This is a genomic window from Bacillus sp. ISL-34 (genome assembly GCF_018613325.1).
In the GTDB taxonomy this organism is placed as follows: Bacteria; Bacillota; Bacilli; order Bacillales; family DSM-1321; genus Peribacillus.
The window spans coordinates 57,672-115,342 of the sequence record NZ_JAGGQJ010000036.1 but is presented as its reverse complement, the minus strand read 5'-3'; the positions used below and the strand labels follow the sequence as shown (position 1 = coordinate 115,342).

59 protein-coding genes (2 of these 59 cut by a window edge) are annotated in these 57,671 nt (G+C 41.0%); all 59 read left to right on the top strand.

The window, feature by feature from the left end:
• Window positions 1–386, top strand: the 3' portion of a protein-coding gene (gene hslU / locus J7E52_RS23450) for an ATP-dependent protease ATPase subunit HslU (protein ID WP_076366543.1). Its footprint begins 1,024 nt before the window's first position; only the last 386 of its 1,410 coding nucleotides appear in the window; its start codon lies beyond the left edge, outside the window; the stop codon is at window positions 384–386.
• Between the two features lie 107 nt (window positions 387–493).
• Complete coding sequence (gene codY, locus J7E52_RS23445) at window positions 494–1,273, top strand: GTP-sensing pleiotropic transcriptional regulator CodY (protein ID WP_057278408.1); 780 nt, start codon at window positions 494–496, stop codon at window positions 1,271–1,273.
• A 755-nt stretch (window positions 1,274–2,028) separates the two neighbouring features.
• Window positions 2,029–2,424 carry a flagellar basal body rod protein FlgB gene (gene flgB / locus J7E52_RS23440; protein WP_214750772.1) on the top strand — a complete coding sequence of 132 codons (396 nt, stop codon included), beginning with the start codon at window positions 2,029–2,031 and terminating at the stop codon, window positions 2,422–2,424.
• The gene (gene flgC / locus J7E52_RS23435; protein WP_214750771.1) at window positions 2,424–2,882 is read left to right on the top strand and encodes a flagellar basal body rod protein FlgC; all 459 of its coding nucleotides are present in this window, start codon (window positions 2,424–2,426) and stop codon (window positions 2,880–2,882) included. Before flgB ends, flgC begins: the two co-directional genes overlap by 1 nt.
• A gap of 23 nt (window positions 2,883–2,905) precedes the next feature.
• A complete protein-coding gene (fliE, locus tag J7E52_RS23430) occupies window positions 2,906–3,214 on the top strand; it encodes a flagellar hook-basal body complex protein FliE (RefSeq protein WP_214750770.1) in 309 nt (102 codons plus the stop codon).
• 91 nt (window positions 3,215–3,305) lie between these two features.
• Window positions 3,306–4,904, top strand: coding sequence for a flagellar basal-body MS-ring/collar protein FliF (gene fliF, locus J7E52_RS23425; protein WP_214750769.1), 1,599 nt, complete (start codon window positions 3,306–3,308; stop codon window positions 4,902–4,904).
• Between the two features lie 13 nt (window positions 4,905–4,917).
• Window positions 4,918–5,937, top strand: coding sequence for a flagellar motor switch protein FliG (gene fliG / locus J7E52_RS23420; RefSeq protein WP_214750768.1), 1,020 nt, complete (start codon window positions 4,918–4,920; stop codon window positions 5,935–5,937).
• Window positions 5,921–6,694: a flagellar assembly protein FliH gene (gene fliH, locus J7E52_RS23415; RefSeq protein ID WP_286198045.1), complete on the top strand. Its 774-nt coding sequence runs from the start codon at window positions 5,921–5,923 to the stop codon at window positions 6,692–6,694. The genes fliG and fliH overlap by 17 nt, the downstream gene beginning before the upstream one ends.
• A gap of 2 nt (window positions 6,695–6,696) precedes the next feature.
• Window positions 6,697–8,019 (top strand): flagellar protein export ATPase FliI, encoded by a 1,323-nt coding sequence (gene fliI / locus J7E52_RS23410; protein ID WP_214750766.1) that lies wholly within the window; start codon window positions 6,697–6,699, stop codon window positions 8,017–8,019.
• Entirely contained in the window at window positions 8,019–8,465 is a 447-nt protein-coding gene (fliJ, locus tag J7E52_RS23405) for a flagellar export protein FliJ (protein ID WP_214750765.1), read from the top strand. Before fliI ends, fliJ begins: the two co-directional genes overlap by 1 nt.
• Before the next feature lie 4 nt (window positions 8,466–8,469).
• Window positions 8,470–9,087 carry a MotE family protein gene (locus tag J7E52_RS23400; protein ID WP_214750764.1) on the top strand — a complete coding sequence of 206 codons (618 nt, stop codon included), beginning with the start codon at window positions 8,470–8,472 and terminating at the stop codon, window positions 9,085–9,087.
• Between the two features lie 25 nt (window positions 9,088–9,112).
• Entirely contained in the window at window positions 9,113–10,423 is a 1,311-nt protein-coding gene (locus J7E52_RS23395; protein ID WP_286198044.1) for a flagellar hook-length control protein FliK, read from the top strand.
• 8 nt (window positions 10,424–10,431) lie between these two features.
• Window positions 10,432–11,067: a flagellar hook assembly protein FlgD gene (gene flgD / locus J7E52_RS23390; protein ID WP_214750763.1), complete on the top strand. Its 636-nt coding sequence runs from the start codon at window positions 10,432–10,434 to the stop codon at window positions 11,065–11,067.
• A 281-nt stretch (window positions 11,068–11,348) separates the two neighbouring features.
• Window positions 11,349–11,462: a hypothetical protein gene (locus J7E52_RS27520; RefSeq protein ID WP_396020308.1), complete on the top strand. Its 114-nt coding sequence runs from the start codon at window positions 11,349–11,351 to the stop codon at window positions 11,460–11,462.
• Between the two features lie 72 nt (window positions 11,463–11,534).
• On the top strand, window positions 11,535–12,800 hold the full coding sequence (locus J7E52_RS23380; RefSeq protein ID WP_214750762.1) for a flagellar hook protein FlgE: 1,266 nt from the start codon (window positions 11,535–11,537) through the stop codon (window positions 12,798–12,800).
• Window positions 12,801–12,849: 49 nt separating this feature from the next.
• Complete coding sequence (locus tag J7E52_RS23375; protein ID WP_214750879.1) at window positions 12,850–13,065, top strand: flagellar FlbD family protein; 216 nt, start codon at window positions 12,850–12,852, stop codon at window positions 13,063–13,065.
• Window positions 13,062–13,490 (top strand): flagellar basal body-associated protein FliL, encoded by a 429-nt coding sequence (gene fliL, locus J7E52_RS23370; RefSeq protein ID WP_214750761.1) that lies wholly within the window; start codon window positions 13,062–13,064, stop codon window positions 13,488–13,490. Before J7E52_RS23375 ends, fliL begins: the two co-directional genes overlap by 4 nt.
• Window positions 13,491–13,542: 52 nt before the next feature.
• Window positions 13,543–14,541 (top strand): flagellar motor switch protein FliM, encoded by a 999-nt coding sequence (fliM, locus tag J7E52_RS23365; protein ID WP_214750760.1) that lies wholly within the window; start codon window positions 13,543–13,545, stop codon window positions 14,539–14,541.
• Complete coding sequence (gene fliY, locus J7E52_RS23360; protein ID WP_214750759.1) at window positions 14,531–15,748, top strand: flagellar motor switch phosphatase FliY; 1,218 nt, start codon at window positions 14,531–14,533, stop codon at window positions 15,746–15,748. Before fliM ends, fliY begins: the two co-directional genes overlap by 11 nt.
• Before the next feature lie 16 nt (window positions 15,749–15,764).
• Window positions 15,765–16,127 (top strand): chemotaxis protein CheY, encoded by a 363-nt coding sequence (cheY, locus tag J7E52_RS23355; RefSeq protein ID WP_214750758.1) that lies wholly within the window; start codon window positions 15,765–15,767, stop codon window positions 16,125–16,127.
• A 15-nt stretch (window positions 16,128–16,142) separates the two neighbouring features.
• On the top strand, window positions 16,143–16,802 hold the full coding sequence (locus J7E52_RS23350; protein ID WP_214750757.1) for a flagellar biosynthetic protein FliO: 660 nt from the start codon (window positions 16,143–16,145) through the stop codon (window positions 16,800–16,802).
• Window positions 16,799–17,464, top strand: a complete 666-nt coding sequence (gene fliP / locus J7E52_RS23345; protein WP_137019734.1) for a flagellar type III secretion system pore protein FliP — start codon at window positions 16,799–16,801, stop codon at window positions 17,462–17,464. Before J7E52_RS23350 ends, fliP begins: the two co-directional genes overlap by 4 nt.
• Before the next feature lie 13 nt (window positions 17,465–17,477).
• Entirely contained in the window at window positions 17,478–17,747 is a 270-nt protein-coding gene (gene fliQ / locus J7E52_RS23340; RefSeq protein ID WP_101224658.1) for a flagellar biosynthesis protein FliQ, read from the top strand.
• A gap of 3 nt (window positions 17,748–17,750) precedes the next feature.
• Window positions 17,751–18,527 carry a flagellar biosynthetic protein FliR gene (gene fliR / locus J7E52_RS23335; protein WP_214750756.1) on the top strand — a complete coding sequence of 259 codons (777 nt, stop codon included), beginning with the start codon at window positions 17,751–17,753 and terminating at the stop codon, window positions 18,525–18,527.
• A gap of 1 nt (window position 18,528) precedes the next feature.
• A complete protein-coding gene (gene flhB / locus J7E52_RS23330; RefSeq protein WP_214750755.1) occupies window positions 18,529–19,611 on the top strand; it encodes a flagellar biosynthesis protein FlhB in 1,083 nt (360 codons plus the stop codon).
• A 41-nt stretch (window positions 19,612–19,652) separates the two neighbouring features.
• Window positions 19,653–21,689, top strand: a complete 2,037-nt coding sequence (flhA, locus tag J7E52_RS23325; protein WP_214750754.1) for a flagellar biosynthesis protein FlhA — start codon at window positions 19,653–19,655, stop codon at window positions 21,687–21,689.
• Window positions 21,686–22,843, top strand: coding sequence for a flagellar biosynthesis GTPase FlhF (gene flhF, locus J7E52_RS23320; RefSeq protein ID WP_214750753.1), 1,158 nt, complete (start codon window positions 21,686–21,688; stop codon window positions 22,841–22,843). The genes flhA and flhF overlap by 4 nt, the downstream gene beginning before the upstream one ends.
• Entirely contained in the window at window positions 22,827–23,693 is an 867-nt protein-coding gene (locus tag J7E52_RS23315; protein WP_214750752.1) for a MinD/ParA family protein, read from the top strand. The genes flhF and J7E52_RS23315 overlap by 17 nt, the downstream gene beginning before the upstream one ends.
• Window positions 23,694–23,703: 10 nt before the next feature.
• Window positions 23,704–24,801 carry a protein-glutamate methylesterase/protein-glutamine glutaminase gene (locus J7E52_RS23310; protein WP_214750751.1) on the top strand — a complete coding sequence of 366 codons (1,098 nt, stop codon included), beginning with the start codon at window positions 23,704–23,706 and terminating at the stop codon, window positions 24,799–24,801.
• Window positions 24,802–24,822: 21 nt separating this feature from the next.
• Window positions 24,823–26,865, top strand: a complete 2,043-nt coding sequence (locus J7E52_RS23305) for a chemotaxis protein CheA (protein ID WP_214750750.1) — start codon at window positions 24,823–24,825, stop codon at window positions 26,863–26,865.
• 108 nt (window positions 26,866–26,973) lie between these two features.
• On the top strand, window positions 26,974–27,429 hold the full coding sequence (locus J7E52_RS23300; RefSeq protein WP_214750749.1) for a chemotaxis protein CheW: 456 nt from the start codon (window positions 26,974–26,976) through the stop codon (window positions 27,427–27,429).
• 4 nt (window positions 27,430–27,433) lie between these two features.
• Window positions 27,434–28,072 (top strand): chemotaxis protein CheC, encoded by a 639-nt coding sequence (locus tag J7E52_RS23295; protein WP_214750748.1) that lies wholly within the window; start codon window positions 27,434–27,436, stop codon window positions 28,070–28,072.
• A complete protein-coding gene (locus J7E52_RS23290; RefSeq protein WP_214750747.1) occupies window positions 28,065–28,568 on the top strand; it encodes a chemotaxis protein CheD in 504 nt (167 codons plus the stop codon). The genes J7E52_RS23295 and J7E52_RS23290 overlap by 8 nt, the downstream gene beginning before the upstream one ends.
• Window positions 28,569–28,689: 121 nt before the next feature.
• On the top strand, window positions 28,690–29,454 hold the full coding sequence (locus J7E52_RS23285) for a FliA/WhiG family RNA polymerase sigma factor (RefSeq protein WP_214750746.1): 765 nt from the start codon (window positions 28,690–28,692) through the stop codon (window positions 29,452–29,454).
• A gap of 230 nt (window positions 29,455–29,684) precedes the next feature.
• Window positions 29,685–30,317, top strand: coding sequence for a hypothetical protein (locus J7E52_RS23280; RefSeq protein WP_214750745.1), 633 nt, complete (start codon window positions 29,685–29,687; stop codon window positions 30,315–30,317).
• 154 nt (window positions 30,318–30,471) lie between these two features.
• A complete protein-coding gene (rpsB, locus tag J7E52_RS23275) occupies window positions 30,472–31,185 on the top strand; it encodes a 30S ribosomal protein S2 (RefSeq protein ID WP_214750744.1) in 714 nt (237 codons plus the stop codon).
• 307 nt (window positions 31,186–31,492) lie between these two features.
• Window positions 31,493–32,377: a translation elongation factor Ts gene (gene tsf / locus J7E52_RS23270; RefSeq protein ID WP_214750743.1), complete on the top strand. Its 885-nt coding sequence runs from the start codon at window positions 31,493–31,495 to the stop codon at window positions 32,375–32,377.
• Between the two features lie 125 nt (window positions 32,378–32,502).
• Complete coding sequence (gene pyrH, locus J7E52_RS23265; RefSeq protein ID WP_034313639.1) at window positions 32,503–33,225, top strand: UMP kinase; 723 nt, start codon at window positions 32,503–32,505, stop codon at window positions 33,223–33,225.
• 3 nt (window positions 33,226–33,228) lie between these two features.
• Window positions 33,229–33,786, top strand: coding sequence for a ribosome recycling factor (gene frr, locus J7E52_RS23260; protein WP_053534379.1), 558 nt, complete (start codon window positions 33,229–33,231; stop codon window positions 33,784–33,786).
• Between the two features lie 398 nt (window positions 33,787–34,184).
• Window positions 34,185–34,958, top strand: a complete 774-nt coding sequence (locus J7E52_RS23255; protein ID WP_214750742.1) for an undecaprenyl pyrophosphate synthase — start codon at window positions 34,185–34,187, stop codon at window positions 34,956–34,958.
• A gap of 25 nt (window positions 34,959–34,983) precedes the next feature.
• On the top strand, window positions 34,984–35,781 hold the full coding sequence (locus tag J7E52_RS23250) for a phosphatidate cytidylyltransferase (protein ID WP_214750741.1): 798 nt from the start codon (window positions 34,984–34,986) through the stop codon (window positions 35,779–35,781).
• 43 nt (window positions 35,782–35,824) lie between these two features.
• The gene (gene dxr / locus J7E52_RS23245; RefSeq protein WP_214750740.1) at window positions 35,825–36,985 is read left to right on the top strand and encodes a 1-deoxy-D-xylulose-5-phosphate reductoisomerase; all 1,161 of its coding nucleotides are present in this window, start codon (window positions 35,825–35,827) and stop codon (window positions 36,983–36,985) included.
• Between the two features lie 7 nt (window positions 36,986–36,992).
• On the top strand, window positions 36,993–38,261 hold the full coding sequence (rseP, locus tag J7E52_RS23240; protein WP_034313629.1) for an RIP metalloprotease RseP: 1,269 nt from the start codon (window positions 36,993–36,995) through the stop codon (window positions 38,259–38,261).
• 262 nt (window positions 38,262–38,523) lie between these two features.
• Window positions 38,524–40,224 carry a proline--tRNA ligase gene (locus J7E52_RS23235; protein ID WP_214750739.1) on the top strand — a complete coding sequence of 567 codons (1,701 nt, stop codon included), beginning with the start codon at window positions 38,524–38,526 and terminating at the stop codon, window positions 40,222–40,224.
• A 165-nt stretch (window positions 40,225–40,389) separates the two neighbouring features.
• Complete coding sequence (locus J7E52_RS23230; protein WP_214750738.1) at window positions 40,390–44,712, top strand: PolC-type DNA polymerase III; 4,323 nt, start codon at window positions 40,390–40,392, stop codon at window positions 44,710–44,712.
• A 193-nt stretch (window positions 44,713–44,905) separates the two neighbouring features.
• A complete protein-coding gene (gene rimP, locus J7E52_RS23225) occupies window positions 44,906–45,376 on the top strand; it encodes a ribosome maturation factor RimP (protein WP_214750737.1) in 471 nt (156 codons plus the stop codon).
• A gap of 43 nt (window positions 45,377–45,419) precedes the next feature.
• Window positions 45,420–46,550, top strand: coding sequence for a transcription termination factor NusA (nusA, locus tag J7E52_RS23220; RefSeq protein WP_076366463.1), 1,131 nt, complete (start codon window positions 45,420–45,422; stop codon window positions 46,548–46,550).
• Between the two features lie 16 nt (window positions 46,551–46,566).
• The gene (gene rnpM, locus J7E52_RS23215; protein WP_214750736.1) at window positions 46,567–46,842 is read left to right on the top strand and encodes an RNase P modulator RnpM; all 276 of its coding nucleotides are present in this window, start codon (window positions 46,567–46,569) and stop codon (window positions 46,840–46,842) included.
• A gap of 4 nt (window positions 46,843–46,846) precedes the next feature.
• The gene (locus J7E52_RS23210; RefSeq protein ID WP_034313614.1) at window positions 46,847–47,152 is read left to right on the top strand and encodes a YlxQ family RNA-binding protein; all 306 of its coding nucleotides are present in this window, start codon (window positions 46,847–46,849) and stop codon (window positions 47,150–47,152) included.
• A 19-nt stretch (window positions 47,153–47,171) separates the two neighbouring features.
• Window positions 47,172–49,322, top strand: a complete 2,151-nt coding sequence (gene infB / locus J7E52_RS23205; protein WP_214750735.1) for a translation initiation factor IF-2 — start codon at window positions 47,172–47,174, stop codon at window positions 49,320–49,322.
• Window positions 49,319–49,600 (top strand): DUF503 domain-containing protein, encoded by a 282-nt coding sequence (locus J7E52_RS23200; protein ID WP_057913375.1) that lies wholly within the window; start codon window positions 49,319–49,321, stop codon window positions 49,598–49,600. The genes infB and J7E52_RS23200 overlap by 4 nt, the downstream gene beginning before the upstream one ends.
• Before the next feature lie 17 nt (window positions 49,601–49,617).
• Window positions 49,618–49,977 carry a 30S ribosome-binding factor RbfA gene (gene rbfA / locus J7E52_RS23195; RefSeq protein ID WP_101224680.1) on the top strand — a complete coding sequence of 120 codons (360 nt, stop codon included), beginning with the start codon at window positions 49,618–49,620 and terminating at the stop codon, window positions 49,975–49,977.
• 173 nt (window positions 49,978–50,150) lie between these two features.
• Window positions 50,151–51,071 carry a tRNA pseudouridine(55) synthase TruB gene (gene truB / locus J7E52_RS23190; protein ID WP_214750734.1) on the top strand — a complete coding sequence of 307 codons (921 nt, stop codon included), beginning with the start codon at window positions 50,151–50,153 and terminating at the stop codon, window positions 51,069–51,071.
• A 33-nt stretch (window positions 51,072–51,104) separates the two neighbouring features.
• Window positions 51,105–52,055: a bifunctional riboflavin kinase/FAD synthetase gene (ribF, locus tag J7E52_RS23185; RefSeq protein WP_214750733.1), complete on the top strand. Its 951-nt coding sequence runs from the start codon at window positions 51,105–51,107 to the stop codon at window positions 52,053–52,055.
• Between the two features lie 135 nt (window positions 52,056–52,190).
• Complete coding sequence (rpsO, locus tag J7E52_RS23180; protein ID WP_053345367.1) at window positions 52,191–52,460, top strand: 30S ribosomal protein S15; 270 nt, start codon at window positions 52,191–52,193, stop codon at window positions 52,458–52,460.
• A 319-nt stretch (window positions 52,461–52,779) separates the two neighbouring features.
• The gene (gene pnp / locus J7E52_RS23175) at window positions 52,780–54,897 is read left to right on the top strand and encodes a polyribonucleotide nucleotidyltransferase (protein ID WP_214750732.1); all 2,118 of its coding nucleotides are present in this window, start codon (window positions 52,780–52,782) and stop codon (window positions 54,895–54,897) included.
• A 147-nt stretch (window positions 54,898–55,044) separates the two neighbouring features.
• Complete coding sequence (locus tag J7E52_RS23170; RefSeq protein ID WP_214750731.1) at window positions 55,045–56,004, top strand: polysaccharide deacetylase family protein; 960 nt, start codon at window positions 55,045–55,047, stop codon at window positions 56,002–56,004.
• Window positions 56,005–56,050: 46 nt separating this feature from the next.
• On the top strand, window positions 56,051–57,277 hold the full coding sequence (locus J7E52_RS23165) for a M16 family metallopeptidase (RefSeq protein WP_214750730.1): 1,227 nt from the start codon (window positions 56,051–56,053) through the stop codon (window positions 57,275–57,277).
• 162 nt (window positions 57,278–57,439) lie between these two features.
• Window positions 57,440–57,671, top strand: partial view of a YlmC/YmxH family sporulation protein gene (locus J7E52_RS23160; RefSeq protein WP_214750729.1) — the 5' portion only. The gene runs 38 nt beyond the window's last position; the window shows 232 of its 270 coding nt (coding positions 1–232); it begins with the start codon at window positions 57,440–57,442; its stop codon lies beyond the right edge, outside the window.

Sequence of the window (57,671 nt, the reverse complement as noted above, 5' to 3'; positions counted from 1 at the left end):
CCGACCTTATCCCTGAATTACAAGGTAGATTCCCAATTCGTGTTGAATTGAACAAGCTGACTGTTGACGACTTTGTACGGATTCTTCATGAACCGGATAATGCCTTGTTAAAACAATATGTTGCTTTATTAGAAACTGAAGGTATAGAAATTGAATTTTCTGACGATGCTGTTCGTAAGATAGCTGAAGTGGCCTTCGAAGTAAATCAAAACACAGACAATATTGGTGCAAGAAGACTTCATACCATTTTGGAACGGTTGCTTGAAGACTTATCGTTTGAAGCTCCGGAAATAACGATGGAGAAGATTACAATTACGCCCCAATATGTCGAAGGTAAGCTTGGTTCTATCGCCCGGAACAAAGATTTAAGCCAGTTTATCCTTTAATTAAGAAATAATTTGGCAATGATTTGCCTACGCAATGAACATAAAATTACGGAAATACAACTTCATAGTTATTGTGAACCATGGTATTTTTAGGAGGAACAAATCAAATGAACTTATTAGCAAAAACAAGAAAAATCAATGCAATGCTCCAAAAAGCAGCAGGTAAAGCAGTTAACTTCAAGGAAATGGCTGAAAGTTTAAGTGAAGTTATCGAAGCGAATGTATTCGTCGTAAGCCGCCGCGGGAAATTACTAGGCATAGCGGTAAGTCAGCAAATTGAAAACGAACGCATGTACAAAATGTTGGAAGATAAACAATTCCCTGAAGAGTACACAAAAAACCTGTTCAATATTCCCGAAACCTCTTCGAACCTTGATATCGAAAGCGAATATACTGCTTTCCCAGTCGAAAACAAAGAGCTTTTCGCAACTGGATTAACAACGATCGTACCGATTATGGGTGGGGGAGAACGTTTAGGAACATTGGTACTTGCCCGATTACAAGAAAAATTTCACGATGATGATTTAATTTTGGCTGAATATGGTGCAACTGTAGTCGGCATGGAAATCCTGCGCGAAAAATCAGAAGAGATAGAAGAAGAAGCTCGTAGTAAAGCTGTCGTTCAAATGGCAATTTCCTCGTTATCTTACAGCGAATTGGAAGCAATTGAGCACATCTTTGAGGAACTTAAAGGTAATGAAGGTCTGCTTGTAGCATCCAAAATTGCAGACCGTGTTGGCATCACCCGTTCGGTTATCGTAAATGCACTAAGGAAACTGGAAAGTGCAGGAGTCATTGAGTCACGCTCTCTTGGAATGAAAGGTACTTATATCAAAGTATTGAACGATAAATTCCTTCTTGAATTAGAGAAGCTTAAAAATAATTAACATACTAAAACGGCAGTCCTTGAAAAAGGGCTGCCTTTTTTTGTGATATTTGGATCTGTTGCTGTCTGTGACTAACAGGCAAATGCGGGTGAATGGCAGGGATGGAAAGGAAATAGAGGTAATTCGGATTAAATGGAATTGTGAATATAGGCTTGTTTTCTATTAGAAGCAGTAAAAATAGTTAAATATTTCTTAGAAAGGGTAATTATATTATTATAACTGTCGCAATGATGAAAATGAACGGTGATGTAACTTTTTGATTACTAAAACCTATGGATAACGGGTTTTAGCTGTTAGGGAATTTTGTCGAATGAATCAGCACTTTGAAAAAAACCGTTTTTTTCAAAAAAAGAAAAAAGGCAGTAATCCTTTGTTTTCTTATGATTCCTTTATTTTAAAGGGTGAAATCAACTAAAATGAAAAAAAAATTGAAAGTAAATTTGAAAATTAGTACTAAAGTATCAGGTATATAGGTTTGTTTTTCGATATGATATATAAGCTAATAGCAGTAAAATTTGGTTAATATGTAGAATATCATAATAAAATGTAATATAACGTAATAATAACCCTATAATCATACTAAGAAAACGACAAATTTGAGCAATTTGTGACAAATTTCGACGATAATAGGTCTAAAGTCCATGTATTATTTATGGACATAGTTATAATGTTTCTTTAAAATTAAAAACGTAAATGCGCTGGGTTAATTTATGGATAAAGTAATTATCTGTTAATTATAGAAAGAGGTGATCGATGTGGAATTATTTTCAAATACTTTTCAATCACTTGAAAAAGCACTTGATTATTCTAATGCAAAACAAAAAGTCATTTCACAGAACATAGCCAATTCGGATACGCCTAATTATAAAGCTAAAGAGGTAGACAAAACACAATCCTTTAAGGCAGAGCTTGAATCTTCCCTGGAGTCATATCGTACCGATGAACGACATTTCACCTTCAAATCAGAGGGGAGCCATGCTTCTCACATCGTTACGCAGAAAAATGTCCGATATAACAATAATGGAAATAGCGTGGACGTTGATAAGGAAATGACGGAACTTGCTGCCAACCAGATTTATTATAATGCCGTAACCGACAGGCTTTCAGGTAAGTTTCAATCATTGCAGAATGTAATCAGAGGAGGTAAGTGATGGGAATCTTCCAAAGTATAAACATGACCGGATCTAGCCTGACGAGTCAAAGGGTAAGGATGGATGTAATCTCCGCTAATATGGCTAATGCCGATACGACCAGGGCGGAATATGACGCCGAATCGAAAACATGGAAGCCATACACAAGAAAATCGGTTGTGCTGCAAAGTAAGGAAAACGGTTTTTCGAGTTTCTTAAACGCAGCATCCCGAAAAATGAGCGAGGTAGGGAATGGAGTCAAGGTGACTGGAATAGTAAAAGATAAAACACCTTTTGAACTGGATTACAATCCCGAACATCCTGATGCCAATGAAGATGGTTATGTTGAAATGCCAAATGTCGACCCGCTTCGGGAAATGGTTGATTTAATGAGTGTCACACGTTCATACGAAGCAAATGTGACAGTTTTAAATGCATCAAAGGGAATGATGATGAAAGCTTTGGAAATTGGAAAATAAAAGTTTGAAAGGAGATTGTTGATATGGAGGGGATTTCTCTTTCTGCTGTGAACAATGCAAGTGATGTACTGAAAAAAGATCAAAGTAAGACTAATACACCATACGAAGCACAGCGGAATTTTGCGTCGGTATTAAAAGAATCAATGAATAAAGTCAACGAAACACAAGTGGCATCTGATGACCTTACAACCCAATTGGTTAATGGAGAGGATGTTGAGCTTCATTCGGTGATGATAGCTTCACAAAAAGCCAGCGTTACGATGCAGGCTACATTAGAGGTTCGGAATAAGGTTGTGGAAGCCTACCAGGAAATGATGAGAATGAGTATATAGCATTCATTTTTTAACCTCATTATATAGAGAAAAATGACCAGGGGGAAAAAATCCCCCAATCATAAATTCATAGACTGACCGGGGGATTTAAATGAATGAAGTACTAGTGAATTTTAAAAACAAAATAACCGCTTACTGGACGGGCCGCAGTAAAAAACAAAAATTCATGATGATTGGTTCAGCGGCATTAATTATCATCATCATTACGGCAGTTTCAATTTTAACCACGCGTACGACGCTGGTGCCCTTATATTCCAACTTAACTCCATCGGAAACGGGGAGCATTAAAGAAAATTTAGACAGTCAAGGGATTATGAATGAAGTTTCTGAAAATGGAACGACGATAAAAGTTCCAGAAGAAAAACTGGATTCACTTAAAGTGGAACTGGCAGCTGAAGGAATTCCGGAATCAGGCAGTATCGACTATTCCTTTTTTAGTCAAAGTGCCGGTATCGGAATGACTGAAAATGAATTCAATGTCATTAAACTGGACTCGATGCAAACGGAATTGGCCAGTTTAATAAAAAAGATTGATGGAGTAGAAGATGCCAGTGTTATGATCACTCTTCCTGATAAAGGAGTTTTTGTCAGTGATTCAGCTGGGGAAGCGTCAGCATCCATTGTATTGAATACGAAACCCGGTTATAAATTTGAAGAAAGCCAAATCAATTCCCTTTATCATCTGGTCTCAAAAAGTGTTCCGAATCTTCCTACAGATAATATCGTCATTATGAATCAAGAGTTTGAGTACTTCGATCTTGAAAATGAAAATTCTTCTTTCGCGTCCGCCTTTGCTACCCAAAACGAAATTAAAAAAGAAATAGAACGGGATATTCAAAGACAGGTACAAAATATGCTTGGAACGATAATGGGGAGAGACAAAGTGGTTGTTTCAGTCACGACAGACATTGATTTCACTCAAGAAAATCGGGAAGAGAATTTAGTGGAACCGGTCGATGAAGAAAATATGGCTGGAATTGAGATCTCTGCGCAAAGGATCAATGAATCGTATAGCGGGGACGCAGCAGGTGCAGGAGGCGTTCCGCAAAGTGAGGATTCCTCGGATTCATTGGGATCCAGTTACGTTGAAGGCACAAACGGATCCGGTGATTATGAAAAAGTGGATGAAACGATAAATAGTGAAGTGAACCGAATCAAGAAAGAAATAGTCGAAAGCCCATATAAAGTTAAAGATTTAGGTATTCAGGTCATGGTCGAACCGCCCACAGCTGACGATCCGAATTCTTTATCTCAACAGAGTGTGGATGATATAACACAAATCCTTGGTACGATAATCCGCACGACAATCGAGAAAAAAGCTGAAGGGGAAGAGCTGACGGACGAGGAGCTTAATAATAAAATTGCGATTTCAGTTCAGCCGTTTAACGGACAAATGAAGTTGCAAAAAGATGAAACGAAACCTTCGTTACCAATATGGGCATACATCGTCGGCGGAGTGCTTTTACTAGCCATTATCATTCTCTTAATCTTATTCCTCCGTTCCCGAAAGCAAGCTGAAATGGAAGAGGAGTACATGGTTGAAGAGGAAGAAGTCGTATTCGATGTTCCGGATTTGAACAAAGAGAAGGAAACGGAAGCATCTTTAAAAAGAAAACAACTGGAGAAGCTGGCAAAAGAAAAGCCGGATGAATTTGCAAAATTATTAAGAAGCTGGATAGCAGAAGACTAGGAGGCTTTAGAAAGTGACAGATAGAAAAAAAAAGGCCGGATTGACTGGCAAACAGAAGGCTGCCATCCTCCTTATTTCCTTAGGCCCGGATGTTTCTGCATCCGTATATAAGCATCTTTCTGAAGAGGAAATTGAGAGATTGACTCTTGAAATTTCGGGAGTGAGAAAAGTGGACTCCCAAGATAAGGAAGAAATTCTGGATGAATTCCATAATATTGCTTTAGCACAGGATTACATCTCCCAGGGCGGGATAGGATATGCGAAGCAGGTACTTGAAAAGGCATTAGGTACTGATCAGGCAACCGCCATCATAAACCGTTTAACATCATCCTTGCAGGTTCGTCCATTCGACTTTGCGCGAAAGGCAGATCCTGGACAAATCTTGAATTTCATTCAGAACGAGCATCCGCAGACCATTGCCTTAATCTTGTCCTATCTTGATCCCACACAGGCTGGACAAATATTGTCTGAACTTCCGCAAGAGGTGCAGGCAGATATTGCAAGAAGGATTGCTTTAATGGATAGCACTTCTCCGGAAATCATCAATGAAGTGGAGCAAATACTCGAAAGGAAACTTTCTGCGACTGTAACCCAAGATTATACACAGACTGGTGGAGTGGAAGCTGTTGTAGATGTGTTGAATGGTGTTGACCGCTCAACGGAAAGGACGATCTTGGATGCACTTGAAATCCAAGATCCGGAGCTTGCTGAAGAAATCAAGAAACGAATGTTTGTCTTTGAGGATATCGTGACCCTTGATGGCAGAGCGATTCAGCGCGTTGTCAGGGAATCCGATAACGAAGACCTTAAACTTTCTCTTAAAGTGGCTAGTGATGAAGTGAAGGAAATCGTTTTCCGAAACATGTCAAAACGTATGGTTGAAACGTTCCAGGAAGAAATGGAATATATGGGACCAGTACGTTTGCGTGATGTAGAAGAAGCACAATCAAGAATTGTTGCCGTCATTCGACATCTGGAAGAAACTGGAGATATTGTGATTGCCCGCGGCGGAGGGGATGATATCATTGTCTAGAATTATCAAATCCCAGCAGGCTAACCAGGAGAAAAGCAAAAAGATCGCGATAAAAGTTCGCCCTTTTGACTTTCTTCAAAATGATGATGCAGATGAGCATAATAACCTTCATTATATTCAAACTGATGAACTTTTAAAAGATGCCAAACAGGAAGCCGAAACGTTATTGCTCGATGCGAAACAAAAAGCCCAAGCGATTGCTGCTGAAATCCAGCAAGACCGAGACCTATGGGAGAATCAAGAAAAAGCAATGTTTATCGAACAAGCTCAAAAAGAAGGGTATCAGCAGGGAGTCGAAGATGGGATCCAAAAGGGTTATAGCGAGATTGCCGCGGAAATAGCTTTCGCAAAAGAAGTGGTGGAGTCGTCTAAAAAAGATTATCGGCACAATATCGAATCATCTGAAACCGTTATTTTGAATCTTGCCCTGAAGGTGGCAGAGAAAATTATCGGACAACAGCTTGAAAAAGATGAAGAGTCTTTTTTATCCATAGTCAAAAGAGCCATCAAAGAAGTGAGGGATTACCGTGAGGTGCAATTGCATATCCATCCGATCCGATATCAATCGATTCTTTCCCATAAAGATGAGTTGATGGAAATATTTCCGAAAGATACTGAGTTGTATATCTATCCGGATGATGAGCTTGAAGAAAGCAGCTGTATCATCGAATCCGAAAACGGAAGGATGGATGCCAGTGTCGACAGTCAGCTGCAGGAAATAAAAGTGAAACTAACTGAATTGCTGGAAGGGGAATAAAGATGAAAACTAGAGACCTATTGCCCTTGGTTGATGAAGTTGATCCTTTCAAACATTATGGACGGGTCAAACGTGTCGTGGGGTTAATGATAGAATCTCAAGGCCCTGAAAGCTCTGTAGGTGATGTTTGTTATATCTATACAGGCATACAAAAAAAGAAAAATCGAATCTTAGCTGAAGTTGTCGGTTTCCGTGATGAAATGGTTATTTTAATGCCATTTACAGCAGTTAGTGATATTGCACCGGGCTGTATCGTGGAAGGAAGCGGACGGAGCCTTGAGATAAAGGTGGGAAGTGGGCTTATTGGCAAAGTAGTCGATCCATTGGGACACCCCATTGATGAATCACTGCTTCCAAAAGGTCTCGCGACAATTTCTGTGGATCAAGATCCGCCGAATCCAATGAAACGGCCTCCCATTAATGAACCTATAGATGTAGGAGTCCGGGTGATTGATAGTTTATTAACAGTTGGACAAGGACAACGTGTTGGTATCTTTGCAGGAAGCGGTGTCGGGAAAAGCACGTTGCTTGGGATGGTAGCAAGGAATACGACGGCTGACTTAAACGTTATCGGTCTTATTGGAGAACGTGGCCGTGAAGTTCGAGAATTCATTGAGAAAGATCTTGGACCAGAAGGGCTGGCTCGATCAATCGTTGTAGTGGCGACATCTGACCAGCCAGCGTTGATGCGGATAAAGGGTGCTTTGACGGCAACTGCAATCGCGGAATATTTTCGTGATAAGGGATTGAATGTGATGCTGATGATGGATTCGGTCACGAGGGTTGCGATGGCCCAGAGGGAAATTGGGCTTGCCATCGGGGAACCGCCGACGACCAAAGGGTATACGCCATCCGTTTTTGCCATCCTACCAAGGTTACTCGAAAGAACGGGTACAAATCAGCTCGGTACCATTACAGCTTTTTATACGGTTCTCGTCGACGGTGATGATATGAATGAACCGATTGCTGACGCTGTCAGGGGAATTTTGGATGGTCACTTCATACTAGACCGTAACTTAGCCAATAAAGGACAGTTTCCAGCGCTCAATGTATTAAAGAGCATTAGTCGTGTCATGAATAATATTGTTGGTGACAAGCATAAAAACGCCGCGGAAAAATTACGGGCGAGTTTATCAACCTATATGGAGTCGGAAGATTTGATTAATATAGGAGCTTATAAGAAGGGTTCTTCCAAACAAATTGATAGCTCGATTACACGCTATCCGGAAATCATTTCATTTTTGAAGCAAGGAACCCATGAAAAAGCTTCCAAAGATAATAGTATCAACGCCCTTGTCGAATTGATGGAGAAAGGTGATCAATAATGATTTATCAATATAAATTCGAGAAGATCCTGACCATCAAAGAAAAAGAAAAAAACGATGCATTAGCTAAATATAATGCAGCTTTTAAAAAATTTGAAGAAGTGGCAGAAAAGTTATATAAGCTTTTAAAGAAAAAAGAAGAGTTGCTTGAGTTTCAACAGGAAAAGCTGCGAAATGGATTATCCATACAGGAAATTCGTCACCATCAGTTATTTATGGACAACTTGGAAAAACTCTTAAGCCACTGTCAACAGGAAGTCATTGAAGCGCGATACAAGATGAATATTCAACGGGATATATTAATGGAAAGAAATATCGAGGTTAAAAAGTACGAGAAAATGAAAGAAAATGATTTTCTTAAATTCCTCGATGTCATTAAGGAAGCTGAGAACAAACAAATGGATGAAATATCTATCCGGCAATTCTTAAGCAAAGGCGTAAGGTGATGGAATGCGTAAAAAAAGTGAATCTAATGGATTGGAAGAATTGGAAGAAAGCAAGATAAGTAAGTTTCAATGGTTTCTTGTCATCTTCATTCCATTAATCTTTGCGGTAACTGTAGCGTTGATCGTTTTTACAGTTGCAGGGGTGAATGTAGTGGAAAAGGCAAAGGAAATGTCTGCGAAAATACCCTTCATTGAATTGGATCAAAAGGATGAAGAGAAAGATAGACCAGCCAAGAGTGATGAGAAAGTTTCCATGAAGCTCGAAAAATTAGAAACCGAGATTGAAAACAAGGAAAAAGAGATAGACAAGCTAGAGAGCATCATCGATACACGTGACAAGGCCATAGAAAAGGCAGAAGCGGAAAAACAGCAGCTTCAAACAGAAATGAATCAACTTAAGGATAGTCAGAATAATAGTAAACAAGCGTTCAAAGATATAATCCGTACTTATGAAACCATGGCCCCCAAGAAGGCTGCACCTATCATAACGGAAATGAATGATGAAGATGCAGTGGAGATTCTCTCAAGTATGAAAGCAGCCACTTTAGCTAAGGTTTTGGAGCAAATGACAACGGCTGATGCTGCAAGGTTAACGAAGAAACTAACGGAACAAAGTCCTTGAGTGGAAAGAGTGAGGAGGTGTATACATGAATTCAGCCATTAATTCTTTATTTCCCTTGGCATCATTAAGTCTAAAGGTACCAATTAAGGCAAATCAGCAAACTAATTCAGGGTTTGGATCAGTCCTTCAATCAGCGATAGGGGCAGAACCTCCCATTCTAACGGATATAGCTGGCATCTTTGAAGGGCAATTGTCTGTAATAAAGGATTTGCTTGGTTTTTTGAAACTTGAAAGATTAAGTGATATAGGTGAAGAGAGTGTTGCCGAAGCCCCTTCAGTAAAACAACAAGAAAACAACCTTATTTTACAGGTTCTAAAAAATGTAGCCGGAAATGATGAGGGTGCCCTTGCTGATTTCTTTGCGAGCATCGAAGAACTGGATTTAGAACAAGAAGTGGATGACTTCAGCCTGAATCCACAAAGTTTGTTATCAGCCAATGTCATGGAACTGTATACCATCCTGAAGAAAGTTACTTTATTGAGCGAAGAAGAATGGCATGAGCTCCCATTATCTGGTGTGGTGAATCTTTTGAAACTGGTGAAAATTCAAGATCTCCTCTCGGAGAATAAGGATATGACACAAGATGAAGCGGCCATCCAGAAACAAATGAAACAGCTGCTTGAAGGGATAACGGGGAAGCTGGAGAAATGGCTGTCCAATCAGTCAATATCAAAAACAGAACCTGACCAGCCCAACACTTTGGGGAAAGGGCAAACTAAAGCAATAGAAACATTGAAAAGCGCATTCTCGCAATTATCTAAGAGTGACAAGGTAAATAAAGACGGGGTAATCAGCAGCGGTGTGACTTTGCAAAGTCCGGATAGCGGTAAACATCAAGGGTCTGGGATGCCTTTTCTCATGACAAAGCTTGAGCAATTCGTCTTGGCAGCTCCCAAAGGTGAGCAAACTGTCAGTCAAGAAGAGTTTGTTAAGCAATTTGAAAATATTTTAACTAAGGCGAACTTTAGCGGAACTAACGGTGTAAATAAACTGTTGATCAGATTGTATCCTGAACATTTAGGGTCCCTAAGAATCGAGTTGATTCAAAAGGATGGAATGCTGTCAGCCAAGATTATGGCTACTACTGCCCATGCCAAAGATATGCTGGAGAATCAGATTCATGGTTTAAAACAAGCCTTTAGCGGACAAAACATTCAAATTGAAAGAATTGAAATATCACAGGCCTTCAATGTTTTTAACTCTGAGAAATTCAGCGAGAAAGATGCGGATGAACATAATGAACAACAGGAGAGTAAGGAAGAAAGCAATGATGATGAGACGGATAGCGAGTTTACGGGATCCCTTGCCGATGCTCTGTTAAATCTGGAAGTGTAGGTGAAAAAATGACGACCATCGATACGTCACTATTATTATCAAAATCTCAAACTGAAAACAGAAAAACCGGGGATGCATTGGGAAAAGATGATTTCTTGAAATTATTGCTAACCCAGCTTCAAAACCAAGATCCGTCAAGTCCGATGGACAATACGGAATTCATCGCCCAAATGGCCACTTTTTCTTCTCTGGAACAGATGATGAATATGGGAGCCCAAATGGAAGAAATAATCGGGATCAATCAACAAAATAGTTTAATGAACTACAACTCTTTTGTCGGTAAAGAAGTCACTTGGCACAAATTGGATGAAGGCGATGATGACCTTGCGATAGAAGAAGGGACAGGCATCGTTAAATCGATCCAATATAAGGGTGATGGTGTTTATTTTCTTTTAGAAGATGGCACAAAGCTTGAACCCGCAAATATTTCGGCAATGAAGCAAACAAGTTCCACGTCGACTAGCTTGACGGCGGCAAGTGAATTAATAGGCAAGCGCGTTTCCTGGATGGACGAAAAAAATGGAGAGTCATCAGCTGTCGTTATCTCGGTATCCATGAGTAATGGCAAGCTGCAAATTGAAGTGGATGATGAAAACAACACCAAGTTATCATCAGAGCAATTGATAAAAATCGCTGAAGCTTAATGGGCGGGAATATGAATAAACTTGGTTTTCAAGCAAATTCCGCTCAGCTTTTGCCACAAACAACATTACCTTTAAGGCAAAGGCAGATGATCCAGCAAGGTTTAAACAGCATTTTCAAGCTGCTGTCTCCACAAATGAAGAATTGACCATTAGTAAACATGCTCAATTGCGGATGAGTCAAAGGAATATAGAAATAGCGCCACAAACCTGGGAGAAAATAGCCAATAAAGCCAATGAAGCCAAAAAGATGGGTGTAACCGAATCTCTTATCATTACAGATAATGCGGCCTCATAGTAAGCACGAAAAACAACAAGGTCATCACGGTCATGCCAGGGATGAAGCGACATCACAAATTTTCACGAACATCAATGGAACCATAATTTTAGATAAATAGGCTGGACCTGAAATAGGAAGCCTGGACTGTGGAATGACGGAAGCAGTCTTTATATGAAAGGGGAGCTTATACATGCTTCGTTCAATGTATTCGGGAATAAGCGGATTAAAAAACTTACAAACAAAATTGGATGTTATCGGTAATAACGTCGCCAATGTCAATACATATGGTTTCAAAAAAAGCCGTGTGACATTCAGCGATGCGATGAACCAAACAGTATCTGGTGCAAGTGCAGCAACAGCCAATAAAGGCGGAACCAATTCTAAACAAATTGGATTGGGCTCCACGATTGCTACAATCGATACGATCCATACACAGTCAAGCCTGCAAACCACCGGCCGCGATCTTGATTTAGGAATATCTGGTGATGGCTATTTCGTCGTCAAGCAAGGCGATTCTCTTTCATATACACGTGCAGGAAACTTTTATCTGGATGATAATGGTACGCTTGTCAACGCGAATGGTTTGAAAGTACAGGCTTACAAGGTTGATGAAAACGGGAAACGATCAAAAACGATTGGCGACGTTGCTGTTAACGTAAATGCGATCTTACCTGCCATCACCACTACTAAAATATCAGTAAGTGGAAATCTAGCTGCTGACGCAATTGATGGTACCGTATTTAGCCAGCAAATGAAAGTTGTGGATGACAAGGGGAAAGAGCAAACGGCAACTATCTATTTCCAAAAAACCGGTGATGATAAATGGGAGCTTTTTGATGAAGAACCTGCTGCTTTGGGGGATACATCAGCTACTAAACCAAAACCGTTCACTTCGGTTAATTTCGACGCTAATGGTCAGATAGTGGCAGGTGATAAAACCCAGGCAGGTCAAACCATTAACATTTCAAGCGGCAAAGAGGATGACTCGGATACACCAGTTGATGAAAGCGTACAAAAAGTTAATTTGGATTTTGATTTCTCGAACCTTACTCAAGTTAAAGGTTCCACCACTGCTCTTGTCAATCCGAATGGTAATAAAGAAGGTAAACTGGAAAGCTTTAATATTGGTTCATCAGGGGAAATAAATGGTGTTTATTCCAACGGTCTGATCACTACCTTAGGCCAACTGGCCGTCGCCAAGTTTTCCAATGCATCAGGCTTGACGAAAACCGGTGGCAATACTTTTCAGGAATCAATCAATTCAGGTACTGCAAATATCAATATCGCAGGTGAGGGGCGCGGTGTGATTGCATCAGGTTCTTTGGAAATGTCCAATGTGGATTTATCCGAAGAGTTTACTGAAATGATCGTTGCGCAACGTGGTTTCCAGTCGAATTCGAGGATCATCACGACGTCGGATGAAATTTTACAGGAATTAGTTAACTTAAAACGATAGGTTAAGGGAGGGAGGAGCCAGGCGCTTTTTGCTCTGGCTCCTAAATATCATTATCAAAGTCACAAGGCTCAATGGAAAATCCTTTTATATCAATGCATTGTACATAGACACAGTCGAGTCATTGCCAGATACTACCATTACTTTTACAAATGGTAAGAAAATCGTTGTGCTAGAGAAGGAAGAGGAACTGGTTGAAGCTATAATACAATTTTATCGTACCGTTAATATTCTCGGTTTTCGTAAGGATGTGGAGGAAAGTTCATGAAAAAAAATCTATTGACCATTATGTTGATTATACTCGTGGCTATAACGCTTGTTGGTGTCATGGCGGTCGTGGCTGTGACAAAGTTATCTGATCCCTCATCTGCCGAAGATAAACCTAGCATTGACGAAATTGTCAAATCTTCAGTTGAGATTCCTGAAATTACTACGAATCTTGCCGGCAATGATTATATCAAAATCTCATTCATGGTCCAAACAGAAAATAAAAAAGCAAAAGAAGAGTTGGAAAAAAGGAATTTTCAAGTGATAAATATCATCATTACCGAACTATCCGAAATGAAAGCGGAAGAGTTAACCGGTAAAAAAGGCAAGGAGAAGCTTCAAGAAGCGTTAAAGACTAGAATGAATGAATTAATGGAAGAAGGAAAAGTTGAAAAGGTTTATATAACCTCCTCGATTCTGCAATAAGAACATCCTTGCTTCATTAAATAAGAAGGAGAAGCTTTGGAGGTGAGTGTTAATGTCCGGGGAAATATTATCGCAAAATGAAATCGATGCTTTGTTATCGGCCATTTCCACAGGTGAAATGGATGCAGATGATTTAAAAAAAGAAGAAGTAGAAAAAAGAGTGAAAGTATACGACTTTAAAAGGGCGCTTCGGTTTTCAAAGGATCAAATCAGGAGTTTGACCAGGATACACGAGAACTTTGCAAGGCTGCTGACCACCTATTTTTCTGCTCAGCTTAGAACATATGTCCAAATATCCGTTGCTTCGGCAGATCAAATACCATACGAAGAGTTTATCCGATCGATTCCTAAAATGACCATCATGAATGTTTTTGAGGTGCCGCCCTTGGATGGCCGAATCATTCTTGAGGTCAACCCGAATATCGCTTATTCCATGATGGACCGTGTTTTGGGCGGGCGGGGCATAAGCGAGAATAAGGTAGATAGTTTAACCGAAATAGAAACGAAAATCATGTCGAATTTATTCGAGAAGGCTTTTGAAAATTTACAGGAGGCTTGGGGGACGATTGTTGAAATCGAACCGGTGATGACAGAGTTCGAGGTGAATCCACAATTTTTACAACTGGTTTCGCCCAACGATACTGTTGTGGTCATTTCCTTGAATACACAAATCGGCGAAACAAGCGGAATGATTAATGTTTGCATTCCTCACGTAGTATTGGAACCGATCATACCAAAGTTATCTGCTCATTATTGGATGGAAAATTCCCAAAAGGAAAAAATCCCAGAGGAAATCATGATTTTGGAAAAGCGTATCCGAAACGCAGATCTTCCCATTATTTCCGAACTTGGTTCCACGGACATCACCATCCAAGATTTTTTGCTGCTTGATGTTGGCGATGTCATCGATTTAAATAAGGCAATCGATGAACCTTTGACGATTACAATTGGAGGGATCCCAAAATACAGCGGCCAGCCAGGAAAAGTAGGAAAAAAACATGCTATCCAGATTCTTGATATTTTGAAAGGGGGAGACGAAGATGGTAAGTGATGAAATGCTTTCACAAGATGAGATAGATGCCCTTTTAAAAGGTACAAGTGATATAGAAGATGAGGTGCTCCCTCTCTCGATTGAAGATTATTTATCGATGATGGAACTCGACGCCCTCGGTGAAATTGGTAATATCTCCTTCGGAAGTTCGGCCACTGCCCTATCTACTTTGTTGAATCAGAAAGTGGATATCACCACCCCGACGGTTACCTTAATTGAAAGGGGACAGATCGCGGAAGAATTCCCGCATCCGTATGTAGCGATTCAAGTGCAATATACAGAAGGTTTTTCAGGTATAAATATGCTGGTCATCAAGCAGAGCGATGCTGCTATCATTGCGGATTTGATGCTTGGCGGAGATGGGGGGAATCCTTCCGACCTGCTTGGGGAAATTCAACTGAGTGCTGTCCAGGAAGCCATGAACCAAATGATGGGTTCCGCTGCAACATCCATGTCGACCATTTTCAGTAAAAAAGTGGATATTTCTCCACCTAGCATAGATTTACTTAACTTTTTAAATGGTGAAGGTGAAAATGCGATACCGGATGAGGATTTATTTGCAAAAATCTCATTCCGTCTCCGTGTCGGCAACTTAATTGATTCCAGCATTATGCAATTGTTGCCATTAGAGTTTGCTAAAGGGTTAGTTTCTGAATTATTAAATGGGACGAGTGAAAGCGAACCTGCCGAGATGGAAAAGCAAAAGGTACTAAGTGATCCAGTAACAAACATTCCAACTCAGGAGCCGGCACCATTCCAGGACACCCGGTCTGATCGAGCGGCAAATGAAACGTATGGACAAGGCGGTCACCAAACCCAACCTGTGAACCATATACCGAATGTACCACAACATTTTGGAGTTTCATCCGTACCAACAGGACAGCCGGTAAATGTTCAGCCTGCCAGTTTCACTAGTTTTCAGCCTAATCAGCTTCAGGAGTCTGAAACGAAAAATCTCAGCATGCTGATGGATATCCCTTTGCAAGTAACTGTGGAGCTTGGAAGAACGAAACGCTCTGTCAAGGATATTTTGGAGCTGTCCTCCGGATCAATCATCGAATTGGATAAATTAGCGGGTGAACCAGTGGATATCCTGGTAAACAGCTGCTTGATAGCAAAAGGTGAGGTAGTGGTGATTGATGAAAACTTTGGAGTGCGTGTTACGGATATCATGAGTCAAAGTGACCGATTAAATAAAATAAGATAATTTGGGGGACGAAATAATGGTTAATAGAATTTTAATTGTGGACGATGCAGCATTTATGAGAATGATGATAAAGGATATCCTTTCTAAAAATGGTTTTGAAATAGTCGGGGAAGCAGCAGATGGCGCCCAAGCAGTGGAAAAATATAAAGAAACCCATCCGGATCTTGTAACGATGGATATTACCATGCCCGAAATGGATGGAATTACAGCATTAAAGGAAATTAAAAAGGTGAATCCTCAAGCTAAGGTCATCATGTGTTCAGCGATGGGACAGCAAGCCATGGTCATTGATGCAATCCAGGCGGGTGCAAAAGACTTTATCGTGAAGCCATTCCAGGCAGACCGTGTTTTGGAAGCCATAAATAAAGCATTAAGTTAAGAGGGTGTCTTCATATTGTTTTTAATTAAAAAATGGCTTCAGGTCTCACTGATGATCGCAATATTCTTCTCTGGGGCCATACAGGCCCAGGCGGAAGATCTTGAAAAAACAGTGAAGGATGTTTATGTACAGCCAGATGATCTAAAGGTGGATAAAGGTGGATCAATAGACTCGAAATCTACCAAACAGGCAACGAATCCTGGCAAAGTGGGAATAACCGCTTGGGAGTTTCTGAGGATGATATTTGCTACTATTTTTGTAGTGGCACTTCTATATATCCTATTAAAGTTCATCAATAAAAAAAGTAAATCGTATCAAAAGGCGAATTCAGTGGAGAATTTAGGCGGTACGAGCCTTGGTGCAAATCGTTCTGTCCAGCTTGTTAAAGTCGGCGGGCGAATATTGGTGATCGGGGTCGGCGAAAATATTCAGCTCTTGAAAGAAATAGATGATCCCGAGGAATATGAACAGCTTTTGAAAGATCACAACGATAAGATCGATCAAATGATCCAGCCTGGGGAACTTGCAATGAAGTTGAAAAATAAGTGGAAGAAGAAAAGCGGATCCGAAACCGCTAGTTTCTCTGCAGAATTCAAAAATCAGCTTGATCAAATGTCTGATAGCAGGAAAAGGCTGTTAAAGGAGCTTGATAGGAAAGGAAGAGACAATGAATGAATGAGTTCATGGAGTTTTTTAATAACAGTGATCCCACCAATGTCTCTACTTCCGTCAAACTTGTTCTTCTGATGACTGTCTTATCGCTGGCTCCAAGCATATTGATCTTGATGACCTGTTTTACAAGAATCATCATTGTCCTGAGCTTTGTGAGAACATCTCTTGCCACACAACAGATGCCGCCGAATCAGGTGTTGATTGGCCTGGCACTTTTCATGACATTTTTCATAATGGCACCGACTTTTCAGGAAGTGAATGAAAAGGCACTAACCCCGTTATTTAATGAAGAGATAGATTTAGAAGAAGCATATGTACAGGCCTCGATACCATTTAAGGAATTCATGAGTGCCCATACAAGGCAGAAGGACCTTGAGCTATTCTTGGAATATGCCAAGGTGGATAAGCCTGAAACGATACAGGACATTCCCTTGACTGCCTTTGTACCTGCTTTTGCAATCAGTGAAATCAAAACAGCTTTTCAAATAGGTTTCATGATTTTCATTCCCTTTTTGGTTATTGATATGGTCGTTGCAAGTGTCCTGATGTCGATGGGGATGATGATGTTGCCGCCAGTCATGATTTCCCTGCCATTTAAAATCCTCCTTTTCATTCTTGTTGACGGGTGGTATTTAGTAGTGAAGTCTTTATTACAGAGTTTTTAAGCAGGTGAGAAAAATGAGTGCAGATTTTGTTATTGATATAGCAGAAAAAGGAATTTATATGGTATTGATTATCGCTGGCCCATTGATGGTAATCGCTCTTATTGTAGGACTATTAGTAAGCATCTTTCAGGCGACTACACAGATTCAGGAACAAACCTTGGCATTTGTTCCAAAAATCGTCGCAGTCTTATTGGGACTCATTTTATTGGCTCCATGGATGCTGAGCCACCTATTATCATATGCAAATGAAATATTCGGTAATCTGAATCGATTTGTAGGGTAGGGCATGGAGGAATTATTTCCGCACTTTCCCGCCTTTTTATTAATTGTGGTCCGGGTCACTACGTTTTTCGTGGCCATGCCGATTTTTTCGTACCGTTCAATACCGGTACAACATCGGGTCGGGCTTGGAATCTTCCTTGCCTGGATCATGTACTACACCATCGATGCTCCGGTTCTGGAATTGGATGTCACATATTATTTATTGATCATGAAGGAAGCGCTTGTTGGCCTTTTCATTGGGTTTGCAGCGTATATGATTTTATCGGCCGTTCAAATCGCTGGAGGATTGATTGATTTTCAAATGGGTTTTTCAATAGCGAATGTCATCGATCCCCAAACGGGGGCACAAAGCCCGTTGATGGGACAATACCTCTATACAATCGCTTTGTTATTCCTATTGAGTACCAATGGCCACCATTTGCTTTTGGATGGAATTTTTTATAGTTATCAGTTCATCCCGATTGACCAATTATTTGTACCATTCGGAGATCATGCACTGATAGAATATTTGGCCAAAGCTTTCAGCAAAGCTTTCATGATTGCTTTTCAAATGTCCATACCTGTAGTGGGCAGTATTTTCTTAGTGGATGTCACGCTGGGGATCCTTGCCAGGACAGTCCCTCAATTAAATGTGTTCGTTGTCGGGATTCCAGTGAAAATCATTGCCGGCTTAGCGGTTATCATACTGGTAATGGGGATGATGATGACGGTTGTCACCCAACTCTTCAATTTCTTGCTTTTGACCATGCGTCATCTAATGCAGTTGATTGGAGGCGTTTAATATGGAGAGGTTTCAGTTGGATTTGCAGTTTTTCGCTGGTGAGAAGACCGAAAAGGCGACTCCCAAAAAACGTCAGGATTCGAAGAAAAAAGGTCAGGTGGCAAAGAGTCAGGATGTAAATACCTCTGTGAATTTAATTGCAGTGTTTTCGGTGTTATTGCTTATGGGACCGTACATGTATAATCATCTGCTCGGTCTCATGAAAGAATATCTGCAACATTTTTCCTTGACTGGATTCAGTGAGGAGAATATGCAAATCATCATGATTGAGGTTTTAAAGGAGATGGGCATTATCCTAGGACCCGTTTTTGCTGCAGCGATAGTGGCTGGGATATTGGCTAATGTCATGCAAGTCGGTTTTTTGTTTTCGACTGAATCCATTCAGTTCCAACTTGATAAATTGGATCCCATTAAAGGATTCAAACGTATTTTTTCAATGAGGGCCATTGTTGAATTATTGAAATCCATTCTTAAAATATCATTTGTTGGTTTTGTTGCCTTTTATGTACTATGGCAGCGCATGGACGAGATTATGATTTTATCACAGATTTCTGTGGGAGAAGCGATGGCAACATTGGCGGATATTACGATTAAAGTAGGATTTTATGCTGCCGTGGCTTTATTGTTCATTGCTCTATTAGACTATTTGTATCAAAAATATGACTTTGAAAAAAACATCCGGATGTCCAAACAGGATATTAAGGATGAGTATAAAAATTCTGAAGGGGACCCGCTCATCAAATCCAAGATAAAGCAAAAGCAGAGGCAGATGGCCGCTCAAAGAATGATGCAGGAAATTCCCAATGCGGATGTCGTCATCACTAACCCTACGCATTTTGCCATTGCTTTAAAATATGATGAAGAAAAAGCTGAGGCTCCGTATGTAGTGGCAAAGGGCGTTGATTTTGTTGCTCAGAAAATTAAATTCATTGCCAAAGAAAACGATGTGACCATGGTGGAAAATCGGCCTTTGGCCAGGTCTTTATATGATCAAGCTGAATTAGGCCAGGCGATACCTGAAGAGTTCTTTAAGGCGGTCGCTGAAATACTGGCCTTTGTATATAAAACCAAAGGTAAACTGTAAAGAAGTAATAGGGTAACCCGCTAGTTAGGAGAGAAAAAAACATGCGAGCAAGAGATTTAGTTGTTATATCGAGCGTCATCATGATCGTTGCCATGTTGGTCATTCCATTGCCAACATGGTTGTTAAGTATTTTACTCCTTTTAAATATCTCTCTTGCGTTGCTGGTTCTATTGACTACGATGAATATGAAAGAACCTCTCGAATTTTCAATCTTTCCTTCCTTGCTCCTTTTACTGACATTGTTCAGGCTGGGGTTGAATGTTTCGACGACTCGTGCCATCTTGACCTATGGTGATGCTGGGGGAGTCGTAGAAACCTTTGGGTCGTTTGTAGTCGGCGGTAACGTGCTTGTAGGATTAGTTGTATTCATCATTTTGGTCATCATCAATTTCATCGTCATCACGAAAGGTTCCGAACGGGTTTCCGAGGTAGCGGCAAGGTTTACGCTGGATGCGATGCCGGGGAAACAGATGGCCATCGATGCAGATTTAAATGCTGGGATGATCTCCGAAAACGAAGCACGTGCCAGAAGGGAAAAAATTAGTAACGAAGCAGACTTTTATGGATCCATGGATGGAGCGAGTAAGTTTGTTAAAGGGGACGCCATAGCGGGCATCATCATTGTCATCATTAACTTGATTTTCGGTATGATCATTGGCGTCATGCAATTGGACATGAGCTTTGGAGAAGCAGCCGTCCATTTTTCCATGTTATCGGTTGGTGACGGTATCGTAAGTCAGGTACCAGCTTTATTGATTTCTACAGCTACGGGAATTGTCGTAACCCGGGCAGCCTCGAATGGAAACCTTGGAGCGGATATTGTTGAACAGTTATTTCAATTTCCCAAAATGCTTTACCTAACAGCAGCAACCATTTTCCTTTTAGGGTTATTCACTCCCATTTCCGACATATTCACCATTCCGATCGCTGCTTTATTAGTCGTTGGAGGGTATACAATTTCAAGGATACCGAAGCAGGACGAAAGTGAAATACAAGAAATGGAAGAAGTGCTCGAAACCGATGAAATGAAAAGTCCAGAAAGCGTCGTTAACCTTTTAAGTGTCGACCCGATCGAGTTTGAGTTTGGATATGGATTGATTCCGCTTGCGGATGCCAATCAAGGGGGAGACCTGCTGGACCGGGTCGTCATGATCCGCCGGCAGCTTGCAATTGAGTTGGGGCTCGTGATCCCTGTCGTCAGAATACGAGATAATATTCAATTGAATCCTAATGAGTATCGGCTGAAGATTAAGGGAAGTGTCATGGCAAAGGGGGAATTGCTCCTTAATCATTTCTTGGCCATGAGTCCAGGGATGGAGGATGATTCAATAGAAGGAATCGATACGATAGAACCGTCTTTCGGTTTACCGGCCAAGTGGATTACGGATGATATGAAAGAACATGCCGAGATGCTGGGTTATACAGTTGTGGACCCGCCAAGTGTTGTATCCACCCACTTGACGGAAGTCATAAAGGCCAATGCGCAGGAATTATTGGGCAGGCAGGAAACGAAACAATTGATCGATCATCTCCACGAATCTGCACCTATACTAGTAGAGGAAGTCACTCCGAACCCCTTGTCGATAGGAGATGTACAAAAGGTATTGGCAAAATTATTGAAGGAGAAAGTTTCGATAAGGAACTTACCGATCATTTTCGAAACACTTGCTGATTATGGCAAGTTATCGACTGACACGGATTTGCTTACTGAATATGTAAGGCAGAATTTAGCAAGACAAATAACGAATTCTTTTATTTCGGATGAAAATAGAATTAAAGTCATAACATTATCGGGTAAAGTTGAAAAGACCATCGCGGATGGTGTACAGCAAACTGAACATGGTAATTTTTTATCATTGGATCCAACTAGATCGCAATCCATATTGGAGGCAGTTGCAGCCAAATTGGAAGAGCTGACCCTAATGGATCACCAACCGATCCTACTCTGCTCTCCAGCAGTAAGGATGTATGCCCGGCAATTAACTGAACGTTATTTTCCTAATGTACCGATTCTTTCATACAATGAACTCGAATCTAATGTAGAAGTACAAAGTGTAGGGGTGGTGAATATCGATTGAAGGTAAAGAAATATTTGGCGCCATCAATGAACGAGGCAATGAAGCGAATAAGGGCTGAACTAGGCAGTGATGCAGTAATCTTAAGCTCGAAGGCTGTATATAATGGCGGTTTCTTAGGGTTATTCAAAAAGAGGAATATTGAAGTCATTGCAGCCAGGGAACCCGTGTCCCGGCCTATCCATGCCGTAACCAAACAAAAATCGAAGAAGTTGCCATCAAAGCTGGATATGGCAAGTCATGTCCCTGAACCTAATGAAGGGAATAGGGAAAGTGCTGACCTATTAAAAGAAATCGAAGGCTTGAAAGATATGATAAAGAGTTTGCAAATCTATTCACCTGATAGAAAATATCCGGGGAAACTGGAGAAAATCCACGAATACCTAACCGAGCAGGAAGTGGATATATCACTTCGGTCCAAAATCATGGATGAACTACTTGAAAAATGGTTCGTTTTTAAACAACAATCCACTGATGAAGAGGTTCAAGTTTGGTTGGAAGAAGCCATGTTCGGGATTTTGGAAAAGGTTGAAAACGGAAAACCCGGGCTGCAAAAAAGGTATATTAATATTGTTGGCCCAACAGGTGTGGGAAAGACAACGACCCTGGCAAAAGTAGCTGCGGAAACCATGTTAAAGCATGATAAAAAGGTGGCTTTCATTACGACGGATACGTACAGGATTGCTGCAATAGATCAACTTAAGACATATGCCAAGATTTTAAACGTCCCAATTGAAGTCGCTTATAATTTGGAAGACTTCAAAAGGGCGGCTGAACGTTTCTCCCATTATGATTTTGTTTTTATTGATACGGCCGGAAGGAATTTCCGTAACCCGCAATATGTCAAGGATCTTAATGAAATCATCCATTTTACAGATGAGATGGAAACCTATTTAGTGTTGTCATTGACCTCTAAACAAAAGGATATGGAAGATATTTATCGGCAGTTTGCTGCCATACCTATTAAACAGGTCATTTTTACAAAAGCGGACGAAACCTCCACTTTCGGGCCGATATTCAATTTTATACACACTCATAAATTAGGAGCCGCCTATATAACAGATGGACAGAATGTGCCAGACGATATTGAAATAGCTACATCATCACAGCTATTGAAAATGGCCTTTGGGGCTAAAAAATATGAAAGATCAAGCTGAGAATTTACGAAGAAGATTGGAAGCCCGCCAAAATCAATCAATGGCCAAAACGATTGCCGTTTTAAGCGGGAAAGGTGGAGTGGGAAAATCAAACTTTTCTTTGAATTTTTCCATTGCCTTATCCCAAAGAGGCAAAAAAGTGCTGTTGTTCGACATGGATATCGGTATGGGGAATATTGATATTTTGATCGGCGAACACTCTCCCTGCAGCATTATTGATTTTTTTGAAAACGATTGTAGTTTGAAGGATATCATCATAGCAGGACCGGGAAACATTTCAATCATTACAGGTGGAACGGGGTTGACGAAACTCTTTTCACTTGATGAAGATAAGCATACCCGGTTTAATGAAGAATTCGGTTTATTGTTGGCGAATTACGATTATATCTTATTTGATATGGGTGCAGGCATCACTCAGGATTCCATGAAGTTCCTGTTATGTGTGGATGAATTAGTCGTTATCACGACGCCTGAACCCACTTCTATCATGGATGCATATTCCGCAATGAAATATATCCATTCAGTAAATAAACAGATTCCATTGTTCCTGGTTTGCAATCGGGTTTTCACGAGTAAGGACGGCAAAGAAACGATTAAGCGGCTCCAAAATGCATTAGTGAAATTTTTGGGACTGGAAACTGTAGCTCTAGGGTACTTGCCAGATGATAGAACCGTACCCAAATCTGTTACCAAACAAATGCCCTTTCTCCTTTTCGATTCTGAAGCCGATGTATCCAAAGCCATTATTGACATTGCTTCGAGATATGCAAATCATTCATTTGGAGAAGAATTGACTTTGCAAAAAAGCCATTTCCTCCAAAATATGAAGAGATATTTTTTTGGAAAGTAGGTCTCCTTATATGGGTAAAGTAAAAGTGCTGATAGTGGACGATTCTGCGTTTATGAGAAAGTTAATTTCAGAGTTTTTAGCAGAAGATAGCAGGGTGGAAGTCATCGGTACTGCCAGGAATGGAAGAGATGCCATAGACAAAATAAAGGCTTTAAAACCCGATGTTGTGACTTTGGATGTGGAAATGCCGATTATGGACGGATTGGAAGCATTAAACCTGATCATGACGGAATACCCAACCGCTGTAGTGATGCTATCAAGCACAACGAAAAAAGGAACGGAAAATACATTTGCCGCCATGAACAGTGGAGCCTTTGACTTTGTGGCTAAACCTTCAGGTGCCATTTCATTGGATTTACATAAAATCAAGAAAGAACTCCATGAAAAAGTAATGGCTGCCAGCAGGGCAAATGTTCACAAACTAGAAAAAAATGCGATGAATTTTGAAAGAAGTCCATTCGTTTGGGAAAAATATAGTAAAATAGATTCAATAGAATCGTCGAAAAATGAAAAAAATCAAAAAAAATGGTACCATGGGTACAAAAAAATAATAGTCATAGGTACATCAACAGGAGGCCCGAGAGCTCTGCAGACCGTCTTGGCAGGACTCCCGGAGGAAGTTGATGCTCCGATACTCATTGTCCAGCATATGCCCCCCGGTTTCACAAAATCCTTGGCAACACGCCTTGATACATTATGCAAGATTAAAGTGAAGGAAGCTGTAGAGGGGGAACTGATTCAAAAAGGTGTCGCCTACATCGCACCTGGAGGTTTTCACCTGAAAGTGAGGAAAGTCGGGATGAGCTGGGCAATCCTTTTGGATCAATCCGAATTGCGTAATGGACATCGCCCGTCGGTTGATGTGCTATTTGAATCGGTAAGTGAAATGAATGATTCTGCGAAAATAGCCGTTATCATGACCGGGATGGGGATGGACGGGGCGACGGGACTCATGAAGCTTAAACAAGAGGGTCCTTTAAAGGCGATAGCCGAATCACAGGAGACATCAATCGTTTTTGGTATGCCTAAGGCGGCAATCAATACCAAGTTAATAGATAGCATAGAGGATGTAGAAAAAATAGCAAAAGCGATAATAAGCTATTGTTAACATGTGGAGGTGTGAGATTGTATGGATATGAATCAGTATTTAGAGGTATTTATAGAAGAAAGTAAAGAACATCTTCAAACGTGCAGCGAACAGTTGCTGGTACTCGAAAAGAACCCGGAAGACCTCTCGATCGTAAACGAAATCTTTCGTTCCGCCCATACCTTAAAAGGGATGTCGGCAACTATGGGGTATGAGGATTTAAGTAATTTAACTCATAAAATGGAGAATGTGTTGGATGCGATCCGAAACAGTCAAATCACCCTTTCGTCAGAATTATTTGACGTGATATTTTTAGCGGTGGATGATTTAGAAGCGATGGTCATGTCCATTGCTGAAGGTGGAGATGGAAAAAGAAATGTGGAGGAGGTTGTCCATCAGCTGGAAATGATTGAAAAAGGGGAGTCACCCGTTTCTTCCACCATTGCAGAGATTGCAGCAGCTTCTGCCGTCCTTGAAAAAGAGGAAATGACTGCGGGTGAGTACGATGAATTTGAATGGACAGTGCTTCAGCAGTCCAAAGATCAAGGCTTCAATAGCTTTGAAATTTCGATAGGGTTGCGTGAGGACTGTCTTTTAAAAGCTGCCCGGGTGTTTATGGCATTCGAGGTGCTTGAGAAGTCAGGTGAAATAATCAAGTCACACCCACCCGTCGAACTTTTGGAAGAAGAGCAATTCGATCAGCAATTTACGGTCACGATGGTAACAACAGAATCGAGTGATGAGATAAAGAAAAAAATCATGAAAGTTTCCGAAGTGGATCAAGTTGTTGTAAACCCTCTTGATCTTGAAGGCTTGAGGCATGCAGCCAATTCTATAGAGGATCAAGTTGCTGAAATTCCGGAACAAGAGACAAAGCATGCCGTGCTTCCAACTGATAATGATGATAAGAAAAAACAGGTACCCGTTAAGCCGGCATCAAGCAAGACCATTCGGGTGAACATTGAGCGGCTTGATATATTAATGAACCTATTCGAGGAACTAGTAATCGATAGAGGCAGACTTGATCAAATTTCCAGTGATTTGGATAATCAAGAATTGCATGAAACAGTAGAAAGAATGTCCCGTATAACAAGTGATTTACAAACAATCGTATTGAATATGCGGATGGTTCCCGTGGAAACTGTATTCAATCGTTTTCCTAAAATGGTTCGTCAATTGGCAAGGGATTTAAACAAGAAAGTCAATTTGGAAATCACCGGTGCCGAAACGGAACTTGATCGTACAGTCATTGATGAAATCGGTGATCCTCTGGTCCATTTATTAAGAAACGCCATGGATCATGGAATTGAAACACCTGAAGAACGTTTGGCGAAAGGAAAGAATGAAGAAGGTAAAATCCTGTTAAAAGCCTACCACAGCGGCAATCATGTTTTCATTGAAATCGAGGATGACGGTGCAGGAATCAATAAAGATCGAGTTTTGAACAAGGCGCTATCCAATGGGATATTAACGAAGGAAACTGCCGCCACCCTAACGGATAAGCAAATCTATGAATTGATATTCGCTTCTGGTTTCTCAACAGCGGAAACCATTTCTGATGTATCGGGGCGCGGTGTGGGGCTGGATGTGGTTAAAAATACTATTGAGTCTCTCGGTGGATCTGTCACGATCGATTCCAAAGAGAATGAAGGTTCCATCTTCCTTATTCAGCTTCCGCTTACATTGTCCATTATCTCTGTCATGCTGGTTGCAATCCAAAACGAAAAATATGCCATACCGCTTTCTTCCATAATAGAAACAGCAATCATAAAAAAAGCAGATATCTTGAATGCCCATAATCAACAGGTTATTGACTTCAGGGGGAAAATTCTGCCGCTTCTATTCTTGAAAGATATATTTGAAGTGCCTATCAGTCAGGAAGAAGATGAGTCCCTCTCTGTTGTCATTGTAAGAAAAGGCGATAAATTAGCCGGTTTAGTCGTTGATTCATTCATCGGGCAGCTGGAAATCGTTCTGAAATCATTAGGTAATTATTTAACTAGCGCATTTGCAATATCGGGGGCAACGATTCTTGGTGATGGTCAAGTTGCGTTAATCATAGATTGCAACACATTGATTCATTGAATGATAGATAAATGGGGCAGGGTAATGGGACGTTGGTTCAACCGTTTCGATTCAGATTTTCGTTAAGACTACACACCAATCATGAGTTTATTAAAAGGAGGGGAATGGATGTCGGAGGATATGAAAGTAATCGTATTTCAAATTAAGGATAAAGAATATGCAATTCCAGTGGATAAGGTCAGCGGTATCGAAAAGATCCTGCATATTACCAGAGTTCCAAAGGCAGTAAAGTTTGTTAAGGGAGTCATAAATCTAAGGGGTGTAATCACTCCGATTATTGATTTACGGGTGCGTTTTGGTTTCGAAGAGGTGGAATACGATGAATCAACAAGGATTATCATCGTCATTCTGGATGATATGGAAGTCGGATTAATAGTGGACTCTGCCAATGATGTTTTGGATATTCCAGTCGAAAGTATCGAACCTCAGCCTGAAGTTGTGGGACATTTGGCTTCAGAATACATTAGCGGAGTGGCTAAAATTGAAAAGCGACTGCTAGTCCTGATCAATTTGGAGAAGGCTCTAAGTCTGGAAATGACTGAAAATATGTTTAGAGAAGGATAATCATATGTCGTTCATTGAGAAAATAAACCCTCTCCAACTCGATATTTTGAAGGAAATCGGCAATATAGGTGCAGGGAACGCAGCAACTGCACTTTCTGCCATCCTTAATAGGAAAATTGATATGAATGTTCCTAATGTCCGAACCGTTTCCTTTGATGAAATGATGGAAATGGCTGGCGGGGCCGATCACGTCGTTGCCAGCGTTTTCCTTAGAATAGAAGGTGATGCTTCAGGAAGTATGTTTTTTATCCTTTCGCTTCCTGTAGCTGAATACTTGATTCGTAAGATGACCGGGGATGAAACCTTTTTGATAGAATCCGCACCATATACTGAATTGGCACTCTCTTGCCTTCTGGAATTAGGGAATATCTTATCGGGATCCTATCTCTCTTCCCTTTCTGATTTCACCCGATTGAATATCCATCCATCCGTTCCATCCTTGAGCATCGATATGGTAGGGGCAACGATCAGTTATGGATTATTGGAGTTATCTCAAGTAAGTGACGCAGCCATCGTCATTGATACTGTACTAGAAAAAGACCAGCTTTTTGCTGACTCCATTAAAGGTCATTTCTTTCTATTACCTGATCCCGGATTTTTTGATATCATTTTTTCCGCTTTAGGAGTGTCACCTAATGACTGAATTGTTAAAGGTCCAGGTTGTTAAGGTTGGAATAGCGGATATGAATATTATAAAACCTCCCTATACGATTCGCACTTCCGGGTTGGGGTCGTGTGTTGGTGTTGTAATTTATGATGAGAAAAAAGATATTGCGGGTTTGGCACATATCATGCTGCCTGACTCTTCACTAGCTAAATCGGGACCGATTAACGTTGCCAAATTTGCAGATACGGCGATAAAGGAATTAGTGCAGCTCTTAGTAAAAGAAGGCGCAAAAATGCCATTCCTAAAAGCGAAGTTGGCTGGCGGAGCGCAAATGTTTCAATTTGCCTCCGGAGGGGATTTAATGAGAATTGGACCCCGGAATGTGGAAGCTGTCCGGAAAGAATTATCTGACTTGCGCATTAGAATCGTTGCCGAAGATGTCGGCGGGAATAGCGGGAGAACGATTGAATTCAATTTAAGTGATTGTTTGCTAAATATACGGACCGTTACAAAAGGGACTAAAAACATATAAGATCGGATTTGGCTTTTGAAAAGCCTATGACAGGTACAGTAGCAATCGAATTATTATTGCATTTATGGCTTTAGGGGCCGATTTGATCACAAATCGTATAACAATGTTAGGAGGATGTCCAATGTCTCATCTGACCATCGAAGAAGAGCAGTTATGTTGGAAGAATTGGGTGGATCGCAGAGATTCGCTAGCCGGGGACATTTTGGTGAAGAAATACATACCTCTCGTATCGTATCATGTTCAACGTATTTCAGTAAGTCTTCCCAAAAATGTGAGCCGGGATGATATAAGGAGTTTAGGGATGATGGGGTTATTCGATGCCCTGGAACGTTTTGACACGAAGCGTGACCTGAAGTTTGACACATATGCATCATTTAGAATACGTGGTGCTATTTTAGATGGATTAAGAAAAGAGGATTGGCTTCCGCGGAGTGCAAGAGATAAAGCCAAGAAAATTGAAGCTGCAATAGAAAAGCTGGAGCAGCAATACATGAGGAACCTTTCTCCAAACGAGATTGCCGCTGAGTTGAATATTCCGGAAGATGAAGTATATGCTGCATTAAATGAGAACTTCTTTGCCAATGTACTATCAATGGATGAAAATCCCCAAGAGGACGATAAAGAAAGCGCGAATTTTCATATTAAGGATGAAAAGGCGGATTTACCTGAGGAACATGTGTTAAGGGAAGAACTGTATGTTGAATTAGCCAAAGTCATCGAAACCCTTAATGAAAAAGAACAGTTGGTTTTACAGCTTTTTTATAAAGAAGAACTAACATTAACCGAAATCGGGCAAGTGATGAGCCTATCTACGTCCCGGATATCTCAAATTCATTCAAAAGCGATATATAAATTAAGAAACACGATGCAAGATCAAAAAAATTAATCATGATATTTTGATTGAAGAGGGCTATGGAGTCTGGGAAGCATAAAAATCCCAATTGAACGAAGAAAGCCCCCTGCCAGCTTGAAAGAATTCTACGGGTACTCGCATCAATAATACTGTACTTAGTCAAGACGAGCTTAGAGAGTAATCAAGAAAAAACAACAGTGAAAAAAATCCCCAAACGTATTAAGGTAACAGGATTGACTATTCCGGTTAATTTAGGAGGCAACATGTCAGCATTTTTTATATTTCTGTTGTTTGTATTAAACATATTCACCATTTTCGCCATCATCGTTTTATATCTTCGTCAAAATCGTTTAAGTAAGATGGAAAAAGACCAAAAAGCCATCATTGGAGAAATGGAACAACTTTTGTCTGGTTATTTAATGGAGATGAAAGAGGACAACGAGACATTGGTGAAGGCATTCACCAATTCGGTGGCAATGAATCCCGAGCATGGACAAAAAGGACAAGTACATGGTTCAATCAAAGAAACAAAGGAAGATAAAGAAGAAAAACAAGAGCAAAACATCCTGCTAGATTATAAAGAGGGAAGCCGCGCCGCTGCAAAAAAACAGGCGATCAACGCCTATAAAATTATGCCTGAAGAAAATGGGACCAATGCTTTACCCGTAAAAGTCGAGGACAAATTGGAGCTTTCATCGGCTGTCACTTCCCCTCAAAACGAGGGGAAGCCGGCTGGCATTTCAGACATGCTGCAGGCCTCGTTAAATGAACGATCATTAAATGAAAAAGTGGATATGTTAGCGGATCAAGGATATTCAATAGAGGAAATCGCCAAAAAGTTAGGTCGCGGTCAAACCGAGATAGAGCTATTACTAAAGTTTCGCATGAATAGATAAAGTTATCTCTTGATTGTGCAGGGCTATTATGATATATTATGAAATGGTGTTAATACACACGCCCCGTGATTCTTGCAGATGGTGCTGTTATAACAGTTTCTGTATGAAAATGATCGGTGCGGAGGAAAAACAAAACCATTTAGGAGGAACTAAAATGTCAGTCATTTCTATGAAACAATTGCTTGAAGCTGGTGTGCATTTCGGACACCAAACACGTCGCTGGAACCCAAAAATGAAGAAATATATCTTCACTGAGCGTAACGGCATCTACATCATCGACCTTCAAAAAACAGTTAAAAAGGTTGAAGAAGCTTATAACTTCGTGAAAGAACTAGCTGCTAACGGTGGTACTGTTCTTTTCGTCGGAACTAAAAAACAAGCTCAAGAATCCGTTAAAGAAGAAGCTATCCGTTCTGGTATGTACTATGTTAACCAACGTTGGTTAGGTGGAACTTTAACAAACTTTGAAACAATCCAAAAACGTATCTCTCGTCTTAAAGATATCGAAAAAATGGAAGAAAACGGAACTTTCGAAGTCCTTCCTAAAAAAGAAGTTATCCAACTTAAAAAAGAATGGGATCGCTTAGAGAAATTCTTAGGCGGTATTAAAGATATGAAGACTCTTCCAGATGCGATCTTCGTTATCGACCCTCGCAAAGAGCGTATTGCTGTTGCGGAAGCACACAAATTACACATTCCGCTTGTTGGTATCGTTGATACAAACTGTGATCCGGATGAAATCGATGTAGTTATTCCTGCGAATGACGATGCAATCCGTGCTGTTAAATTATTAACAGGTAAAATGGCAGATGCTATCTTAGAAGCTAAACAAGGCGAAGAAACAGCAACTGAAACAACTACTGCTTAATAAGTAAAAAGGTTGCTTATTCAGTAAGAAAAAGGTGATAAGAGGATAATGCCTTTTATCCCTTTTTTTTGCACTAAATAAGCATACATAAAATCACTGTACGTAATGTCTTTTTTAAAAGGTATGGGCGATTTTTTAGGGATGAAAATCATCAGCTGATTTAGTTCCGTCATATTGACTGAAAAAGTGGATGTTTTTTCTGAAATATTGTCAAGGCTCGTTATTTTCTTTGATGATAATCAGTATTTTTTGGCAATAATGGGTAAAGATTGAATAAACTGCATTTAATTTGAGGAGGATATATATTATGGCAATCACTGCACAATTAGTTAAAGAATTGCGTGAAAAAACTGGTGCCGGTATGATGGACTGTAAAAAGGCACTTGTACAAACAGAAGGCGATATGGAAAAGGCAATCGATTTCCTACGTGAAAAAGGAATTGCAAAAGCTGCTAATAAAGGCGACCGTATTGCTGCTGAAGGTTTAACTTCAATCGTTGTGGAAGGTAACCAAGCGGTTATTCTTGAAGTGAACTCAGAAACTGATTTCGTTGCTAAAAACGAAGGCTTCCAAAATCTTGTTAAAGAATTGGCTGCATTCCTTCTTGCTAACAAACCTGAAAGCGTTGAAGCAGCTCTTGAGCAAACAATGGAAAATGGAGCAAAAGTAGCAGATCATATCAATGCTGCAGTTGCTAAAATTGGGGAAAAATTAACTCTTCGCCGTTTCCAAGTCGTTTCTAAAACAGATAACGACGCATTTGGTGCATACCTTCACATGGGTGGACGGATCAGCGTACTATCAGTTCTTGAAGGTACAACTGACGAAGAGGCAGCTAAAGGCGTTTCAATGCATATCGCTGCAATCAACCCTAAATATATCTCTCGCGACCAAGTAGATGCTAGCGAATTAGAACGCGAACGCGAAGTTCTTACGCAACAAGCGCTTAATGAAGGCAAACCTGAAAAAATCGTTGCAAAAATGGTTGAAGGACGTATCAATAAATTCTACGAAGAAATCTGTGTTAACGAACAAGCTTTCGTTAAGAACCCTGATCAAAAAGTGGGACAATTCGTTGAATCAAAAGGCGGAAAAATCCAATCATTCGTTCGTTATGAAGTAGGGGAAGGTCTTGAGAAACGTCAAGAAAACTTTGCTGAAGAAGTAATGAACCAAGTTAAAAAAGACTAATTGTCAGATAATTAATAATAGGGAACACTCTTGTGTTCCCTATTTTTTGAAATGTCATGAATTTTTGGTAGTATTGCAAGAAAGCATGATGAACGAATGAAAAGATTACATAGTTGGAGGTTCTCATGAGTAACGCTAAATATAAACGTGTCGTTTTAAAACTAAGTGGCGAAGCATTAGCCGGTGAAGAAGGATTTGGAATTAACCCTGCAGTAATTAAATCCATTGCTGAACAAGTCAAGGAAGTGGCTGAGCTTGATGTTGAAGTGGCTGTTGTTGTCGGCGGCGGAAACATTTGGCGCGGGAAAATAGGCAGTGAAATGGGCATGGATCGCGCTAATGCCGATTATATGGGTATGCTGGCTACAGTCATGAACTCATTGGCATTACAAGACAGCCTTGATCAGCTTGGAATTGAAACGCGCGTGCAAACTTCCATTGAGATGAGGCAAGTCGCAGAGCCATACATTAGACGCCGTGCAATCAGGCATCTAGAGAAAAAGAGAGTGGTGATTTTTGCAGCTGGTACAGGTAATCCATACTTCTCAACGGATACCACTGCCGCACTTCGTGCTGCTGAAATTGAAGCTGATGTCATCTTGATGGCGAAGAATAATGTGGATGGCGTATACAATGCAGATCCGGTTAAGGACAAAAATGCAGTGAAGTATGATAAACTTTCCTATCTTGATGTGATTAAAGAAGGCTTAGAAGTAATGGATTCAACTGCGTCCTCACTATGCATGGACAATGATATTCCATTGATCGTCTTCTCGATCATGGAAAAAGGTAATATTAAACGGGCCGTATTAGGCGAAACGCTTGGTACTATTGTAAGGGGGAAATAAAAGATGCCGAAACAAGTTATTTCGAATGCGAAAACGAAAATGGAAAAAGCCATTGGAGCGTACACACGTGAATTAGCAAGCATCCGTGCCGGAAGGGCAAATGCCTCATTGCTTGATAGAATCTCGATCGATTATTATGGATCGCCGACACCAGTCAATCAGGTGGCAGGTATTTCTGTCCCGGAAGCTAGACTATTAGTCATTCAACCATATGATAAAACGGTTTTGGGTGAAATCGAAAAGGCGATTTTGAAATCAGACTTAGGCTTAAATCCTTCTAATGATGGATCGGTCATCAGGATAGCCATCCCGGCCTTAACTGAAGAGCGCAGAAAAGAGCTTGTGAAAGTTGTTAAAAAAGAAGCGGAAGAAGCGAAAATAGCTGTCCGTAATGTGCGTCGCGATGCTAATGATGATTTGAAAAAGCTTGAAAAAAGTGGTGAAATCACTGAAGACGATTTACGTGGCTATGCTGATGACATCCAAAAGATGACAGATGGCAATATCACGAAAATCGATGAAATTACAAAAGATAAAGAAAAAGAAATTTTGGAAGTATAATTCCCACTGAAGAATGATTAAATAAAGAGGGCCGAATCCATACTGGGTCATGTCTTGGTTCTAACATATAGGTGTGCTTAAAGGAGAAAACTGTTATAATAAGGTTTCTCCGATAATGATTACTCCTTGAGTTAGTATGTTGCATGCAAACGTTGGAGGTGGTCCTTTTTTTGCATTTTTCATGGTAATCATAACCGGTTTTAGAAAAAAAGAAGTAATGATTTCTCCCTTTCTAGCTTCTAATGAAGAAATAAATTTCATAATAATAATATGAGAACCAGTTTTTTTTTGATATTATAATATAGATTCTTTTTAAGCGGCAGAAAGCTTGATATACATAGTGCACGAAAACTTTGCCTTTGTAGAGAGATAAGTACAACCTGATGGGGGACTAACATATGTATTCACTTTGGAAGCGTTTCGTTAAAAAAGATGCTTCTTCCGATGTAACAAATAGGATTCAGCATAATAAACAGTTTGATGTTCCTCAGCATATCGCCATCATTATGGATGGGAACGGCCGTTGGGCCAAAAAGCGTGCATTGCCACGTGTGGCGGGTCATCATGAAGGAATGAAAACCGTTCGTAGAATTACGAAAGTTGCCAATAAATTAGGGGTCAAAACTCTGACAGTCTATGCGTTTTCCACTGAAAATTGGAAACGTCCGAAAAGTGAGGTCGACTTTTTGATGAAGCTTCCCCAGGAATTTCTGGGGACATTTTTACCCGAGCTCATTTCCGAAAATGTAAGAGTTGAAATGATAGGGGACTTGTCACTCATTCCGTCACATACTCAAAGTGCCGTTAAACGGGCAATGGAAGACACGAAAGACAATGATGGGATGATTCTGAATTTTGCCCTGAACTATGGAAGCCGTGGGGAGATTGTATCTGCAGTGAATAGCATCATTCAAGATGCTAAGAATGGTATAATAAAGGAAAATGTAACTGAGGAAATGCTATCCAGTTACTTGATGACCAAACATTTGCCGGATCCTGATTTACTGATCCGCACAAGCGGTGAAATCCGTTTAAGTAATTTCATGCTTTGGCAGGCTGCTTATACTGAGCTGTGGTTTACTGAGGTGCTATGGCCGGATTTTAGTGAAGAGCATTTATTGCAGGCAGTTGAGGAGTATCAAAAGCGTTCACGAAGATTCGGTGGCGTTTAATGTAGAAGGCGAGGAAAATGGAATAATGAAACAACGAATTATTACGGCGGTCGTAGTTGCCGCTATCTTCATTCCACTAGTCATTTTAGGGGGCACTCCCTTTTTACTGACGGTATATCTGTTAGGGTCAATTGGTTTGTATGAGCTGATGAAAATGAAAAAGTTACGTGTACTGTCTTTTGAAGCATTTCTTTCTCACATATTATTGTGGGTGCTTTTATTGCCTAATGAGCATACCGCTTTTTTAGCAGAAATAAATTACGATAAAGTTCAAGTCTTCTTAATAGGGGTTTTGCTGCTGTTACTTTATACAGTCGTTTCAAAAAACCGTTTTACTTTTGATGACGCAGGCTTTCTAGTGATTTCGATACTATACTTGGGGATAGGCTTCTACTACCTATTTGAAACACGTGACTCATTGGGGTTGGGGCTGATCTATATCCTGCTTACCCTATTTACGATCTGGGCAACCGATTCCGGGGCATATTTCATAGGTAAATCACTTGGTAAAAGAAAGCTATGGCCAGAAATAAGTCCAAACAAGACGGTGGAAGGATTTATCGGCGGTTTATTTTCCGCGATGGTAGTGGGTGTTCTATTTTACGCCTTCTCCAGTCTTGACTACACGTTATTACAATTATTATTGATTTCATTAATCATTGGGGTATTCGGCCAATTGGGTGATCTCGTCCAATCGGCGTATAAACGCCATTATGGCGTTAAGGATTCAGGGACGCTTCTCCCGGGACATGGCGGTATTTTGGACAGGCTTGATAGCGTGATATTCATTTTACCGATTTTGCATTTATTGCACGTTTTATAATATAAATATAGGCAAGTGTTATCTGAATTAGGAGATGAACAATTTGAAAAATATCAGCCTTTTGGGCGCGACAGGATCGATTGGTCAACAAACAGCGGATGTAGTAAGGTCCCATCCAGATCAATTCAAGATCGTGGCGCTTTCTGCTGGAAAGAATATAGAATTGGTCAGGACTTATATAAAAGAGTTTGAACCGAAACTGGTTTCAGTCCAGACGGAAGAAGATTATCATGTTTTGAAAAGTGAATTCTCCAGCCGCAAAGATATCGAGTTCATGTATGGAGATGAGGGGTTGACTGCTGTTGCCGTTTATGGTCAAGCGACTATATTGGTCAATGCCGTAATCGGAAGCGTGGGTCTTTATCCGACACTTCAAGCAATAAAGGCTAAAAAAGATATTGCTATCGCCAACAAGGAGACTTTGGTGACGGCAGGTCATTTGGTCATAAGTGAAGCAAAAAAAGCGGGGGTTAGATTGCTGCCGGTTGACAGTGAGCATTCAGCTATTTTTCAGGCATTGCAAGGTGAAAAGGAAAAAAATATAGAACGTCTTATCATTACTGCTTCAGGAGGCAGTTTTCGGGATCGGACCAGGGAAGAATTGAAGGATGTAACGGTGGAAGAGGCACTGAACCATCCGAACTGGTCAATGGGAGCTAAAATCACGATCGATTCGGCATCAATGATGAATAAAGGATTGGAAGTAATTGAGGCGCACTGGCTATTCGATCTTCCCTACGATAAAATTGATGTATTGCTACATAAGGAGAGCATCATCCATTCCATGGTTGAGTTTCATGACTCCAGCGTGATAGCGCAGCTGGGGACACCGGATATGCGGGTTCCGATACAATATGCACTTACTTATCCAGACCGCGTTCCGCTAGCAGGGCGCAAACGGCTTAACCTTGCTGAAGCAGGCAAACTGCATTTTAGCGATATGGATTTCACCAGATATCCTTGTTTGCAATTCGCTTATAAAGCGGGTAAAATGGGCGGAACGATGACTACTGTGTTGAATGCCGCCAATGAAGCCGCAGTCTCTGCATTCTTATCTGGAAAGGTAACCTTCCTCGATATAGAAACATTGATTGAAAAGGCGCTGAATCAGCATTCCGTCATAGCCCTTCCAGATTTAGAAACGATTCAGGAAGTCGATAATATGACTAGGCAGTATATAGAATCTTTAGTGAAAGATAGGTGACCGGAACATGCAGACTTTAGAAACGATTATAGCGTTCATCATCATTTTTGGAGCTCTAGTATTTTTCCATGAGCTTGGGCACTTAGTGTTTGCAAAGCGAGCAGGAATTTTATGCCGTGAGTTCGCAATCGGTTTCGGGCCAAAAGTATTCACATATAAAAAGAAGGAAACCGTTTATACCATTCGTTTGCTTCCTCTTGGCGGGTACGTGCGTATGGCTGGTGAAGACGCAGAGAATATAGAATTGAAGCCCGGCTATCGAGTCGGATTAATGTTTGATAATGATGAAAATGTTACAAAAATCATTTTGAACAATAAGGATAAATATCCTGATATTCGCCTTGTGGAAGTTGAAGTGATCGACCTTGATCATAAACTGATCCTTACTGGTTATGAAGAGGGCGAGGAAGATACACTAAAAACGTTTGCCATTCATAAAGAAGCGGTGATCGTCGAAAATGGTGTAGAGAACCAGATTGCTCCTTTTGACCGGCAATTTGCCTCAAAGTCGCTTGGGCACCGTTTTCTAACGATTGTAGCTGGACCGGCAATGAACTTCGTTTTGGCTTTTGTCATTTTTGTGTTGATCGGCCTGTTTCAAGGAGTCGTGGTGGATGAAGCGAAACTTGGAGAGTTGACTCCGGATGGTTCGGCTGTAAATGCCGGTTTAAAATCGGGGGATGTCATTCAATCCATAGAAGGGACGGAAGTCTCTACTTGGGGAGATGTTCAGGAAAGCATCCAAAAGAACCCTGGGCAAGAAATCGAGTTCGTCGTTGACAGGGATGGGAAAACATTAGAAGTTCCGGTTGTTCCGCAAGAAGTGGAGAGGGAAGGGAAGAAAATCGGGATTATCGGTGTCTACCCTCCGGTTGAAAAAGCACCGATTAAAGCTATACAATATGGTTTTACAGAAACGTATTTTTGGACAAAACAAATCTTCATCATCCTTGGTGACCTCGTAACGGGTGGATTTACGATTGACAGTTTATCTGGTCCTGTAGGAATATATAAATCAACTGAAGAAGTAGCGAAACAAGGTTTATTCACGTTAATGAAATGGGCAGGGCTGCTCAGCATTAACCTGGGAATCATGAACCTACTTCCGCTGCCGGCATTGGATGGGGGAAGATTGTTATTTTTTGTGGTCGAATTCTTAAGAGGGAAACCAATTGACCGTCAAAAAGAAGGAATGGTCCACTTCATCGGATTTGCTTTGCTGATGTTATTGATGATTGTCGTTACATGGAATGACATCCAGCGATTCTTCCTGTAAGACATGTTTAAAGCAAAACAGGCCAGCAGATTTATCTGTTGGCCGTTTTCTTATTTGAAGCGATTTCCTAGTTTTTTAACCGTTTTTGGGAAATTGTTTGTTTTCTAGGGAAATCGTAAGTATAATCGAGAATGAGTATATTAAATTAGCTTTTCTGAATAACGAGGAAAGTCTTTTTTGTATGAAATGACCGTAGTTATGTTGCGGTATCAAATTTACCGCAGCAGCAAGTAATTTAAAGGAAATTTGAAGAGGTGCAGATATGAAACAAAGTATGACGTTGATCCCTACATTGAGGGAAGTGCCTGCAGATGCTGAAATCAAAAGTCATCAGCTGCTATTACGTGCAGGATTTATGAGACAAAACTCCAGCGGGGTTTATAGTTTTATGCCGCTTGGAAAAAAGGTGCTTCAAAAGGTTGAGGCGATCGTTCGGGAAGAGATGGAGAATGCTGGCGCTGTAGAGCTGTTGATGCCGGCTTTACAACAAGCGGAATTCTGGCAGGAATCTGGACGCTGGTATACGTATGGTCCAGAGTTGATGCGGCTTAAGGATCGCAACAACCGTGAATTTGCGCTTGGTGCAACACATGAAGAAGTGATAACCAGCTTAGTTCGTGATGAGGTGAAATCCTATAAGCGTCTTCCATTAACGGTTTACCAAATCCAAACCAAATTCCGTGATGAAAAAAGACCGCGTTTCGGATTGTTGCGTGGACGTGAGTTCATCATGAAGGATGCTTATTCTTTCCATGCCAATCAAGAAAGCCTTGATGCTGTTTATAAAAATTTATATGCGGCATATTCGAATATATTTAGCCGTTGTGGGTTGAACTTCCGTGCCGTCATTGCCGATTCTGGGGCAATGGGTGGTAAGGATACACATGAATTCATGGTCCTATCTGACATCGGGGAGGATACCATCGCATATTCGGATACTTCCGATTATGCAGCTAATATTGAAATGGCACCTGTGAGTGTAAGCTATGAAAAAAGCTCCGAAGAACAAATGCAACTTGAAAAAATTCATACACCAGGTCAAAAATCGATTGTAGAAGTTGCTTCATTCTTGAATACTGATGCAGAGAAACTAATAAAATCGTTATTGTTTAAAGTGGATGAAAAGTATGTGCTTGTTTTAGTACGAGGAGATCATGAAGTCAATGATATCAAGCTGAAGAATTTCTATAACGCTTCAATTGTTGATTTGGTCGATCCGAATGAGACGAAAGAAGTCTTAGGATGTACAGTTGGATCTCTCGGACCAATCAATGTCACTTCTGAAGTGGAAGTGATTGCGGATGTTGCCGTCGAAGCAATGGTTAATGGAGTTTGTGGTGCAAATGAGGAAGACTACCATTATGTGAACGTAAATCCCGCTCGTGATTTTAACGTGGCCAATTATATAGATCTTCGTTTCATCCAAGAGGGTGACCCATCACCGGACGGAAACGGAAAAATTAAATTTGCCAAAGGGATTGAGGTAGGTCACGTATTCAAACTAGGAACTAAATATTCCGAAGCCATGAATGCGACATTCCTGGATGAGAATGGACGGTCGCAGCCCATGATCATGGGCTGTTATGGTATTGGGGTTTCCCGTACACTTGCAGCTGTTGCTGAACAATTCAACGATGAAAAAGGATTGGTCTGGCCAGCGAATTTAGCGCCATACCAAGTCCATTTGATTCCAATCAATATGAAGGATGAGGCTCAGGCTGCCCTGGGAGAAGATTTATATAATGATTTAAAGGCACAAGGCATGGAAGTTCTTATGGATGATCGTCAAGAGCGTGCGGGCGTAAAATTCGCAGACTCTGACCTGATCGGTCTTCCTGTCAGGGTGACTGTAGGTAAAAAGGCATCCGACGGAATCGTCGAAGTGAAAATCCGTAAAACGGGTGAGGTTCTTGAAATTGAAAGAGCTGAACTAACTCAAAAGCTTCACGAAATACTGGGATAATTTAAAAATAGGGGAATTAGGCATCATTCAATTGGATGATGCCTTTCCTTTTCATGGATTTGGATACTAGTGAAACATTCATGATATGTTATAATAGCTTCTGATATCAAAACGAAAATGATCGTGAATAATATCTAAAGAGATAGTAGATAGGGGAGAGAGGGAATGGATCAAAATCCAAATAGCGGTAGAGAGAGATTTCAACTCTTGCTCCAGCAAATGGGCTTGACTGATGATGCCTTTGTGAATTATTTCATAGGTGCCGAAATTGATAAACTCTCAATCGAGAGGGAGTCCAAAACATGGCATTTTGCCTTTAATATACCTGCATTGATTCCTTGCAGTGTTCATACAAGACTTGCTACCCATCTAGCAAGTACGTTTTCCCATATTGCAAAGGTCACATTCAACTTGAATGTGGCCAATCCGCAGGTGACGGAACAATTGGTGAAAGAGTATTGGAAAAATTGCATTGGCGAGCTTGAAGGCATGTCTCCAGCACTGTTATCACTTCTGAATGAACAAGTGCCGACGGTGAATGGATATAAGCTTATCGTAAGCGCCCGAAATGATACGGAGGCTGGTCAGTTGAAACGAAAGTACTCCGGCATCATTTCGAATATCTACCAAACATTCGGTTTTCCTCCGCTGACACTTGAAGCGGAAGTGAAAGAAACGGTTTCGAATCCTGATTACCAAAAGTTTTTAGAAGAGAAACAAAAGGAAGACACAGAAAAGGGACTTGCCGCCCTAGTGGAAATGCAGAAGAAAGAATCGGAAAAAGGCAGCGACGATGGCGTCTACGAAGGCCCGGTTAAAATTGGCTATACGATTAAAGAAGATGCGGATTTCCGCAGAATCGAACAGATTATCGATGAAGAGCGCAGGATTGCTATCGAAGGCTTCGTATTTGATGCAGAAGTGCGTGAGTTACGCAGCGGACGAAGCCTGTTGACATTTAAAGTCACCGATTATACGAGCTCGATATTGGTCAAAATGTTTTCGCGTGATAAAGAAGATGCCGCCATACTTGCCCGAGTGAAAAAAGGGATGTGGGTACGTGCCCAAGGCAGCATCCAAAATGATACTTTCGTACGTGACCTTGTAATGATTGCAAATGATATAAATGAAATTTCTAAACAAGGACGGCAGGATAAGGCCCCAGAAGGGGAAAAGCGTGTAGAACTGCATATGCATACCCCAATGAGCCAGATGGATGCAGTGACACCTACTTCTGCGCTTGTTGCCCAGGCTGCAAAGTGGGGGCATAAGGCTGTGGCCATTACAGATCATGCGGGAGCACAATCATTCCCTGAAGCTTATAGTGCCGGGAAAAAGAATGGCATCAAAATCCTATATGGCGTCGAAGTGAATCTTGTGGATGATGGTGTACCCATTGTTTATAATGAGGCGCATATCGCTTTGGCAGATGCCACATATGTTGTGTTTGACGTTGAGACGACAGGCCTGTCAGCCGTTTATGATACGATCATTGAATTTGCTGCAGTGAAAATTCGTGACGGTGACATCATTGATCGATTCGAGTCATTTGCGAATCCGCATCACCCACTATCCAATACGACGATAGAATTGACTGGAATCACTGATGATCTTGTACAAAATGCTCCAGAAGTCTCGGAAGTCCTAGAAAAGTTCAAGGACTGGGCGGGCGATGCGATCCTGGTTGCCCACAACGCAGCCTTCGATATGGGCTTTTTGAATATAGGTTATAAAAACTTGGGTTATCCTAAAGCTTCCAATCCTGTTCTTGATACATTGGAACTTGCCCGTTTCTTATATCCGGAGTTTAAAAATCACCGGTTAAATACATTATGTAAAAAGTTCGATATTGATTTGACCCAGCATCATAGGGCCATTTATGATGCCGAGGCCACAGGTTACCTTATGCTGAAGATGCTGAAGGATGCAATGGAAAAGGAGATTACCCATCATGATCAACTTAATGACAATATGGGTAAAGGAAATGCTTATCAGCGTTCCCGGCCGTCCCATTGTACGTTGATCGCGCAAACACAGGCTGGCTTAAAAAACCTTTTCAAATTAATTTCAATATCACACATCGATTATTTCTATCGTGTGCCCCGGTTACCGCGCTCACAACTTAAAAAGTATCGTGAAGGAATCTTGGTCGGATCGGGTTGCGATAAAGGGGAAGTTTTTGAAGGGATGATGCAGAAGGGTTTTGAGGAAGTCGTCGATATCGCCGAATTCTACGATTATCTTGAAATCCATCCAAAGGAAGTGTATCAGCATTTGATTGAGCTTGAATATGTCCGGGATGATAAATCATTAGAAACGATCATCTCCAATATCGTCAAGCTTGGTGAAAAATTGGATAAGCCAGTCGTAGCCACGGGAAATGTGCATTATTTGGATCCGAATGATAAAATTTACCGTAAAATCCTCGTGAATTCACAAGGTGGCGCAAATCCGCTCAATCGTCATAAGCTTCCTGATGTACATTTTCGGACAACAGATGAAATGCTGCGGGAATTCTCCTTCCTCGGTTCCGAGAAGGCCAAAGAGGTCGTGGTAAACAACACGAATAAAATTGCCGATATGATTGAAGAAATCAAGCCAATCAAGGATGAGCTGTACACACCTAAAATTGAAGGTGCAGATGAAGAGATGCGTGAAATGAGTTATGGCATGGCAAGGAAGATTTATGGAGAGAACCTGCCGGAAATCGTGGAAGCGCGTCTTGAGAAAGAATTGAAAAGCATCATTGGTCACGGTTTTGCCGTTATTTATTTAATTTCTCACAAACTAGTTAAAAAATCATTGAATGATGGTTATCTAGTTGGCTCAAGGGGATCGGTAGGATCATCTTTCGTTGCCACGATGACTGAAATTACAGAGGTAAATCCGCTTCCGCCGCATTATGTATGTCCGGAGTGCAAGAAATCCGAATTCTTCAATGACGGTTCTGTAGGTTCCGGATTTGACCTGCCCGATAAAGACTGCCCCGATTGCGGCATTGCTTATACAAAAGACGGGCATGATATCCCGTTTGAAACTTTCCTTGGGTTTAAAGGTGATAAGGTTCCCGATATCGATTTGAACTTCTCCGGTGAATATCAGCCGAAGGCCCATAACTATACGAAGGTCTTATTCGGTGAGGAATATGTATATCGTGCCGGGACGATTGGTACTGTCGCTGAAAAAACGGCTTATGGATATGTAAAGGGGTATTCCTCTGATAATAACATCCATATGCGTGGAGCCGAGACTGATCGCCTTGTTGCCGGCTGTACGGGTGTGAAACGGACGACAGGACAGCATCCGGGCGGAATCATCGTTGTTCCGGATTATATGGATATCTATGATTTCACACCTATTCAGTTCCCTGCCGATGACAGGAATTCCGAGTGGAAAACAACTCACTTTGATTTCCATTCCATTCACGATAATATTCTGAAACTGGATATTCTTGGACACGATGATCCGACTGTAATCCGGATGCTTCAAGATTTAAGCGGCATCGATCCAAAGACCGTTCCTACCGATGATCCTGAAGTAATGAAAATATTCAGCAGTACTGAATCTTTAGGAGTTACCGAAGAACAGATCATGTGTAAAACGGGTACGCTTGGCATACCGGAATTTGGTACGCGTTTTGTCCGGCAAATGCTTGAAGATACGAAACCAACGACATTTTCCGAGCTTGTTCAGATCTCGGGGCTTTCCCATGGTACGGATGTATGGCTGAGCAATGCACAGGAACTGATCCACAACCGGATATGTACACTAAGTGAGGTTATAGGCTGCCGGGATGATATTATGGTCTATCTGATTTATCAAGGTCTCGATCCTTCACTAGCGTTTAAAATTATGGAATCTGTACGTAAAGGGAAAGGGCTCTCTGAGGAATTCGAAGAGGAAATGAGGAAAAATGAGGTACCGGAATGGTATATCGATTCATGTAAGAAGATTAAATACATGTTCCCTAAAGCCCATGCTGCAGCTTACGTCTTAATGGCTGTCCGGATTGCCTATTTCAAAGTCCATCTGCCTTTATTGTATTATGCAGCCTATTTCACAGTGCGTGCCGATGATTTTGAAATCGACGCCATGACACGGGGATCGCAGGCAATCAAATCGAAAATGGAAGAAATCATGGTCAAGGGATTGGATGCATCGACAAAGGAAAAGAATACATTGACGGTTCTTGAACTAGCTTTGGAAATGTGTGAACGCGGATATTCCTTCGCTAAAGTTGACTTGTACAAATCCAGTGCAGATCAATTCTTAATTGAAGGAAATACTTTGATACCGCCTTTCAATTCGATACCAGGTCTTGGGACGAATGCGGCGATCAATATCGTCAATGCACGGAAAAACGGTGAATTCCTATCCAAAGAAGACCTTCAGCAACGGGGGAAGGTTTCGAAGACCATCCTTGAATACCTTGATAAACAAGGCTGTCTGGAGTCATTGCCTGAACAAAATCAGTTATCTTTATTTTAAAGGGGGAACTGATTTCAAAAAGGAAGAAACAGACATGATATTTGCATAAATATCTTGATTATGGTATATTTTTATTGGAAATACTAAGAGGAACCAATGGCAAGAGTGGGGAAACCCACTCTTTCGTGTTGTATTGACCATTTAATTTTGAATCCGAAACCAAGCGCATACAACGCACGTATGGAGGAAACAAATGAGTAAAAAGGTAACGGAAGTCGTAGAGGAATTAGCATTACCAATTCTTGAAGAATTGCAGCTTGAATTAGTCGAAGTGGAGTATGTGAAGGAAGGTAAAAGCTGGTTCCTTCGAGTGTACATTGATAAAGAAACAGGCGTAGATATTGATGATTGCGGAAATGTGAGTGAAAAACTCAGTGAAAAGCTTGATGAGGTTGATCCGATTCCACAAAATTATTTTCTCGAAGTTTCATCACCCGGAGCAGAAAGGCCTCTGAAAAAAGAGAAGGATTTCCTTAATGCTATCGGTAAAAATGTTTACATAAAAACATACGAGCCCATTTTAGATGAAAAAGAATTCGAAGGAATCTTAACCAGTTTCGATGGGGAAGAAGTGACACTCGAAGTCAGAATCAAGACAAGAAAGAAAACGATTGTCATACCATTCGAAAAGGTAGCCAAAGCAAGATTGGCGATTACCTTCTAAGTCAAGCAAATCATTAATTTAAATATCCGTAAGGGGGATCACCATGGGCAATGAGTTATTGGATGCTCTCTATATTTTAGAAAACGAAAAAGGAATTTCCAGGGAGGTTTTGATCGACGCGATTGAATCTGCCCTTATATCGGCATATCGCCGTAACTTTAACCAGGCACAAAATGTACGTATCGACTTGAACCTTGGTAAAGGAACAATGCGTGTATTTGCCAGAAAAGACGTTGTAGACGAAGTGTTCGATTCACGTCTGGAAATTTCTGTTGAAGAAGCAAGAGCAATTGATCCCAACTATCAGTTAGAGGATATTGTCGAAATGGAAGTAACACCTAAGGATTTCGGCCGTATTGCTGCACAAACAGCAAAACAAGTCGTCACTCAAAGGGTGCGTGAAGCGGAACGGGGCATCATTTATGCCGAATTCATCGATCGTGAAGAAGATATCATGACTGGAATCGTTCAACGCCAGGATTCCCGGTTCATTTATGTGAGCCTAGGTAAAATCGAAGCTTTGCTCCCGGTGAATGAGCAAATGCCGAATGAACAGTACAAACCACATGATCGCATTAAAGTTTTCATCACTAAAGTTGAAAAGACTTCCAAGGGCCCGCAAATTTTTGTATCCCGTTCACATCCTGGCCTTTTAAAACGTTTATTCGAAATCGAAGTGCCTGAAATTTTTGATGGAACAGTAGAAATTAAGTCAGTTGCCCGCGAAGCAGGCGACCGTTCAAAAATCTCCGTGCACTCCGATAACGAAGAAGTAGATCCAGTCGGTTCTTGTGTAGGCCAAAAGGGACAGCGTGTTCAGGCCATCGTCAATGAATTGAAAGGTGAAAAAATCGATATCGTCAAATGGTCGGAGAATCCGGTCATTTTCGTTGCGAATGCTTTAAGCCCTTCAAAAGTACTTGAGGTCATTGTTAAAGAAGAGGAAAAGGCGACGACTGTAATCGTTCCGGATTATCAACTTTCCCTGGCAATTGGTAAGCGTGGACAAAATGCCCGTTTAGCTGCCAAGCTTACAGGCTGGAAAATTGATATCAAGAGTGAAACGGAAGCCCGCGAAGCTGGTATTTATCCAGTGGAAGAACAGGAATTCCTTTTGAGCAGAGATAGTTATGTTACTGAAGAGGAAACAGATTTCGAAGAGGATAACGAGTAATTCGAGGTGAAAAAAGATGAATAGCCGAAAAAAAATCCCGATGCGTAAATGTGTGGCTACAGGCGAAATGAAGCCGAAGAAGGAACTCATTCGCATCGTTCGATCTAAAGAAGGGGAAGTCAGCCTGGATCCGACCGGAAAGAAATCTGGAAGGGGAGCTTATTTGACTCTTGATCGGGATGTTATCGAGCTGGCCAAAAAGAAAAATGTGCTGGCTAATCACCTTAGTACCCAAATCGATTCTTCCCTTTATGAACAATTGCTTGATTTAGTGAATAAGGAGAAAAACTAACACCATGACCCAACAACAACAATGGATGTCTCTATTAGGTTTGGCCAATCGAGCACGCAAGCTAATTTCGGGTGAAGAATTAGTGGTTAAAGAGATTAGAAGCGGTAATGCCAAAGTTGTTATTTTATCCGCGGACGCTTCAAAAAACACTGAAAAAAAAATATCTGATAAGTGCGCATTTTATCAGGTTCCTTTAAAAAGAGTCGAAAGCAGGTCATTGCTCGGCCATGCGATAGGCAAGGATGCTAGAGTTGCCGTCGCAGTTCTGGATGAAGGTTTTGCACAAAAACTCCGAACGCTGCTCGATTAAATTTTACGGGGGTGAACGTATGACAAAATTGCGTGTATATGAATATGCAAAACAAAAGAACGTTTCAAGCAAGGATGTAATAAATAAACTTAAAGAAATGAATATAGAGGTAACAAACCATATGACAGCATTAGACGATTCAACTGTAAATAAATTAAACGATTCAATCAAACCTAAAAACGAAGATAAAAGCCAAGAACCAAAAGCTAACGCTACGGTCGCGAAGTACGAAGCTGAAGCGGATGAAAAGAGCACAGTCAATAAAGAAAAACTGAAGAAGAAACCACCCGTTAAACCTGTAGGGACGAAAAAACCAACAGGTCAGTTCAACAAGGGTCGCAATAACAAGAATAAAAATAATAAACAAAGACAGCAAGCGCCTCAGGCACCTGTTACAAAACGTAAAGAAAGAGAACTTCCAGAGAAAATTACGTTTTATGAGTCTTTGACGGTTATGGAACTTGGAAAAAAACTTCACCGTGAACCTTCTGAAATCATTAAAAAGCTCTTTATGCTTGGTGTTATGGCAACAATCAACCAAACTTTGGATAAAGATGCAATTGAATTGATTTGTGCGGAATACGGTGTAGTGGCCGAAGAAGAGATTCGTGTCGACCTAACAGACCTTGAATCACTTGTCACTGAGGACGCTTCTGAAGATTTGATTGAACGTCCGGCTGTCGTGACGATCATGGGGCACGTTGACCATGGTAAAACGACATTGCTTGATTCTATTCGCCATACAAAAGTAACTGAAGGCGAAGCGGGCGGAATCACTCAGCATATCGGTGCTTATCAAGTTAAAGTTAACGATAAGAAAATAACATTCCTGGATACACCAGGCCATGCTGCGTTTACAACAATGCGTGCCCGAGGTGCACAAGTTACCGATATCACCATTCTTGTCGTCGCTGCGGATGATGGCGTTATGCCACAAACGATTGAAGCGATCAACCATGCTAAAGCTGCAGAAGTTCCAATTATCGTCGCTGTCAATAAGATGGATAAAGAAGGGGCCAATCCGGACCGTGTCATGCAAGAGTTGACAGAACATGGTTTAGTTTCTGAAGCATGGGGCGGAGACACGATTTTCGTACCAATTTCAGCTAAAAACGGTGAGGGCATCGACAGCTTGCTTGAAATGATTCTTCTTGTAAGTGAAGTGGAGGAGTATAAAGCGAATCCATCTCGTAAAGCAAATGGAACGGTCATCGAAGCACGTTTGGATAAAGGGCGCGGATCGGTTGCTACTTTGCTTGTTCAAAACGGAACGTTGAAAATCGGTGATCCGATTGTTATCGGTAATACATTCGGCCGTGTTCGTGCCATGGTTAACGATCTTGGACGCCGTGTTAAGGATGCAGGTCCTTCAACACCGGTTGAAATCACTGGATTGAACGAAGTGCCACAGGCCGGCGATCGTTTCATCGTCTTTGAAGATGAGAAAACGGCCCGTCAAGTTGGGGAAGTGCGTGCACAGAGACAACTTGCTTCACAACGTAATGAAAAATCCCGTGTAACACTGGATACATTGTTCGAGCAAATGAAAGAAGGGGAAATTAAAGAATTGAACATCATTCTAAAAGCTGATGTTCAAGGTTCTGCGGAAGCAGTAGCCGCTTCCCTGAATAAAATAGAAGTAGAAGGCGCTAAAGTAAAGATCATACACATTGGCGTCGGTGCTATCACAGAGTCTGACATCATCCTTGCTACAGCTTCGAATGCAATCGTCATCGGATTTAACGTCCGTCCTGACGTGAATGCGAAGCGTGCGGCTGAATCAGAAAATGTTGATGTCCGCCTTCACCGCATCATCTATAAAGCGATCGAAGAGATCGAGTCGGCCATGAAAGGGATGCTTGACCCTGAATTCGAAGAAAAAATTATCGGTCAGGCTGAAGTTCGTACGACTTTCAAAGTATCCAAGGTAGGTACGATTGCCGGTTCTTACGTTACAGAAGGAAAAATTACACGTGATAGCGGAATTCGCTTAATTCGTGAAGGTGTCGTCATTTACGAAGGTGAAATTGATGCATTGAAACGTTTTAAAGATGATGTAAAAGAAGTGGCAACGAACTATGAGTGCGGTATTACGATTAAAAATTACAACGACCTTAAAGAAGGCGATGTAATTGAAGCGTATGTAATGGAAGAGATCGAACGTAAATGATCGTTGGCTCTGTCCAATGTGAATGCATCATCCATGACACCCATTCTTTGAAAGAAAAAAGGGCCGTGCTTCAGCGTGTCATGACACGGCTGAAGCAGAAGTTCAATATTTCTGTAGCAGAGACCGATTTTCAGGATTTATGGCAGCGGACAAAGATTACTATCGTAACCGTAACATCCTCAAGGAAGGCTACAGAACGGGAACTTCAAAATGCCCTTAAATTTCTAGATTCTTTTCCGGAACTAGAGCGAACAATAACAGATATAGACTGGCTTTAGGCTATCGAGGTGATATTATGAGCCTTCGTTCAAATCGTGTTGGCGAACAAATGAAAAAAGAGCTGAGTGAAATTATCGGCCGAAAAATTAAAGATCCAAGAATCGGATTTGTTACTGTGACGGATGTCGCGGTTACAGGCGATTTACAACAGGCAACAGTTTATATTTCCGTTTTGGGTGACCAGGAACAAAGGGAGAAAACCCTGCAAGGTCTAGCTAAGGCGAAAGGATTCATGCGTTCAGAAATTGGGCAGCGGATCCGACTGCGCAAAACTCCAGAGCTGTTTTTTGAATTTGATGAATCGGTCGATTATGGTAATCGTATCGAGTCGTTGATTTCCCAAATCAATAAACCGGCTGAAAAAGACGAGGAATAAGCAAGCAGTAAAAGGAGGCCGACTCAATAAGTGCTTTGCACTTCTTGTAGTCGGTCTCTTTTTTTTGAAAAATGAATATGTAAAAAAGCGAAAAACACCTATCTATCGGAATTGGAATTCATTTTGCTTTATGATAGTAGTTTAGGGTGTTTTAAAAATGATGAGGTGAAAGCGTGAACGGTATTCTTCCATTATGGAAACCCAAGGGATTGACATCCCATGATTGTGTTTTTAAATTAAGAAAGATTTTAAAGACAAAAAAGGTTGGGCACACAGGTACTTTAGATCCTGATGTAACAGGGGTTTTACCTATTTGTATTGGCAGGGCAACCAAGATAGCCGAATATTTGACAGAAGCCGGTAAAGCGTATGAAGGGGAAGTGACCCTTGGTTTTTCAACGACAACTGAAGACGTAAGCGGTGAAAAAGTGGAAGTGAAAAAGGTTGATCAAGTGATTCAGCGTAAACGGATTCTGGAAGTGCTGGAATCACTGACTGGAAAGATTGAACAGACGCCGCCAATGTATTCAGCAGTAAAGGTAAACGGGAAGAAGTTATATGAATATGCCCGTGCAGGGATGGAAGTGGAGAGGCCGACAAGGGAGGTAACCATTTATGATATTACCCTTCTCGATGATCGTTCTGAATTTAAAGGGGAAACCATTTCTTTTCGGTTTCGCGTCAAATGCAGCAAAGGAACGTATATTCGGACGCTGGCAGTCATGATGGGTGAAGAACTGGGTTTTCCTGCCCATATGTCAGACTTGACACGTATTGAATCAGCAGGTTTTAAGCAGGAGGACTGTTTCACATTTGCTGAAGTGGAAGACTTCATGGAAAGTGAACAAACGGATGAATTTCTGCTGCCTTTGGAACGGGGATTATTTCATTTGCCCAAATTTCAGATTAGTGATAAAGTAGCAAAGAAAGTACTTAACGGTGCGGTATTGGAACAATCAAAGGATGTTGTTGTTGAAAAAGGAAAGCCTTTTGTTATGGTCGACCCAGCAGATAAGGCCATTGCCATTTATCAAATACATCCGACAAAAGAGGGATTAATTAAACCAGTAAAAGTATTGGCACAAGAATTATAGACCGTTTTACCGCCGGAAAGAGGAGATTGAAAGGTGAAAGTGATCGCAATAGAGCATCCTCATCAATTTAATTCGGATGATTTTCCCGAGCTTGTAATGGCGCTTGGATTTTTTGATGGTATACATAAAGGTCATCAGATTGTTATTCAGACCGCCAAGCAAAAAGCCGATGAAATGAATCTTAAGTCAGCAGTCATGACATTTGACCCGCATCCTTCTGCAGTACTGGGTAGGAAAACGGAAAATATCCGCTATATCACTCCACTTGAAGATAAAGTGGATATCATAGAATCGATGGAGATAGATTATTTATTCATTGTCCATTTCAGCAAGGATTTTGCTTCGGTACTCCCGGAACGGTTCGTTGACGAATACATTGCCGGGCTGAATGTCCGTCACGTAGTTGCAGGCTTTGATTATTCCTACGGTCGCTATGGTCAAGGATCGATGGAAGATTTGCCTGTTTATGCACAGGGCAGATTTTCACAGACAGTCGTTGCAAAACAGACACTTGAAGATGAAAAGGTTAGCTCGACGAGAATCAGGGAAACTCTCGGTAATGGCGACTTTACGGACTTTTATCATTTGGCTGGCCGCCGCTATTTAACGAAAGGTCATGTCGTTCACGGTGAAAAGCGGGGCAGGAAATTGGGTTTCCCCACCGCAAATATTGAAGTGAGTGACGATTATATTTTCCCTGCTGCAGGCGTATATGCCGTCAGGATCAAAATAAGCGGTAAATGGTATAAAGGGGTTTGCAATGTCGGCTACAAACCTACATTCCACGAAAAAAAACCTAAATATCCGACTGTAGAGGTTCATGCCTTGGAGTTCTCGGGAGATATTTATGGCAACCAGGTTTCGGTTGAATGGCATACAAGGCTTCGGAGTGAGCAGAAATTTTCCGGACTTGAAGCATTGGTCGCTCAGATCGAAACGGATAAGCAAAATGCCATAGCCTATTTTGCAAAGCTTGAAGCATAAAAGACAAGACTTGCAATTTTAATGAAAAACATGTATTCTATTGTATGTATGAAAATAACCATTGCTTGGCTAGTCGAGACTCCGACGCTGGCTCGGTAATAGGTGATTTTACAGAATTTTAGGAGGAATAATAACATGGCAATTACACAAGTACGCAAAAACGAACTTATCGCTGAGTTCAGAACTCACGATACTGACACTGGTTCTCCAGAAGTTCAAATCGCAGTATTAACAGAAGAAATCAACAACTTGAACGGTCACTTACGCACACACAAAAAAGACCACCATTCACGTCGCGGTCTTCTAAAAATGGTAGGTAAACGTCGTAATCTTTTAACTTACCTACGTAACAAAGACGTTACTCGTTACCGTACACTAATTAACAAATTAGGTCTACGTAGATAATTTTTTCAGGAAGGCGGGAAATTTCCCGCTTTTTTGATGTTAATCAAATGATTTGGACGTATTCTACTTAAGGCTGGGCCTTCGTCCTTGGGACTCGGCAGGAGCCGGGTCCTTTTCCATTTATAAATGATCGGGATATACATAATCAAATGAATGAAATTTTTATTCATTTTACTGTTAATGCTTGTTTTTTTCGTGCATAATAGGAATAGTTTGGTTTTAACTCGAGTTCAGTTACTTTCACATATAATTGATTTAATCCAATACAGGTTTAGGTAAACTAAGCCTCTAAGTGAAGATTCAGAGAGGGGTTTAATAAATGGGACAGGAAAAACATACGTATTCATTTGACTGGGCCGGCCGTAATGTAACGGTAGAAATAGGGCAATTGGCTAAACAAGCTAACGGGGCAGTTTTAGTCCGTTATGGAGAAACTGCTGTATTAAGTACAGCAACAGCTTCGAAGGAACCTAGAAATGTCGACTTCTTCCCTTTGACAGTCAACTACGAAGAAAGACTTTATGCAGTCGGTAAAATTCCGGGAGGCTTCATCAAACGTGAAGGACGACCGAGTGAAAGGGCAATACTTGCAAGCCGCTTGATTGACCGTCCAATCCGTCCGCTTTTCGCCGATGGCTTCAGGAACGATGTTCAGATCATCAGCATGGTCATGAGTGTCGATCAAGATTGCTCTACGGAAATGGCAGCTATGCTAGGTTCTTCCCTTGCACTTTCAGTTTCCGATATTCCGTTCGAAGGTCCAATTGCTGGAGTTGTAGTGGGGAGGATCAATAATGAATTCATCATTAACCCTACTGTTGACCAACTAGCTAAAAGTGACATCAATCTGACGGTTGCCGGCACTAAAGATGCTATCAACATGGTTGAAGCCGGAGCAAATGAAGTACCAGAGGAAACGATGCTTGAAGCAATCATGTTTGGACATGATGAAATCAAGAAGATCATTGCATTCCAAGATAAAATCGTTGCTGAAATCGGCAAGGAAAAAATGCAGGTCGCTTTATATCAAGTGGATGCAGAACTGGAAGCAGAAGTGAAAGGCCTATGTGAAGCAGACTTGAACAAAGCAGTACAAGTTCAGGAAAAACATGCCCGTGAAGACGCGATCAAAGAAGTAAAAGATCGTGTGTTGGTTCATTATGAAGAAGAAACTGATGAAGAAAAATTAAAGCAAATCAAAGAAATCCTGAATAAACTGGTCAAATCCGAAGTCCGCCGTTTAATCACGGAAGAAAAAGTGCGTCCGGATGGCCGTAATCCTGACGAAATCAGACCATTATCATCAGAAGTTACCATTCTGCCACGTACACATGGTTCCGGATTGTTCACACGTGGACAAACCCAAGCTCTATCCATCTGTACATTAGGTGCACTTGGTGATGTGCAGATCCTGGACGGACTTGGAACCGAAGAGTCAAAACGTTTTATGCACCACTATAACTTCCCGCATTTCAGTGTTGGTGAAACTGGTCCTATCCGTGGGGCAGGACGCCGTGAAATCGGTCATGGTGCACTTGGTGAAAGGGCATTGGAGCCTGTCATTCCAAACGATAAAGACTTCCCTTATACAATCAGACTTGTTTCTGAAGTGCTTGAATCAAACGGTTCAACATCACAAGCAAGTATCTGTGCAAGCACTTTGGCAATGATGGATGCCGGTGTTCCATTGAAAGCTCCAGTTGCCGGTATTGCCATGGGTCTTGTCAAAACAGGTGAGCACTATACAATCTTAACGGATATTCAAGGTATGGAAGACCATTTGGGAGACATGGACTTTAAAGTCGCAGGTACTTCAAAAGGTGTTACTGCCCTGCAAATGGATATTAAGATCGAGGGTCTTTCAAGAGAGATTCTTGAAGAAGCTTTACTTCAAGCCAAACATGGCCGGATGCATATTTTGGAATCAATGATGTCAACAATCAATCAACCGCGTGAGCAGTTATCCAAATATGCTCCAAAAATCGTTACAATGTCCATAAATCCGGATAAGATCCGTGATGTGATTGGACCGAGCGGAAAACATATCAACAAAATCATTGAAGAAACTGGCGTGAAAATCGACATCGAACAAGATGGGACGGTATTCATATCTTCTACTGATGAACCAATGATTCAAAAAGCGAAGAAAATCATCGAGGATATCGTACGTGAAGTCGTAGTGGGCGAACTATACTTAGGTAAAGTTAAACGTATCGAAAAGTTCGGTGCCTTCGTTGAAATCTTCAATGGTAAAGACGGTTTGGTACATATTTCTGAACTGGCTGAAGAAAGAGTCGGAAAAGTGGAAGATGTCGTTTCACTTGGCGATGAATTATTGGTCAAAGTTACTGAAATCGATAAGCAAGGAAGGGTAAACCTTTCCCGTAAAGCGGTCTTGAAAGAGCAAAAAGAGGCAGCCAACCCTTCTCAATCGTAATGGAAAATGAAAAACCCGGCATGCGGTTCCTTGTGAATCTGCATGCTTTTTTTGTTTAATATCCATAGTGTGAATGGCGTTAAAATGATGTCATGTTCTACCTTGTCCGTTTTCTTCATACATTTTGGTATGAAGGGGGCGTAAAAAATGAATAATAAATGGAAGCAGATAGTTGCGATAAGTGCCATTGCAGGTATATCATGGTTATTAGTGCAAAATCCATATACACAAATTTATTTGACCCAATTAACAGATGATTCAGTTGCTTCAATGAAGCAAGAAGACGAGCTTCTATTACAAATAAAAGAATCAACAAAAAAATATGAGATTGCACCACAGGATGCACGAATAGATTCTGTTTGGAAAACCGTTCCTGCATATAACGGCCTGAAGGTAAATATTGATGATTCGTATAAAGCCATGAAGAAGGAGGGCGTGTTCGATAAGGATAAGCTGGTATTTCAGCAGGTTCCTGCAAAGATACATATGGAGGATCTGGATCCGGCTCCGATTTACCGGGCCCATCCCGAAAAGCCAGTCGTTTCATTTTTAATCAATGTGGCCTGGGGGAATGAATACTTACAAGATATGTTGGCCGTGTTAAAAAAGAATAATGTCAAGGCCACTTTTTTCCTTGAAGGCAATTGGACCAAGAAAAACCCTGATTTGGCCAAGATGATCAAGGGCGGGGGACATGAAATTGGAAATCATTCTTACTCACATCCCGATATGAAAAACATCTCCGCACAAGCTACACGTGAGGAAATTCGAAAAACGAACGAAGTCATTGAAGCGGTGACAGGTTTGAAAATGAAATGGTTCGCACCACCAAGTGGAAGCTACCGGGACGAAACGGTGAAAATCGCGGATTCTCTCGGTATGGAGACCGTCATGTGGAGTGTGGATACGATCGACTGGCAAAAGCCAAGCCCTGAAGTCCTTCAACAAAGAGTGCTTTCTAAGGTACACCCAGGAGCATTTATATTGATGCATCCGACGGAATCTACTGCAAAATCATTGGAAACGTTAATAATTGAAATAAAAAAGAAAGACTTAGATGTTGTTACCGTTTCGGAAGCAGTAGATGAAGAGCGATCGAATCCATAATGTATTGGTAACGATAGCAGCATAGAATGATTGGGAGGAATGTTAGTTGATTAAGAAATACACGTGTCAAAATGGAGTTAGAATTGTATTGGAAAATATTCCAACTGTACGCTCTGCAGCAATTGGAGTATGGATCAAAACAGGTTCAAGAAATGAAACACCGGAATTGAATGGGGTTTCACATTTCTTGGAGCATATGTTCTTTAAAGGGACAACTACGAGAAATGCTCGTGAAATCGCCGAGTCATTCGATAGTATTGGCGGACAGGTGAATGCGTTCACTTCAAAAGAGTACACATGCTATTATGCTAAAGTAATGGATAACCATGCAAGCTATGCGCTTGAAATCCTTGCTGATATGTTCTTCAACTCAACATTTGATGGGGAAGAATTGAAAAAAGAAAAAAATGTCGTCTACGAAGAAATCAAAATGTACGAAGACACACCAGATGACATTGTCCATGACCTCTTAAGCAAGGCGGTATATGAAAATCATCCCCTTGGCTATCCGATACTTGGCACGGAAAATACGCTTGAAACGTTCAATAGTGATACATTAAAAAAATACGTCCATGACATGTATACACCTGATAAAGTAGTTGTATCCATTGCGGGGAATGTAGATGAAAAAATGATTAAGGAAGTCGAAAGCTACTTTGGCTCGTATCAAGGAGGGGAAGACCGTCTTGAATTGGTCAAGCCATCCTTCCATGAAAATAGGATCACCCGTAAAAAAGATACGGAACAAGCCCACTTATGCCTTGGTTACAAAGGGTTGGAAATCGGCAATGATAAAACATACAGCCTGATTACCCTGAATAATATTCTCGGAGGAAGCATGAGTAGCCGCCTATTCCAGGACGTTAGGGAGCAACGCGGCCTTGCCTATTCCGTTTATTCCTATCATTCCAGCTATCAAGATAGCGGTATGGTGACAGTATATGGGGGGACAGGCACAAATCAGCTTGACAGCCTGTATGAAACCATTCAGGAAACACTGGATACTTTAAAAAGGGATGGCATTACGGAAAAGGAATTACGGAATAGTAAAGAGCAACTTAAAGGAAGCTTGATGCTCAGCCTTGAAAGCACGAATAGCCGTATGAGCCGGAACGGAAAAAATGAGCTGATGTTGGGTGAGCACCGTTCCCTTGATGATATCATCATCAAGATTGACGAGGTGACGGAGGATACCGTTAATGAATTGGCAAACCAGATCTTTACGGAACATTCCTTGTCATTAGTGAGCCCGTTGGAAAACTGGGATAAATAAGTAACGAACAAGTCTGCATCTTCCTTTTACTAAGGGAGGTCAGGCTTTTTTTCTTTGAATGTGGGAGGGTCCAATGTTATGGACAATATTTGGATAAATGCCTTCTAAGTTTACCTTTTTCGGATATAGATTGAATAGAAAGCGAAAAAGGGGGAACCAATTTTGAGGTTGAGCGAATTGAGCGGTAAGGAAATAGTCGATGTGAATAGGGCGGAAAGATTAGGAATCCTTGGTCAGACCGATTTGGAAATAGATGAAACTGGACAAATTACCTCGTTGATCATCCCATCTGTCAAATGGTTCGGCCTTTTAAGGAATGGCAGTGAAATTAGAGTTCCATGGGAACATATAAAAAAAATCGGTGCGGATATGGTCATCATTGATTTTCAGGAAG

Coding starts and splice junctions, on each gene's coding strand:
- codY (WP_057278408.1), top strand. CDS start 494: ATGAACTTATTAGCAAAAACAAGAAAAATCAATGCAATGCTCCAAAAA.
- flgC (WP_214750771.1), top strand. CDS start 2,424: ATGGGAATCTTCCAAAGTATAAACATGACCGGATCTAGCCTGACGAGT.
- fliE (WP_214750770.1), top strand. CDS start 2,906: ATGGAGGGGATTTCTCTTTCTGCTGTGAACAATGCAAGTGATGTACTG.
- fliF (WP_214750769.1), top strand. CDS start 3,306: ATGAATGAAGTACTAGTGAATTTTAAAAACAAAATAACCGCTTACTGG.
- fliH (WP_286198045.1), top strand. CDS start 5,921: ATGATATCATTGTCTAGAATTATCAAATCCCAGCAGGCTAACCAGGAG.
- fliI (WP_214750766.1), top strand. CDS start 6,697: ATGAAAACTAGAGACCTATTGCCCTTGGTTGATGAAGTTGATCCTTTC.
- fliJ (WP_214750765.1), top strand. CDS start 8,019: ATGATTTATCAATATAAATTCGAGAAGATCCTGACCATCAAAGAAAAA.
- J7E52_RS23400 (WP_214750764.1), top strand. CDS start 8,470: ATGCGTAAAAAAAGTGAATCTAATGGATTGGAAGAATTGGAAGAAAGC.
- J7E52_RS23395 (WP_286198044.1), top strand. CDS start 9,113: ATGAATTCAGCCATTAATTCTTTATTTCCCTTGGCATCATTAAGTCTA.
- flgD (WP_214750763.1), top strand. CDS start 10,432: ATGACGACCATCGATACGTCACTATTATTATCAAAATCTCAAACTGAA.
- J7E52_RS27520 (WP_396020308.1), top strand. CDS start 11,349: ATGCGGCCTCATAGTAAGCACGAAAAACAACAAGGTCATCACGGTCAT.
- J7E52_RS23380 (WP_214750762.1), top strand. CDS start 11,535: ATGCTTCGTTCAATGTATTCGGGAATAAGCGGATTAAAAAACTTACAA.
- fliL (WP_214750761.1), top strand. CDS start 13,062: ATGAAAAAAAATCTATTGACCATTATGTTGATTATACTCGTGGCTATA.
- fliM (WP_214750760.1), top strand. CDS start 13,543: ATGTCCGGGGAAATATTATCGCAAAATGAAATCGATGCTTTGTTATCG.
- fliY (WP_214750759.1), top strand. CDS start 14,531: ATGGTAAGTGATGAAATGCTTTCACAAGATGAGATAGATGCCCTTTTA.
- cheY (WP_214750758.1), top strand. CDS start 15,765: ATGGTTAATAGAATTTTAATTGTGGACGATGCAGCATTTATGAGAATG.
- fliP (WP_137019734.1), top strand. CDS start 16,799: ATGAATGAGTTCATGGAGTTTTTTAATAACAGTGATCCCACCAATGTC.
- fliQ (WP_101224658.1), top strand. CDS start 17,478: ATGAGTGCAGATTTTGTTATTGATATAGCAGAAAAAGGAATTTATATG.
- fliR (WP_214750756.1), top strand. CDS start 17,751: ATGGAGGAATTATTTCCGCACTTTCCCGCCTTTTTATTAATTGTGGTC.
- flhB (WP_214750755.1), top strand. CDS start 18,529: ATGGAGAGGTTTCAGTTGGATTTGCAGTTTTTCGCTGGTGAGAAGACC.
- flhA (WP_214750754.1), top strand. CDS start 19,653: ATGCGAGCAAGAGATTTAGTTGTTATATCGAGCGTCATCATGATCGTT.
- J7E52_RS23315 (WP_214750752.1), top strand. CDS start 22,827: ATGAAAGATCAAGCTGAGAATTTACGAAGAAGATTGGAAGCCCGCCAA.
- J7E52_RS23310 (WP_214750751.1), top strand. CDS start 23,704: ATGGGTAAAGTAAAAGTGCTGATAGTGGACGATTCTGCGTTTATGAGA.
- J7E52_RS23305 (WP_214750750.1), top strand. CDS start 24,823: ATGGATATGAATCAGTATTTAGAGGTATTTATAGAAGAAAGTAAAGAA.
- J7E52_RS23300 (WP_214750749.1), top strand. CDS start 26,974: ATGTCGGAGGATATGAAAGTAATCGTATTTCAAATTAAGGATAAAGAA.
- J7E52_RS23295 (WP_214750748.1), top strand. CDS start 27,434: ATGTCGTTCATTGAGAAAATAAACCCTCTCCAACTCGATATTTTGAAG.
- J7E52_RS23290 (WP_214750747.1), top strand. CDS start 28,065: ATGACTGAATTGTTAAAGGTCCAGGTTGTTAAGGTTGGAATAGCGGAT.
- J7E52_RS23285 (WP_214750746.1), top strand. CDS start 28,690: ATGTCTCATCTGACCATCGAAGAAGAGCAGTTATGTTGGAAGAATTGG.
- J7E52_RS23280 (WP_214750745.1), top strand. CDS start 29,685: ATGTCAGCATTTTTTATATTTCTGTTGTTTGTATTAAACATATTCACC.
- rpsB (WP_214750744.1), top strand. CDS start 30,472: ATGTCAGTCATTTCTATGAAACAATTGCTTGAAGCTGGTGTGCATTTC.
- tsf (WP_214750743.1), top strand. CDS start 31,493: ATGGCAATCACTGCACAATTAGTTAAAGAATTGCGTGAAAAAACTGGT.
- pyrH (WP_034313639.1), top strand. CDS start 32,503: ATGAGTAACGCTAAATATAAACGTGTCGTTTTAAAACTAAGTGGCGAA.
- frr (WP_053534379.1), top strand. CDS start 33,229: ATGCCGAAACAAGTTATTTCGAATGCGAAAACGAAAATGGAAAAAGCC.
- J7E52_RS23255 (WP_214750742.1), top strand. CDS start 34,185: ATGTATTCACTTTGGAAGCGTTTCGTTAAAAAAGATGCTTCTTCCGAT.
- J7E52_RS23250 (WP_214750741.1), top strand. CDS start 34,984: ATGAAACAACGAATTATTACGGCGGTCGTAGTTGCCGCTATCTTCATT.
- rseP (WP_034313629.1), top strand. CDS start 36,993: ATGCAGACTTTAGAAACGATTATAGCGTTCATCATCATTTTTGGAGCT.
- J7E52_RS23235 (WP_214750739.1), top strand. CDS start 38,524: ATGAAACAAAGTATGACGTTGATCCCTACATTGAGGGAAGTGCCTGCA.
- J7E52_RS23230 (WP_214750738.1), top strand. CDS start 40,390: ATGGATCAAAATCCAAATAGCGGTAGAGAGAGATTTCAACTCTTGCTC.
- rimP (WP_214750737.1), top strand. CDS start 44,906: ATGAGTAAAAAGGTAACGGAAGTCGTAGAGGAATTAGCATTACCAATT.
- nusA (WP_076366463.1), top strand. CDS start 45,420: ATGGGCAATGAGTTATTGGATGCTCTCTATATTTTAGAAAACGAAAAA.
- rnpM (WP_214750736.1), top strand. CDS start 46,567: ATGAATAGCCGAAAAAAAATCCCGATGCGTAAATGTGTGGCTACAGGC.
- J7E52_RS23210 (WP_034313614.1), top strand. CDS start 46,847: ATGACCCAACAACAACAATGGATGTCTCTATTAGGTTTGGCCAATCGA.
- infB (WP_214750735.1), top strand. CDS start 47,172: ATGACAAAATTGCGTGTATATGAATATGCAAAACAAAAGAACGTTTCA.
- J7E52_RS23200 (WP_057913375.1), top strand. CDS start 49,319: ATGATCGTTGGCTCTGTCCAATGTGAATGCATCATCCATGACACCCAT.
- rbfA (WP_101224680.1), top strand. CDS start 49,618: ATGAGCCTTCGTTCAAATCGTGTTGGCGAACAAATGAAAAAAGAGCTG.
- rpsO (WP_053345367.1), top strand. CDS start 52,191: ATGGCAATTACACAAGTACGCAAAAACGAACTTATCGCTGAGTTCAGA.
- pnp (WP_214750732.1), top strand. CDS start 52,780: ATGGGACAGGAAAAACATACGTATTCATTTGACTGGGCCGGCCGTAAT.
- J7E52_RS23170 (WP_214750731.1), top strand. CDS start 55,045: ATGAATAATAAATGGAAGCAGATAGTTGCGATAAGTGCCATTGCAGGT.